Raw genomic sequence first — 57,671 nt, forward strand, 5'->3', positions numbered from 1 at the left:
TGATAGATTCCCTTTTGCTGAATCAAATCGGCATGAACGCCTTTTTGTGCGATTTTCCCGTTATCCACCACGAGAATCTGATCGGCGTCTCGAATAGTGGACAGCCGGTGGGCAATAACAATCAGCGTCTTATTTTTTACCAATGCGCTGATGGCCTGCTGCAAATGCGCCTCGTTCTCCGGGTCAACGCTGGCAGTGGCCTCGTCCAGCAGGATAATCGGCGCGTCTTTGAGCATAGCGCGGGCGATGGAGATCCGCTGCTTTTCACCGCCGGACAGGGTAGAACCGCCCTCACCAATCACCGTGTTATATCCATCCGGCAGAGCGGAGATAAACTCATGGCAGCAGGCTTTTTTCGCAGCCTCTACAATCTGTTCGTGGGTTGCGCCCGGGCAGCTAAACTTGATATTGTTCTCAATGGTATCGTGGAACAGGTAGACACTCTGGAATACCATACTCATATTCTTCAAGAGGCTGTCACAGGTAAATTCTTTGACATCGTGGCCGCCTACGGTAATGCTGCCTTCCTGCGCATCCCAAAACCGGGCAATCAGCCGCGTAATCGTGGTTTTGCCTCCGCCGGAGGGGCCGACAATTGCAGTCATGCTGCCCTGAGGAATGGAAAAGCTCACATCCTTCAAAATCGGGCTGCCATTTTCATAGGCAAAGAAAACATGATTAAAAGCAATATCAAAACAATCCAACGCAATATCTTTGCCGTTTTGGTCGATTTTTTTCGCCTGCCTGATGCGTTCTACCCGGTCAAGGGAAGCGTCCATCATTCGGATCATGGTTGTCATTTGCCCCATTACTTCAATGGGGTTAAAAATTGTGAATGAAGCAATCAGGATGACAGAAAGATTTGCAAAGGATAGCTCCCCGCCTACAGCAAAAATTCCAGCGCATAGCATAATGACACAGGATGAAAGGCGAAACACGAGGGAATAGGTCATATTTAACGGGGCAAACACCCGCTCTACTCTATAAGAAGCACTCGCATTATTCTCGTAGGCTCCTTCAATGTCGCTCAAATTCTTTTCGCACACATTAAAGGATTTTACAACCGAAATCCCCTGTACATATTCCAGTGTGGCAGCAACCGCTTCGGACTGAATTTTTTGCCGCATTACGGACAGTTTCTTTCCTTTCTTCTGCATATACCCGTAGACCGGAAAGGACAACATAACTCCCGCTACGAATATCACCCCAATGCGCCAGTCAAAAGCCAAAATACAGGCAGCCATAGCCATCATGCTCAAAATGCCGGTTGTAACCTTATCAAGAATATGCATGGAATAGTTTTCGAGGAAATTCAAATCCGTTGTCACAGCAGCAGTAATATCACCCATGCTGTGATCGTAAAAAAAGCCCATTGGTACATTCCGCAGTCGATCTCCTAATGAAATCCGTTCCCGTGCGACAAACGCAAAGCCTGCTGTGCTTTGCAGCCGATAAACTGCATATTTAAACCCTATGCGCAAAATAAGTCCACCAACAATCAAGCCGATGACGCGGACCCATAGCTCTTTCGTAATTGGGTTGCCGCTTTGTAGTTCCATTAAAACGATGAATACGGCGGCGATTGGCAGCAGACCGAACATCGATTCCAGAAAACCACATACAAAGCTACCCCAAATCCGTTTAGACAGGTTTCCGCTCAGATGCAGTACACGGCGAATAATTTTCAGCATAATTCGATCACCTCCTGATTCATACTCCAATCCATTGTGCTGATATGAGCTTCCCACATATCCTGATAGATTTCTGAATGAAATAAAAGCTGCTCATGGGTCCCCAGAGCAGCAACCTGCCCATCCTCAAGCGCCAAAATCTGATCAGCATACATAATTGTAGAAAGGCGATGTGCAATCACAATCAAGGTTTTCCCTTTTGTCAACCTGTCAATCGACCTTTGCAATTTATCTTCATTTTCTGGATCAGTAAAAGCGGTGGCCTCATCCAAAATTACAATAGGAGCATTTTTTAATATCGCTCTTGCTATGGCAAGCCGCTGACGTTCACCTCCCGACAACCTAGTTCCGGCGTCACCTGCATCGGTGTCATACCCCATAGGAAACCTTGAGATAAACTCATCGCATCCAGCCTGTGAAGCAGCCCATTCCACTTCTTGATTGGTTGCATCCGGCTTACCAATGCGAATATTATCCCGCAGGCTCATGTTGAACAGAAAATTATCCTGTGAAACATAACTGATTTTCTCCGTCAAATCAGAGAGGGACAGTTCACGAATATCAACGCCTCCCACTAAAACCGCTCCTGCTTTTACATCCCAAAATCGCGCAATCAGCTTCGCAAGAGTTGATTTCCCTGATCCAGACGGCCCTACAAGTGCCGTTACGCTTCCTGATTTTGCCGTAAAGGAAACACCACGAATAACCTCGTTGTCACCATAGCCAAAATGAACATCTTTCATTGACACATCGGCTCCGTCTGTACGCTTTGGCTGCACTGTTTCCGGCAATTCATCCATGTCAAGAAGCGCCTGAATGCGCGGCTGCACTTCGGAGATAATGGCAAGATTTTCCCAAAATTCTGTAAATGTCTGCAAGGAACCCACAATTGCCATAGAAAGCAAAATACATACTATAAGCTCGTCAAAACTAACCATACTGCCCGAAATAAGAGCCATTCCAACGGGCAAAACAAATATGATAGAGGAAGGCAGCAGCGCCTGGCTTATGCTCATAAACGGCCAGCAGTGCTGATACCACTTTGTCGTAATATCCCGCACCTTTAGGACAGAGGACTGAAAGCGGCTCATAGAGGATGCCGACTGATTAAATGCTTTGATGACCTCCATGCCGTTGACATACTCCACAATGGCTGCATTCATATTGGCGTTGGACATCATGTATTCCTTCATGACTTCGCCGCGGCCAAACATCATGCCATAATAGACCAGGTTTCCCAAAACAGCCGATATGATAGTAGCCAGCGCCATACGCCAGTCGATTGTCAGTAAATAGATAATTACAAAAATAGGAACAAGCGTGCTGGCGGTCATTTCAGGGATAGCATGGGCTAATGGTCCTTCCAGCCTTTCTGCGTCATCTATGATAAGCTGTTTAAACTCGCCTGACGATTTGCTCTGAATCATTCCCATAGACACCTTAGACATCTTTTTCATAATTGTCATACGAATGTTTTTGATAATTTCATAGGCCGCTTTATGGGAACAAAGCGTCGATTTTGCGTAAAGGGCATGTTTTAGAAGATACCCGCACAGGGCAATCAACGGCAAGAGAATTGCCCAAGTCATTGTTAAGCTGTTTTCCAGTGCCTTTTGTAGTAATATTGCTACCGCAATATAAGGGACAATACCAGAGGCAGAGGATAAAACAGACAGGACGACAGCAAGCAATAGCTGAGATTTCTTTTCATGGGCAAATCGGAAAACTCCTTTATACGGAGATTCCCGCTTGCTGGTTTTATTTCTCATAACAATCTACCTACCTTTCTGCATTATTTCATTCTTTTCTATGGTAACAAAACAGCCGTCGCTTTTGTAACCGAATCCGACGCATTGATACCCCAATCCGACGAATCTGCTTTTTGTGTCACTTGCTTTTTGAAAGAGAGTTTGATAGTATGATTAGCATGAACTAACCACGCTTTTATGAAAGGAGTTTGACATTATGCTTATACAATGGTCTGCGCCTGAATATATGCCACGCTCTTTTCTTGTTTCTGGCGTTTCGGATAATAAGAAACCTTTTAAGCAAACCGGTAACTGTTTAGAACTCACAAAACAGCTTGCAAATGGTTTTGTGAATATGCAAGAGTTGTCCAAAGGGTTATTTTTGGTTCAATCTGAAATGTCGTTTAATAAGGAAACAGAGTTGTGCGAAGAATATTTTGAGAGAAAGATATTTCAACTTTCTTTCTGCATGAATGGAATTTGTGAATGGAACTATCGGGAGGCTGGCGTTGAAAACTACCGGCTTTCACCGACAGAATGCAGTTTGCAGTGGGGGACATTTTCTCGATGTGTCAGTTATTTTGGCTCCAAACAGCCTTATCGTACATTAAGTATTTCGCTGGAACAGGAACGCTTTTTCCCTCTGGCAGAGGACTTGGAAGCAGCGCATTTGCTCAGATGGGACAGCAAAATCTGTACCCATGTATTTCAGACAACGCCGGAAATTCGCCTTGTCTTGCAGCAGCTATTGGATTGTCCACCTGAGCGAAAGCTGCGTAAGCTCTATTTGGAAGGAAAGGTTTTAGAACTGGTGTCTTTATTCTGCGATGGTGTGATCGATGGACAGAAAAAAGATAAAGAGATTTCCAAAGAAGACTATCGCTGCTTGATGAACGCAAGAGAACTGATCGACAATCGTTTCCTTCATCCTTTGACAATCGCACAGATTGCAGAACAATGCTTTTTAAGTGAAACAAAATTAAAACAAGGTTTTAAATCCTGCTTTAACTGCACAATCTATGAATACATTGTCGAAAAACGGATGGAGTTAGCCTATCGTCTTCTACATAACGAAAAGTATAAAGTAAAGGATGTGGCATGGATGGTAGGTTATAGTAATGCGAGCCATTTTATAGACGCTTTTAAAAAAAGATATGGGATCAAGCCCGGAGAAATTGGATGACTTGTATCTTTTTACCGAGAATTCCTTGTATGATACCTCTTTCCTTCATAACAAAATGTGGGCGATGGGCGTTTCCGCCGCACCGTCCACATTTTTACTGTTCTAAACTTTATTGAAGCGCCCAATTCTGGCCATTTGTTTGCAGCTCTACCATGCGGGCATAGATTCCGTTTCGCTGATACAGCTCATCCGGCGTACCCTGCTCGGCAACCACGCCGTCAGCGAGTACGACGATCTTATCCGCCCCGGCCACCGTGCGCATACGGTGGGCAATAATCAGCACCGTCTTATCCTGAATCAGCCTGGAAAGCGCCGTCTGGATCAGTGTCTCGTTCTCCACATCAAGGCTTGCCGTCGCTTCATCAAGCAGGATAATAGGCGCGTCCTTCAGGAACGCGCGGGCGATGGAGATGCGCTGCCGCTCACCGCCTGACAGCTCGCAGCCGTTTTCCCCGATATTGGTGTTCCACTTGTCGGGGAGCTTTTCTGCAAATTCATCGCAATTAGCCAGCCTCGCTGCCGCAAGGACTTCTTCATCGGTGGCGCCCTTTTTGCCGAGCCGGATATTCTCCATGATCGTATTGTCAAACAGCGTCACATCCTGGAACACGATGGAGTACAGGGACATCAGGGTTTCAGGATCAATGCCGGACACATCCATGCCGCCAACCGTGATCCTGCCCTGCTGATGATCCCAAAAACGCGCCGCCAGCCGGGACACGGTGGTTTTGCCGCCCCCGGAGGGGCCCACAAGGGCCGTAACCTCGCCCTGCTTTGCGGTGAAGGATACATCTCTCAGCACCGTTTCGCCGGAGTTATAAGAGAAGCCCACATGGTCAAAGGTAATGTCGCAGCCGTTGTTGGTCAGTTTGTTCCGGCCCTGCTGGATCGGGTGGTTGAGGATTTCATTCATGCGGCCCACATTGGTCCTCATGGCAATGACTACCGCCAGATGCAGCAAAGCAGACTGCATGGGGTCATAAAGGCGGGACACAACCAAAAGGTACATAAAGAAGGTCAGCACATCCATCGTCCCATTGACAAGCTGCACCGAACCCACAAGGGCAACGGTGGCGATTCCCAGCTTTAACACCATACTTGCCGTTACCACAAAGGCGGCAGTCCCAAATTCCGCAAAAATAGATTGCTTTTCCAGGCTGTGGATCTTTTGCTCCAAGCCTTTCAGATAATCTCCCTCTGCGTTATTGGCCTTCAGGTCACGGATCGTTTCGATATATTCCTGAATCCCATCCGCGCAGGCGATCTTTGCGGACATGATCCTCCGCTGGATACCGTCCTGCACCTTGTAGCTCAGCACAACGATAAGGACAGATACCGGCACCACCCACAGAGCGGCGATGGCCATGCGCCAGTCAAAGGCAAAGAGGCTTACGGTAATCAGTACAGTGGAAATCAGGGAGCCAAACAACGCCGGAACAAAGTGGGAGCAGTTCTTTTCCAATACCTCGCAGTCCGCCATAATGGTGCTTGTCAGGTCGGCCAGGTCTTTCTTCCCAAAGAAGGACAGGGGCAGCCTGCGAAGCTGCTCCGCAAGACCGATGCGCCGTTTCCCGCTTTCCTCATAGGTGGTAAAGTAGGTGGCGTTATACTGGAACCATGAGGTAATAAAAACCGCCAAGATACAAACGACGCAGCCAATGATGTAGAAAGCGCCTCTGCCCTCCGGCACACCGCCGTTCATCAGGTCGGACACCATCAGATAAAGCAGGGAGGCCGGCAGCATAAAGGCGATATTCTGAAAGGCGCAGGCGATAATGCCTTTGATCAGTCCGATTGCGCCATTCCTGGTTGAAGCGGTTGCTTTCTGAATCAGTTTTACCATAACCCTTTAACCCTCCTTTGCCACTTTCCACCGGACGGAAAGCTGATAGTTCTTCCACATTCTCGCAAACAGCCCGTCCTTTTCGTTCAGTTCCGCCCGGCTTCCGCTCTCAACAATACGCCCGTCCTCAATGACATAAATGCAGTCTGCCCCAGAAACCGTAGAAAGGCGGTGGGCGATCATAATCACCGTCTTGCCTCTGGCAAGCTCGGCAAAGGCCGCCTGCACCTTCACCTCATTATCAGGATCGGCAAAGGCGGTGGCTTCATCGAGAATGATAACAGGGGCATTTTTCAGCACCGCACGGGCAATGGCGATGCGCTGCTGTTCGCCGCCGGAAAGATAAATGCCCTTTGTTCCGAGGATGGTATCCACGCCTTTGGGAAACTTTTCGATGATGTCCATGCACTGCGCCGCTTTCAGCGCTGCCATGACTTCCTCGCGGGTGGCCTCCGGCCTGCCCATTTTGACGTTATCCAGGATAGACCCCTTGATGAGCTTGCTGTTCTGAAATACGAAGGAAACGGTATCCATCAGTTCTTCCTTCGGGATATCCCTTATGTCCGCGCCGCCTATCTGAATACTGCCGCCCTGCACGTCAAAGAAGCGGGAGATCAGGCTGGCGAGGGTGGATTTCCCGCCCCCGGAGGGGCCGACAAAGGCCACCGTCCGGCCCGGCTTGATATGCAAGCTGACGCCCCCTATCACCTCCGTTTTTCCGTCGTAGCTGAAATGCACATCCTCCAGAGTAACAGAAGCGTCCTTCGGGTGTTTCGGCGCAGGAGCTTCGGGCATCGGCTCCATGTTCAGAAGGGAGTCGATCCTTTGCATTGCATCCTCCACGATCATGTTGTTCTCACTCATATACATGATTTTTGTCAGCGTGACCGAGATGATGGGCGTGATGATAATATAAAAGAGCAGGTTCAATAGAAATTCATTGGTAACGCCGCTCCCTGTAAACAGCAGGCCGCCGGCAATCAGGAATGCAAACACAGCGTTGATTGCTGCGGTATAGCACAGCATGGGGATGCGGCACTCCTTGGTGTAGGCCACAACCCACTTTTCATATTCGTCAATGGTTCCCTTGAATTTCTTAAAGGAAAACACCGACTGTCCAAAGGTCTTGACAACGGGGATACCCCGCACATACTCCACAGCCTCATTTGACATGGCCGCAAGTGCGTTTCCGTACTGCTTCATCCTTTCCGCCATCCGGGGGCCGGTCATACGAGCCATAAAAGCAAAACCTAAAAGGACAGGGGCAAGGCTTAAAAGACCAAGCCGCCAGTCAAATACCAGCAGCAGGACGATCAGGCCGATGGGTGTGGCGATTGCTCCATACTTGTCCGGGAGCTGATGGGCGAGATAGTTTTCTGTTGCAGCAGTGCTGTCGTTTATGATTTTACGGAGCTTGCCGCTGCCGAAGCTGTCAGAAAATCCAAGGGGCAGCTTGGCAATGTGGTTCACGATCTGCACCCTCATATTGGTTGCCACCCGGAACGCAGCAACATGGGAACACATCAGACCGGCGATATAGACCAGAAGGGACAAAATGGCAAACAGCACCGCCATCCATCCGAAATGAGTCAGATTTTCAGCCTGCCCAAAGTTCGGAGCGACATCCAGAACCTCTTTGATGATTCTCCAGATATACCAATAGGGTACAAGCGCGATAATGGCGCTTACAGCCGACAGTACCCAGGAGGCATATGTAAAATATCTATGCCCTCCGGCATAACCCATCAGCCGTGACAGGTTTGATTGTTTTTTCAAAGCGAAATCCTCCTTTATGGAATATTTATGATACAGGCATTGCCGCGGACAACGCCCAATATCTAAGCAAAGGTTAGTTATTGCTAATTCACGGTTAAAAATTAAAGGGCTTCAAAACCCCATAATTTTTTTCCAACCGGCCATGTGGAAATCTTTCAGATCACTGACATACCCTTTGGCCTTTTCATATGGTATATCGTGTATGATCATTTCAAAAAAAGCAGAAAACAGTCCGCTGACGAGGATATGCTCCAAATACGGATCGACCTGATAGGCGGACATCCCAAGGCCCTCCATAATTTTAGCAAATGCGTGAGTTGCATTCACTTCGATTTCCACCAGCTCGTGGATCATGTTTTCATACCGGGTGCCTTCCGAGCAGCAGAGGATGAGCTTGAACGCATCCAGATTTGCGTAAGCATAGTCCAGCAGTTCTTCCATAAGCTCACCGGCCTGTACGCCCATGCCGTTTTTTTGTTCTTCGGGAGAGAGGCGGGTAAACGCCTCCTGCGTCTCCTTGAATCTGCCCATAAAAGTGTCGTACTGCCTGCCGGCCAAAGCATCAAACAGTTCTTCCTTGCTTTTGTAATACCCATAAAATGCTCCCGTAGTGACACCGGCAGTCTTTACAATATTGCGCAGGGAGGCAGATTTGAAGCCCTTTTCACGAAACTCCTTTGCCGCCACGGTGTGGATCAGTTCTAATGTTGTCTTTTCAGCTTCGCCCATTCTGTCAGCCCCTTGTCTCTATATAACGCTGCTATACAACACTGTTATATTATAATCCGCTCACCGCGATTTTTCAATAGCGTTTTCAGAAAACAGTACCTAAAAACCTACCAGGTAACTACCGGCAAGCAATGCAAAGCGGTATCCACTTTGCGAAAACTGCCAATTTCCGCTAATGCGGAAACCGACAGTTTCGTGCTTGTTGAGGCTCCGCCCCAATCCCCGCAGAACACAACTTTTGTGTTCTGGAACGCAGGATAAATCCTGCGGCTGCGCGATTTTTCAAATCACTTATAGGAGGTCAGCTTAACGCTGCTCCGCCTCTTTTTCTTTTGTCCCACGCGGTTCCTCCCGTACTTCATCCAGTTCCAGAATGCGGTCAATGTTCGCCTTGGCGGTCAGCAGCTCCTTCATATCCTCACGGGCTTTTCGGCACTCGGCGTATGCTGTTTTTTTCTCTGCCATCAGCGCGGCGTATTCGGCCTGCAAGCTCTTGACGGTGGGGAGTTTCTGGATGCAATGGTCATCGAAAAACTTTTTTGCCGCCTTATGGAGTGTGATCTCACTTTCACGCTCCGCAAGAAACTTCTTGGAATAACCGGCCTTTCGGTAGGCAACATAGGCATCGCGGGTCTTTGCATAGTTGATGATGTGAGTTCGCATCACGGCGATCTCCGCCATGCGCGCTTCGGCGGTTTTGATTTTTGCGGAACGTTCATTGAACCGGGTGAAAGCTGCCGCCGCTTTTTCTGAGAGAACGCTGTAATCCATAAGCTCGTGAGTTTCTCAATGGGATTTTCGACGCTGTGCTTGGTCTTGCAGAACGGTTTCTCCGTCTTGAAGTTCACAAGGCAGCCCGTATATTCCCGGTTTTCAAGGAGATGTACCACCGTGTTAGTCGCCCGCTTACACTCATAGCCGGGGTGGTAGCGGCGGGTGGTTCCCGTCCGCCGGTATTCCAGCGTCCCTAGCGTGGGGATTTGCTGCTCCGTGAGCATACGGGCGATTTTAGCCGGCCCGTTCCCCGCAAGGCAAAGGCTGTAAATCTGCCGCACGACGGGGGCGGCTTCCTCGTCGATAATGAAATTTTCGTCCTCATCCATAAGGTAGTCATACACGGGCTTGCTCGTGATGGGCTTGCCGCTCATGCCCTTGGAGCATTTTACCGCTTTGATTTTCTTGCTCGTATCCCTCACCAGCCATTCATTAAAAATATTCCGCAGAGGGGCAAAATCATTTTCGCCCTGTGCGCCGTTCACTCCGTCGTTGATAGCGATAAAGCGGACGCCTTTCTGTGGGAAAATCATATCGGTGTACATTCCCGCCTGTAAGTAGTTACGCCCTAACCGTGATATATCTCCTTGTGTCAACTAAACACCAAATTTTTTACGGATGCCGGAGGTGGTTGTTGGTCCTTCTTCTGAAAGACCGCCTCCGGCATCCGCTTCATGCGAAAGGGGAAACTCACTTGTCAAATTGCCCCGCCCTGCATAGCCTGCTTTGTCCGCAGGAGTCGCCCCACTTCCCGGTTGGAAAGCTCACCGTTCAGGCAGACGACCTCCACATTATGTTCTCCCAGCCAGCCAACATATTCGAGCGTTCTCCAGATGTCGCGCCCCAGCCTTGTGGCGTTCAGGACAAGCAGAATATCCATCTCACCCCGGAGGGCGGCATTGGTGATCTCCGCCAGCCCAGAGCGGACCATTGTTGTGCCGGTTTCCTGTTTGGCGGTGCAGCCCATGACCTCATAGTGATTTTCCTTGGCAAAGGCCATAAGTTCTTCCTGCTGGGTCCTCAGCGCAAAGGCGTCCGGCGCTGCCACCCGGCAGTATATCCACACCCTGGGCGCTCTTGCGACCCGCATATAGACCGCAACATTTCTCGGTTTATCCATTATGTCCTTCCTCCTCTTTGGTATCAGAATGGCCTCCAAACACATCCCGGAACTTCCAGACGATCTCGATCTCGGTGGGAGAGGATACCAGCACTTCCTTAATGAATGTCTGCGCCAGCTCCGCCGTCAGTTCCGTAGCCCCGGCAAAGGAAGTGAACACATCATCCTCCTGCGCCTTATCCTGAAAGGCCAGATGCTCCAGTTCAGACAAAAGCTGTTCCTGCGCCTCCTGTTCGGCTTTGGCGGCGGCGAGTTTGCCGTCAATGTCCGCCCGCTGTCTCAGGTAGGCGTCCTTTGCCAGCGCCCCGCCGCTGTAATCCTCGTAGGCCCGGAACTTCTCCTGCCTGTACCGTTCCTGCTGCTGTTCCAGCTTTTGAAGCTCCGCAACACAGGCGGCGATACGCTCCTTGCGGGTCAGCATCAGGGAGGACTTCTGCTTTTTCCGCTCCTGACACATCGCCAGCATCTGCATGACCGCCCGGAAGATGATGCCCTCGATCTCCTTCTCGGAGAACAGCTTTCCCTTCGGGCAATCGCTGTTCTCATCCGCCTTACTCTTTGTGCATCGGTAGTAGTATCCGGCAGAACTGTGGATACGGCTCAGTGTCCTATGGCAGTTGCCGCATTTGAGAAGCCCTTTCAGCGGATACTCCTGTGGTATCCCCTTTGCCCGCCTCGGCCTCTGCCGGATGATCTCCTGCACCCGGTCAAAGTCCGCCCTGCTGATGATGGCGTCATGCGCCCCCTCATAGATGATCCAGTCGGACTTATCCTGCGGGACGGTCCGCTTTTCATGGAGGCTGGCCTTGTACCGCTTGCGCCCCACCAGCGCCCCGGTGTACTCATACTGGTGGAGGATGTTCAGCACCGAGGCCGCCGTCCAGCCGTTCTTTTCGGAGGCTTTGCGGAACCGTCCGCTCCCCGGATTTTTCAGCCGGAAGTAGGCGCCGGGGGTCAGGACGCCCTCGCTGTTCAGCCTGCGGGCGATGGCGGTGCTGCCCATCCCCTGCAAGGTCATATCGAAGATACGCCGCACCACCGCCGCCGAGTCCCCGTCTATCACCAGCTTGTTCCGGACCGTGGGATGGAACTGAAAGCCATAGGGAGCGAAGCTGCCTATGTATTTGCCCTGCTTCATCATGATGATCTTCGCCGTGGTGGTCTTGACGGACAGGTCCTTGCTGTACGCCTCATAGATGATGTTCCGCAGGACCACATCCATGCCGGAGGTCATGCCCTTGTAATCATCGCTGTCATAGCTGTCATTGACGGAGAGATAGCGGACGCCGAGGAAGGGAAAGACGCACTCCAGATAGTTGCCCATCTGGGTATAGTCCCGGTGGCATCTGGAAAAATCCTTCGTCACCATCACATTGATGGCCCCGGCGCGAAGCTCCTTCATCAGCGCCTGGAACTGCGGGCGATCCGTGTTGGTCCCGGTGTACCCATCGTCCACGAACTCCGTCCGGGGCGCATTTTTCAGTTGGGGATGGCGGTCTAAAAACTGATGGATCAGCTCCCGCTGGTTGCCGATGCTGTCGCTCTCGGCCTTCCCGTCCCCGTCCGCCAGGGAAAGGCGGATATAAATGCCCACCCGGTAGTCAGTCATCGCCGCCCGCCTCCTTTATCTGCTCCACGCACTCCAGCATGGCGTAAAATACATCGTTGTAGTTGAACACGACCTCGATACGGCCCCCGCCGTAGACAAGCACCTTCTCGATTATCGCGTCCACAAGCTCCTGCGTCAATCCTGTCATCCCGGCAGCGCCCCGCATCATGGTGAGCCATTTGTTGTCTGGGGAGATGGACGCCAGGAACCGCTCCCGGCGCTCCACGGCCTCGTCCAAAAGCCGGTTCAGGGCTTCGTACTGCTCCTCATAGGTCTGTTTGGCAAAGGCGTATTCCTCCTCGTTCAGGATGCCCTCGACATAGCTCTCATACAGCCCCGCCCGTTTCTTTTTCAGGGCGTTCAGCCGGAGCTTTACGCTCGCCACCGCCGCCTTGTGCTTCTCCCGGACGCTGGCCTCGCCGGAGCCGCCCCGCATGGCAAGCAGGAGCTTCTCATAGTCCAGCGCCACCTGAAGCTGGTCCCGGATGGCGTTGAACACCTTTTCATTGAGTGCGTCCTGCCGCATGGCGTGTTTGAAGCAGGTCCCATGCCCCCGCCTCAAGTGGGTGCTGCAATCGTAGACCCCACGGAACACAACGCCCTTGCACTGGATACGCTGCCGCTTGTAGTACATCCGCTTTCCGCAGTCGGCGCAGAATATCTTCCCGGCAAAGAGGTCGATCATGCCCGCCCGGATGTCCGCCGACCACTCCATAGCGGTCTCCCGGTGGGCGCTGTCCTCCCGCATCTGCCGCTCCACCGCCTCAAAGTCCGAAATAGATACGATGGGCGGGTGTGCGTCAGGGACTACGATCCACTTGTCCGTTTCGGTGACGTGCTTTTTCAGCCCCTTGTAGAGCGCCGTCTCGGACTTCCCGCAGATCATCTCTCCGATATACGCCCGGTTTTGCAGGATGCCCCGGATGGTGGAGGGACACCAGCCTTCACCCTGGATGTTGTCGCCGTTCCGGGTGCCGGCCCTGCGCTTGTGGCGCTCCGGGCTTTCGATGTCCCCGGCTTTCAACCGCTCAACGATGGTGTAGACCGATACCTCCTGCCGTTTCCACTCAAATATCTGCCGGACAACAGCGGCGGCTTCTTCATCCACCACATAGGCGGTCTTATCCCCGTTCCAGAGGTAGCCGTAGGGGAGGTTGCGGTTGCGGAACCTCCCCGTCTCCATCTGCGCCCGGAGCGCCGTGGAGACCTTCTTGGAGATGTCCCGCGAGTACATGGCGTTCACCAGGTTTTGCAGGCTCACCGACAGGGACTCCATCGCGTTGCCGCAGGTGAAGTTGTCGAAGTTCTCCTTCACGGAGATGAACCGTGTCCCCAGCGCCGGGAAAATCTTCTCCAGATAACTGCCGGTCTCCACATAGTCGCGCCCGAACCTGCTGAGATCGCGGACCACGATGCACTGTATCTTCCCCGTCCGCACATCGTCCATCAGGCGGTTCCACGCCGGACGGTCGAACACGGTCCCCGTCCTGCCGTTGTCCGAGTAGACCTCCGTGAGCCGGAGGTGGGGGCATCCGTCCAGATAGTCCTCGCAGACGGCGATCTGGTTTTGCAGGGAGTTCCCGTCATCGTCCTTGCCGCTGTTCTCCACCGACAGGCGGGCATAGATGGCGGTGGGGAGCGCCGCTGCCTCCTTTTTGACTTCTGCCACAGGCTGGGCCTGTGCTTTTCTGCTCTTTCGTGCCATTTTCTCTCTCCCTCTCAGCCCACTGCCGGAAGCGGACAGTCCTTGTAGTTTTTCGCTGCCTCCATCGCCCTGGCGAACTCATCCCGATACCGAAAGACAATCTCCACCTTTTTGTCCTCATAGATGAGTATCCTGTCCACCAGAGCCAGCAGGAGGCGGCGGTCAAGCTCCTGCACGTTCTCATACTGTGCAAAGACCTGTACCCATGCCCGGTTCTGGCTGCCCATCGCGGCGGCGTCCTCCTGTTCCCGTTTCAGCCGCTTCAAAGCCTCCTGCTTCTCCTCGATCAGCCCCCGGTAGTTCTCCCGGAAGTCGGTGTACTCCGCCTTGTTGATGATGCCCTCCACGAAGTTCTCATAGAGGCCCAGCTCCAGCTTTTTGTACCGCTGTATCTCCTCCTCCAGACGGGTCATCTGCGCCTCATAGCTGAACACCCTGCGGTCCCGCTGGGGGAGGCTGTCGATGAAGCACAGCACCTTATCCAGGTGAAGCACTACCTCAATCTGGTCGTGGATGGCGTGGAACACGATGTCCGCCAGCTTCGCCTCGCTGAAGGAGTGGGGGCTGCACTGGTGGGTGCGCTTGTTGTTGCCGCAGTTGTAGTAGACATACGCCTTGCCCTTTGCCTTATGGGTCTTGCGGATCATGGCCCCCTCGCAGTCCCCGCAGAACAGGTAGCCGGAGAACAGGTCGTGCTTGTCGCTGTCCCCGGCACAGCGCATATCCCGGCGCATCAGCTCCGCCACCGCCTCGAAGTCGGTGCAGGAGATGATCGGCTCATGGGCGTTCTCTATCCGCACCCAGTCCGCCTCATCCTTGGGGCGCGTCACCCGTACCTTGTGGTTCGGCGTCCCCCGCCGCCCCTGGATGAGTACCCCGGTGTAGACGATGTTGGAGAGTATCCGCTTCACGGTCACATACTCCCACTCCGGCCGTTCCTTTGTGCGGAAAGCTGTCTCAAAGCGGACGCCCTGCATCCGTTTGTACTCCATCGGCGTGGGGATGCCGCTGGTGTTGAGCCTCCGGGCAATTTTCAGGATGGGGAAACCGTCCTTATACATCCCGAAGATCATGGACACGACCTCTGCGGCGTCATCGTCCACCAGCAGGCGGTTCTTGTCCTGCGGGGCTTTCCGATACCCGAAGGGGACGAAGCTGCCCACATACTCGCCCTTCTTGCGCTTGACCTCCAGGCTGGTGCGTATCTTGATGGATATGTCCCGGCAGTAGATGTCATTTACCAGGTTCTTGAAAGGAAGGGTGATGACATCGGTGCTGCTCCCGGGCGCCATGCTGTCGTAGTTGTCGTTGATGGCGATATAGCGGATGCCCATCGCCGGGAATATCTTCTCCAGGTAGTTCCCGGCATCGATATAGTTCCGTGAGAACCTGCTCAGGTCCTTGCTGACGGCGCAGTCGATGCGCCCGGAACGCATATCCTGGATCATCCTCTGAAAGCCGGGACGGTCCGTGTTGCTGCCGGTCTCACCATCGTCGATGTAGGTGTCCACCAGCTCAAGGTCGTCGTGGCCCTCTATGTAAGCCAGACAGATGGCCCGCTGGCTTTGGATGCTGTTGGACTCCAGCCGGTCAGCATCCTCTCTGGATAACCGGGCATAGATGCCGGTCTTATAGATTTTGTTGGACATTTTGAACCTCCTTGTCGTCTGTGTTTCAGAAAACCGAAGGCCCTGTCCCGTATGGGAACGGAATACAAAGCCGCTGGCCTTGTGATGCTGTCCCTTTTTTGACCCAGGCATATTGTAGCGCCGGGCCGCCTGTTTGTTAAGGATGTCAGGCCCCGGCAAGGTAGAGGGAGTTGATACGCTCCTCAATGGTCTCGCCCCTGTCCGCGAAGCTCAGCTTCACCACCACCCCGCCGTCCAGATAGACATAGGGATTGCCGAGCTGCTCGATCCACGCCCGGATGCGCTCCTCGGTGGGAGCCTCCGGGTCGATATGGACCGTACTGCGGTCGCGGAGCGCCGCCTTATCCACCTTGCGGAGGTCGATATTCTTCATCGCCTCTGTCATGGCAACACCTCCAGTTCCCTGAAAGAACTTTTCAGCCTTTCAACATCTTATGGGAGGGACAGGCCCGAAAATGACAACGATCTGCCCCGATATGGAGCAGGCCGCCCTATCTGTCACCACCCAGCTTCTTCACCGGCTCATAGTCCGCGAAACGCTCCACGGTGCGGAATATCCGCTTGTTGTTCACCCACCGCTGGAGATGCCTTGTGACGGGCGGCGCCGTTGGCCGCTCATAGACCATCACATAGGGGTCGTACCCCATGCGGCGCAGGGTGTCCACCCGGTAAAGGTCCTGCTCGTGGGTGCTGTTGTAGTTCGTCAGCACATAGACCCGCTTGCGGCGGAAGTCCCTGATCTTGGACAATTCGGAGAACCGCTGGAAACAGCCGGTCAGGTCAACATTGGGGTTATCCCATGCGAAATGGATGGTTTTCGTGCGGACCCTGTTCAGGAGCGCCGCGTTGTCCGGCGTGATGAGGCGGATGTCCAGCCCCTGGGAGAAGTCCACCAGGGCGCGGCTTTCGGCAAGCTGCCCGATCAGCCGCTCATGGTCGGGGCAGGCCAGCAGGTTGGCGTCCATCAGTTTGATCTCCTTCTGCCCGTCCCAGAACTCGGAGAGGTCGGCCACATGGACGCTCTCTGCGCCCTCCTTCCCGGACACCACGCAGAAGCCGCAGCGGTTCGGGCAGCCCCTTGTCAAAAAACCGTAGGCCGTATCCGGGAACTGCGGATAGAGGCCGTAGTCAGGGCGGGTATGCTCCACGGCGTCCGGCAGGTTCGGCCCCGGACCGTAGCCGGTGCCACCGCAGACCAGCTTGTCGGCGTTGGTGACGGTGATCCTGTCCTTGGAGTAGGTGTCCGTGAACACCCGGCTCTTGTAAACGAGGTCGTACCGTCCCTCCGGCATCCACCACTCCACATCGTCCCCCTGGGCCTTGTGGCAGGCGGACAGCTTCATCAGGCACAGGTTCGGCCACCGATGGCTGTCCACATCAATAAGCCCGATCTTCAAAAGTCCACCTCCTTGTGGAATAGCAGAGAGCGCCCGCCCCGGAGGGCAGACGCTCCCGTCAACTGTCTCAGAACTTCATGGGCAGGGCGGTCTTTGCGCTGGAGCCGTTGTAGATGCGGTACACCTGGTAGAGATACCGCTTGTACCCCGGCAGGCTCGTCATGGCCCGGCCCTCCCGGAAGATCACCACCGGGTCCATCTGGCGCAGTCGCGTCACCAGCCGTTTGCGGCTGTACTCCCCACGGTAGAGGTCCACGAACTCCACCACGCCCTGCACCGTCTCCGCCCGGAGAGAGTCCGGGTCGCCCTTCCAGGCGTCCACGATGGCCTGCATCGCCTCCCGGTACACCCCATCCCCGACCTTCTGGAACAGGCCGAAAGCGGTACTGATGCAGGCCAGCCGCTTCGCGCCCCTGGTCTGTTTATAGTCCACGCAGAGGCCCACGGCCTCCGTTGCTTTCAGGAACGCCATAGCGTCCTCATCCCCGCCGAAAATGAGCGCCCGGAACCTCGCCCCGGCGGTCAGGCTGGCGGAGGCTCCCGTCTGCTGGGCGAACAGCAGCGCCTCATCGCTCTCGGTCAGGCCGTAGAACACCTTGCAGCGGATGGGCAGGTCCTTCCCGCCGTTCAGGAACTTCCGGGCGGCGATGGTATGCTGGCCGTCAAAGACATAGTAGCGCCCGCCCCGGCTGCTGACCTTCGGCTCGTTGGCGATGCGCTCATCGAACTCGGCGGCGATCCTGCGGACCCGGTCCTCGTTCAAGGTGCGCTGGTAAGTAGTGCGGGGGATCACCAGCTCCCGGCTGTCCAGCACGATTTCCCGGCAAAAGAGATTTTTCGTGTTCATTCTGTGTATCCTCCCTCGATCTTTGAGATATACTGTTTCATTGTCTGCATGATACGGATGACCTCCTGCTTATAGCGGCCATCCGATAAGAGCCTTGGGTACTCTTGGAAGAAGTGGTCACATAGCTCGGTGAACGAGACAATCTCCGCTTCGATAGAGCGGAGTATGGAATCCTCTGCGACCAGCTCCTTGGGGTGTTCCATTTCTGCCGATATTTCCCGTATCTGCTTCAGCGTGGATTGCCTGGGGCTTGCCGGTGCGGATTTGTGATAAATGGGCTGGGGCTTCTCGGATGCGGACTTTCCGCTTTCCCTAGGCTTTTTCAGTGCGGCGGCAAGTTTGGGGCGCTCCTCCGGACCAGCCCTGGCAACAGCGGCTACCGCTGTCTCTGTGGGCTTAATCGCGCCTGTGAGTATCTCCTGTTTGATGCCGGGAAGGGCTTCTTCGGCGGCATCCACACCCTGGGCATACCAGCCAGCCCGCATGACATAACTCTCGCTGGTGCTGGTATCATTCGCTATCTGAGCGCGGGTTTTGTGGGAGGAGGGCAACGGTTCATTTTGAACCGTTGCTACCCGTTCACCGCCATGCGCCATCTTCTCCGCTTCATACCTCTGCCCGATCAGGTATTTCTTCTGCTGGGGCGTCAGGTTTCGCCTGCCGAGTTGGTTCTTGCATATCCACGAAAGTGCTTCATAGCGGTTGGCGAAAGACAGCCTGTGGACTGCGTAGGTCAGCTCCGGGTGCTTCTGGATGATCTCATAGCGGTTGTGGCCGTCCAGGATCGTGCCGTCCCAGACGATGAGCGGTGAAAAGACCGCCCCGTCAGACAGGATATTCTCCTCCAAAAGGGAGAACTCGTCCTCCGTCAGCGGCGGTATCTTGTCCCGGAACTCCGGGTCGATGATGAGCCTGTCCATCAGGACACCTCCGTTCCCGTAATGGGCGCGTAGTCCTTATCAAGCCCGACACTCACCAAGAGGGCGGCGTTGACCCGCCTCATCTGCTCTTTGGTGAGTCTGCCCACATAACTCTGCACCCGCCGCTTGTCGATGGTGCGGACGACCTCCGACATAAACAGGGACGGCGCAAGCCCCTGGGCATCATCCAGCACCACATGGGTCGGCTGCTTGGGTTTCTTAAAGGTCCTTCTGGTCACGGCGATCACAATGATGGTCGGAGAGTGGTAATTGCCCGTGTCGTTCTGGATGACCAGCACTGGGCGGATGCCGCCCTGCTCGTGGCCGATTACTGGGTCCAGGTCGGCGTAGTAGACCTCGCCGCGGTGGAAATCGTGAAAATTACGGTCCATATGGATACCTCCTTCTACTGGTATGTAAAGGAGCGACCCAGCGCGGCAAATGCCGTCTCCAGACCGCCCCTCAAATTTCATAAAGCGTGTTTTTGATCCCTATTTGTCCCCGACACCCCGGAATCACGGGAATCATCAGGCTCGTCAGCTTGCGAAGCTGCTCTCATAGGCGTCTAACCTCCCCGCCTTCTTTGTGGCCGGGCCGCGAGTTACGGAAGTATCATGATCGCTGTCCGTTGTCATCGCCAAACCAAGAGCAACTTGGCATTTTCAGTCGGATGGATCGCTCCTCCCGGAACCGGGGATCGTGGCGCTCCGCTGTGCAGGCTATTCCAGACAGTAACGTGGTCTTGTCTCCAAGACTTCCTGATGACTGCATATTCAGTTTTCAAAGTCCACATCAGCGGGTCGCCCCGGCTGATGGTTTAAGTTTAGTGGAAAACGGGCGGTATTCTTATGGCGCAGGAGTACCACTCGCTGATACTCTTTGTATCAGTTAAAGACTATCCCGTAGGCTCTCCAGAGTGTGGATAGCAACTTCAAGCTCTCCCCGCAGTTCTTTTTCCGTGATTTTTCCAAGTACCAGATAATCCAAGCTGGCGTTAAAAAACATCGCAAACTCGGTCAGGACATCCAAAGAGCAACTGCGCTGTCCAGTCTCAATCTTGGCCATATGGACTGTGCTGAGGTTCAGCCTTTCAGCTAACTGTTCCTGTGTAAGTCCTTTATCCTTACGGAGTTTCTGAATCCTTTTCCCGGTATTAAGCGCGTTGTAATGCATAGCATAAATCTCCATTTCATTTGTGAGTTTCAGAACGGATAGCCGTTTCAAATTGTCTGATTTCCAAGATTTGGAGATTATGGAAAGCGGGCATAATACCAGCAGTGCTTGCCCACAAAAACACCTCCATTCGTTTCGGAGAATGGAGGTGTTTTCTGAGAACAGCTAAAAATGGCAGTATACTCCACCCCGCAGTCCTGGAAAATTGGTCTCCATTCCAGATTGCAACTGTCCTGCTCATTGGAAAGCTGTTCGATATTCAATTAGCTGTCATAAGGGATGAGCCACCGTGATCAAATGGTGCGCCAAACAACAGCAGGAATGAGTTAGTATTTATAAGTCAAATTTGTTGCAATAAAATTCTGATATATCTGCGTGGTTCATTCTAATGAACCACCACACTTCAAGAATGGTGCTTTGTAATGTATCATTTAATGGCTATACAATGAATTTCACTCAAAGATGGTATATTGTAAAATACCTTTGAGGTGACATACAATGTATGAATTTTCCCGCCCTCTTGGCGATACCATTAAGAAAGCCCGAAAAAGCAAGGGGCTTTCCCAACGCAAAGTAGCTGATATGGCAGATATTGAAGTCCGAACGGTTATGCATATCGAAAACCATGAAGACAACCCCAAAATGGTGGCGCTCTATGCGTTGATCCGTGCCCTTGAAATTGACCCGCGGGAGATTTTTTACCCAGAGCAAAACTGTGATGCGCCCACTGTGGAGCAACTGGGTTTGCTGATCGCCCAGTGCAGTGAGCAGGAAGCTCAAATCCTTCTTCCCGCAGTCAGAGCCATCTTATCGGCCATTCGGAATCAAAGTGATCTTCTGGTCGGTGCGATTACATAAAATAAAAACGGAGAGACTGCGCCCCTATAAAGAGGAAGCAGGCTCTCCGCTTAAAGCGTCTGGCTCATTTGCTCATAACCATTTTCAATTGTACAATATCAACACGAAATTCTTTTTTGCACTGCGGACAATAAAGAGGAAATCTGATAAGGATCGTATCCTCATTTACCTTGGTTTTTGTTTTAGCCCCGCAGATTGGACAATGCACCCAATGGGAGCTTTGTTGTTCCTGCTCTTTCATGGACAACACCGCCTATTCATAGGAATGCTTTCGATATGTTTTTTTGCTGCCATCCCAATTTTTTAGACATCAGGGCGGTCTCATATCCGCCTGTAGTAAGCAAGAGAAGCCCCTGAATTGCCGTTCTTTTCAAAAGAGAAGTATAATTCCAGCGTATCAGGATCGGTGATGGCAACGAAATACGAGACCCCTTCCTCCTCACATAGTAGCTGAACAGACCAGGCCTCGTTGGGACAGCCGTAGTACAACAGTTCATCCAAGAATTTGACCTCCATATTCCGCTCATGCGCCTCGTTTCCATTTTCATCCATTCTGTCAAAATCCGCAGTGAGATCCGTGGTTGGAATATTGCTGTCGTAGATGCGGGTAAAGCACAGCGTCGAGACAATGCCCTCATCCGCCGCACTGTACCGCCACCCCTCGACTTCTCCCTCGACCATCTGCCAGCTGCCCTCCAGATCGGACATGGCAAATTCCGCGCCCGGAATGGAAGGCTCACTACCCAACTCCAGCCATTCATCGTTGATCTGGTCATAGGTATAGATTGTGTCGCAGCTGACAGCGTAGTAAATTTCCTGCACAAAATGAGTTTCATGGTCAGTACCCAGGGAGATGATCCGGCAGTTCTGCCCGTTGACAGTCTCCTGAAGCCCTGTGTCCAGCATAACCATGCCAAGTTCGAGGTAATACCGGACAATCTCGGTTTCCCGCAGACGCTCAAATGCCTGCTCGGAGGCCGGATACTCCGCGCCCGAACCACTAACGGAAACTGCGGCAGCTTCCTTGTCAGATGGAGGAATCATATCTGGCTTACCATCCGGAACCGCACTGCTTTCGGAACTGTCTCGGTTCATATCACCCGTCTCCGTCTTGGATATTTCCGGCAGCTTCCCGCCGCTTCCGGCTGTTGGAAGCGGCTGTGCGGCATTATTTGCATCTTTGCAGGCAGTCAGACTAAAAATCAGGAGAAGCGCCAGCAGGATGCCTATCCAGCATTGTTTCATATTCTCACCCCCAAGGATCGCATTCCGCGAGGGACCGTATCCCGCTGAGGATGCTGGAATACTCCCAGAGATACCACAGGCTGCCCTTTTGCCGGAGCTTGACCGGCCTGGGAGAATCCGCCCCCGCTGTTTTCAGGAATACCCGGATATACCCGGCTTCTATGTCCTGGGGACGTGGATCCGGAAGCACATTCAGTACATAGGGCTGTGCCGGGGTATAGTTGTTTTTAGGCGCCGCTCCCTCAAAGTAGGCCAGGGGCAGATAAGGCTTATCCCGCAGGCGGTCCCGGAGAAACTGGCTGTCGTAGGGAGTCATGGGTCTGGGACCCCGCAGCATATTCATTGCCTTCACCCCGGCATCCCTGTCCTTTATGTATAGCTGTAATGCACACAGGAACATGGCGCAGGTGTTTTCCGGCTTGGAAAGATCCATCTGCGGACACGTTTGGAATTCCTGCAAAGTAGCGGGGATCATGTTTAATGTGACTGGCATTTTTCTGTCTCCTTTCTTTCAAAAACGGCTAAAAATCTGCGTACTGGTGGTGTGGACTCCGTCTGTATCTTTGAGACGCACTTGAAGCAGCAGGGTATCCGCATCCAATACTGTGACGTAAAATTCTTCTTCTGCGTAATTCTGGTATATCGTCTCAACGCTGAACAGCTGGAGACGCCATGCCTCGTTCCCGCATCCCTCATAAATTGGGGTCTCCTGGTATTCCACCGCCATGGCCTGTGCCTCCCTGAGATAACCGGGATGCCACTCGTCATAATAGTCCACACCGTCCGGCTCAGTCTCGTCCCAAGAACTGTGAAAAGTCAATCTGCGGTCAATCTCCATTTCGCTGGCCGTGAAATTCCAGACCTCCGGATCCCCTTCTGTGACAGTCTCGCCGGAAACCATGCGCCATTGGCCGAACAGGTCCGCCATGCAGTATTCCCCGCCCTTGGCCGGCATGGGCTGCCGCTCCATCCAGAACTGGTCGCCCAAGAAATCCAGCATCAACTGGCCATCCGCCATATGGCCTTGGGCAAAAACCGTGTCTTCGTTTGTCCCGTCAGCTTCCGTACTCAGAAAAAAGCCACCGCTGCCATCCGAATACCAGAAGCAGTCCGGGCCGATTCCGAGCAGAAGGTGGTACACACCGATATAGTCAAAGCTCCGGGGCTTCCATTCCCGATACCGGGCACCGCCGCCCTCCAACAGGTACAGTTCTATAACCCAATCATCCTCCGGCAAAGTCCCTTCCATCGTCTGGCCTTCCTTTGCCATTATGTACCGTACAGCCTGCCAGCAGGTATTCGTCCACGGATCTTCAGTATCTTCCGGTTCCGAAGTGTTTTCGGGCAAGGCATCCGAATATGTGCTGCTCTCTTTATTGATAGGCGGCAGCGCACTGGATGGGCCGTTCTCACCCATTTTTCTCCCGTTTCTCCCACACGATGCCAGTACCAGCGGCAACAGCAGACAAAGCAACGCTGCCGCAAATCTACTGCTTCTCATATCTATCCTCCACGTCTTTTCATCCACTCGTTATACATTTAAGTTGCAAATGTTTTCGTTCGTGCGTATAACATCGGGCGGTTACATCTCAAGGAAGAACAGCTGTCCGAAAACATCATCTATGACATCCTCCATATCTGCGTAGACCTCGTGCCACACGTCAAAGGCATAGAGATAGGTATAGCCATCCGCCTCCGTCATAAAGATTTTCCAGTGAAATGTGTGATCATTTTCACTTGTCGTATACGTCAAAATATAGACGGGGTGTCCCAATGCCTCACTGTAGCCGCTGTTCTTTTCGACAGAGAGATCTTCTGCCTCATACATCGTCAGATGCTCGATACTTTTTACTGCGTATTCTTCCATGGACACTCCATTCCTGCGGCCGCCTGGATAAGCGCAGTTTATGATCAATATGGAACCGTCCTGTGTCATATCCTCATAGTAATAGCCCCCATCAGGATAGTTTTCCGTTTGAAGGACAGTCATGTGGGTAAATGCGGGTCCTCCTGTGGTAAGCACATGAGGGTTGACGTTTGCTCCCTGTTCCATACCTCCATTGTTTCCGCCCTGGTCTTCGCCCTCAAATACAATGGCCCATCCTCCACATCCATCAATAAAAGGATCCCCTTGAACATGGGTCAATCTGAGTGAGGATGTGCCTGGCCCGTCCCCCCGCTCACAGATCCAAACGCCGCATATCTCATCATGGAGTTCTCCCGGACCATATTGTCCCCACAGATCGTTATCCTCAATGCCCTCTACAAGGCACAGCTCGAAAACCACGCACTCCGGCCCGAACTGGACCATCGCCTCATCCGGCCTGCTCCAGGTGCCTTCGTACAGAGCAATCGGTTCGCTGTTACCGCGGCCATAGCTGTAGGTAAGATTTCCCCCGCGCCCGATATTCAGGTTCAGGGAGATACCGCCTCCTAATTCCGCCGGAATCACGGCGGACCATATACCAATAAGGTCAGGATTATGATACATGGTAAAATCAAAAATTTCAGACGGGCCTGACAGCGAACCATCGTAGAGCCACAGAGAGGGCTGGTAACTCAGGCTTCTCCCTGTACTGTCCACAATCTCCACATCCAGGCTGGGCATAATATCGCTGAGGTTGCCCAAAAGGAGGATAGGATCCCCGCAGTCGCTGCGGTAGAGTACCTGGTCGCTTTCGCCAAGAAAATCGTTGTCCTCGTTGATGTCCCATGTATTGACCGCTGTGGAAGCTTTTGGGTCTGTAGGAACGATACAGTAGACCTCATATCCACCCTCCGGGTGGGCAATCCACCGTTCAGGCGGTATCTCCTTGATGAATGGATACGCATCCAGATATTGCTCCGCCTCCTCTGATGCCAGAAAGGCCGCAATATCTTCCCCAGGCTCCAGGGCGGCGCCCAAAAAAGCTACGGAACAGATACAGCCGTCCGCCTGCGCCCCTTCACGCAGGTCATCCAATACTTTCCCTCCTTCGACAGAAAGCCAGGCGGCTGCCCCTTCACTGGCGGCGGAACCGGATGCTCCGCCATCCTCTGTGGGGGTATTGATAGCTCCTTTACCGGGTATTTTCTTGTCCTGATCCAGGGGGCCGTTCCCTGGCGGAACCTGCTCCCTGCCGCAGGCGGTAAGGGACAGAATCAAAACGAATAAAAGTGCAAATATGCGTCTATATTTCATGCCATTGTTCCTTTCCGGTTTATTTATCCATAGGAGCGTATCAGCTCCATGGAACTCATGTCATTATCAAAGAAAGGCGGACGCATTCCGTTGTCCCTGTCCTGCTGGATATGCAGGTAGTCCCCGGACGGGTCAATCAGGACAGGAAAGACGCCGCTGGCATCGCTGGGAAGATTTCCTGCTCCCGTGGAGACAATTAGCTGTAGACAGTCATCCACCATCCGCCAGACGCCGGAATAGAGCAGTTGATATTCCTGCCCATCCTCGAACTGGCAATACAGTTCGGCAATGCCCGCGCAGTTCGGATCACCGCCTCCACCAAGCAGGTTCAGAGACCATCCATCGCACACCCAGCAGGTATCCGCCAGTCCTTCCTCCGTGGGCGGCACCCACCAGTCATCCCCTGTCGGTTCCCAGCTGTCCGGATCGCCCCAATAATCCAGACCCGTGATATCGCCAAAGAGGGTGAAGTCCATGACCAGGGGGGCATAGTCCTCGCCTGTGGGAACGATCATATCACCCCCAACCTCTACGTCCCATACCGGATACCATGTTACCAGACCTCCTGCGCCACCGCTGTCACTGGCAATGATCTCTATATCCGGCTCATCGCGAAATTCCTCATAACCTACAAATACCAGCACCGGCTGGGCATACTCTTCCCGGTAGAGGACTTCATCCGGCTCGGGCCAGACTCCGTTGCCTGTGGATTTCCATGTGACATGATTCACTGAAAGGGTGGTCCTGTCATCTCTTGGCACGATGCAGTAAAGGTCCCCATAGCCGGGACCCAGAATACGCACGGGCGGGATCGTCCGGATAAAAGGCATCTCATCCATCAATCCGGGCGAGTTGTCCCACAGCCATTCTGTCAGAGAAGTGGTGTCATCCGCCCCCCTACAGCCAAGGTATGCTGCGGCTATGGCTGCCTGCGGTGCGTATTCCGCCATAAATTCCCGCAGCCAGGCCAGTGCCTCTTGCTCCGTTCCCTCGTCTGGTGCAGCAGACATATCCTTATCCGGCTGTCTGCCGTCAGCCAGCACTCCTTTGCCGGTACTTCCATCGGCTGGTATGGACGCTGCATCGCCGCTGCCGGTGCCGTCCTGCGACTTACTGCCGCAGGCGGCGAGGCCAAACAGGAGCAGAAACGCCAGAAGGGCGGACGCGGTCCGCATTATCATTCTCCTCATGAATTTGTTCCTCCTTAGAATTTCCCGCTACGGCCCGAACCGCCGCCACCGCTGCAGCTGCTACTGCTGCTACTGCTGCTACTGCTGCTCGAACTCTTCTGTTCGATCTTGGTACGGGTTTTGGTGGTGTGCGTGTAGCGGTCATAACTGTCTGCTAGGCGCAGCCCGCCAGGAACAATGTATTCGTTGGCCTGCGCGTTCTGCCGGACATTGTTCATCTTCCGTTTCAGCACCATGCAGACCGCCAGCGCCGCCAGACAGGACAAAAACGTCATCAATCCAATTCCCCACAAGGGGTTGGCCCGCACCGGATGCCCCGCATCCGCTTTGGCAAGATACTCATCGCAGGAGTCCAGGTAATGGGAAATGCCGCCATACCAGTCATCATTGCCAAAGTCGCCTAAAAAGCTCTCTTCCAGCTGTTCCTGTCCGTATTCGTTAAAGGCGTATCCGGCACTTTTACCGTAGACAAACATGGCGTAATCACGTTCCGCCATGCTCAGAAGGATCATGATGCCATCCCGCCCATCGCCCATTCCGAAGCCGTTTTGTTCGGAGTGATAGATCTGTGTGGTCACATCATAGACATCCCCGGAGCCAAAATCCTCATAGTCGTCCACAAGAACCACATAGACGCCACAGCCGTGCCGCCGGGAAATGTCCCCGGCCCACTGCTCCAGTTCCTCCCACTGGTCAAAAGGGAGCAGGTCGCTGATGTCAAAAATATAGTACATCGAGGTGCTGTCCGGTTCCTCCGCATCCTGACCGGACGGCCCTCCAGTCATTTCATAGCCGCTGTCTCCCGGTGCGAAAAAGTCCGCCACGAATTCCGCCATAGCGCCCACCGCCTGGGAAAGCGCCACGGCGCTCATATCCATATTGCCGGACCATGCCCCAGACTCCATGCCGGATTCCACTGACAAATAAGGCTCCACTGCCTTGGTAAGATCGTAAAGCCAATCCCCATAAAGCAGATTTTCATCCGTACCGCCCAGATAGACACACCAGTCATCCGCGGCCATTGTATAGGCGTCTTCGCAGGGCGTAAGCAGCAGGGTCAGCGTAATACCGGAGTGGTATTTTCCATAGCCATATTCATACTCTTCGTAAATACCTTCCGCTGCGTCAAGCACGGTATCATAATCACTTTCCGTCAGAATATCTACCCGCAGGTCAACACCATACCGCTCTGTGAGCGCGGGAAGCGTGACCTCTCCTGCATACCGCAGCGGTTCCGACCCTAACTGCCCTGTCTCATCGTAGATCACGCCGTAATCTTCCGCTGCCGCAGCCGGGATACAGAAGGTCAGTGCCAGTAGCACCGACAGCACAAAACTCGCAAATTTCTTCATATCCGATCCCCCTTATCTACAAAAGCGTGAACAAGACTGAGCTCAGCACCGACAGCGGCACAGCGATGGCGGCGAACAGCGCCCAGAATCTGCCGCGGCTCACGGGCAGCTCACCCACCAGCCTGCCAGTCTGGCCGTTCATGGCAAACAGAAAATCTTTTCCGTTCCACTTGGTATTAAGCATCCAGACCGGCATGAGCGCATAGTGGACTTTGCCGCGCTTGAGGGAAGTACTGCCCCCCTTGGACGTGCAGGTATTGTAGCCCTTCACGGTATCCCGCAGTGCGGCGGCCAGCGTGTTCTCGCAGCGTTTGTCAGCCCGCTCCCGGCTCTGTTCTACCGTCACATCAAACTTGTCAGCGAGAAAACCGGGCAGATATGCCGTGGAAAAGGGTTTCAGTTCTGTATAGTCATAGGGTTCAATGGAATCCATGTAGTCGTCCGGCATCTTGCTGGACGCATCCACCGGAACCTTTTCAAACGCGACGGAACCGGAACGGAAAACGTCATAATGTTCTGTCTCGGTGACCTCATAATCGCCGGAGCGGTAGGTACGGGAACGTGTGGCTGCATACCGGGCATCGCCCTCCGCCTCGCCGTCAAACATCCAGAAAGGGACGTAAACCCCCTTGATCTCCTGGATGTGGTTCCCGGCGGTAAAGGATTTTGGCAGAAAAACCTTGCCCTTATAGTGCTTTTTAAGGGCCGCGACCGCATCCTCCTTGCTCAGCTTGAATGGAAGCACAAAATCGGGCCGCAGTGTACCGCCGAACTGCCCTGGCACTACGGTGGGGTTCCCGCAATAAGGACAGGATGTGGCGGCGGTACTTTCATCACAGATCAGCTCCGCTCCGCAGGAAGGGCAGTTATAGGCTTTCATCCCTGCGGCATCCGCGCCCCAGTCACCGCTCAGGCCGGAGGTGTCCCAGCCGTCATCTTCCGCGCCTTTGGTCTGAGCGTCCTCGTGGGCTTTCACGGCCTGTTCTTCTTTCTGCTGGTACAGCGCCTCTATCTCGGAGATCTCGTAGGCGCTCCCGCAGTAATCGCACTCCAGTTTCCCGGAGTCCCCGGCAAAGTGCAGCGGGCCTGTGCAGGCCGGACACTGGTAATTTGTTACTTGTGAAGGCATCTTTTATCTCTCCTCCTACTGGTTTATCTTCTTCAGATCAGCTTGGATCCGCAGTATTGGCAGGACGAAGCCCATCCGGGCCGTATGACGTTCTCTCCGCCGCAATGGGGGCAGGTAACCGTTTCGTACTGCTCTTTCTGGGCAACTTTGTTAAAGGCTGTCAGCATGATACGCTTGTTAGGCGTATCAAGACTGATGTTTTCTAAGTATCCTTTTTGGATCATATGGCGTACCTTACGTTCCACGTTCTTTCCGCCAATGGCTCTGGAAAGCTGGTCAAAGGAAATCTCTGGCTCAGGGCTGGCGAAGAAGCATTCCGCAAGCCGATGGGCAAGCCGGCTGGCGCTCTGGCGGCGGACCGGGCCAAGCGTACCCTTCCAGATACATAGGACACCCATTGAAAGCATGAACAGCTCCGCAAGCACACTGCCCAGGTCAAACTCCAGATCCACCTCGAAAACCGATGCCGCAATAATCACGCCCAAAAGTGCGAATGCCGCCATACGGATAAGTTCCCCCGTCCTGTAGCCCAGCCGAACTTTTTCAGTCAGGTAAAGCTCCATATCAAACCTCCTCAATCAAACTGTTCACGACAGGACCCGTAAAAACGAGTCCCGGATGGTGTCTTTTGGATACCGCCCCAGCAGACACTCCTTTTCTTTCCGGATCATCCCGCCAGCCATCTCCGCATGGCCGCCGCCATCTCCATAACCGTGGAGCGCATCACGGACTAAATGCCCCGCATGGACAGCCGGATCCTCCGAGCGGACAGAAAACTTGATCCCATCCTCCCGTTTGGAGAATACCACGGCGACCTCCACCTCCTGCAGCGCCAGGATGAAATCGGAGAGGATCGCAATCAAAGCGTCCGGGCAGGGAAAGGGGACATTGGATATGCCTACCTTGTCGTAGACCTCAATGCTCTCGATGGCCGCGCCATATGCTTTCAGATCGTTGAACTCCATATTGTTGCGCTCCAGCCGCGCCAGCATTTCCTGGTCACACAGAGGGAACAGGAATGCGAACATTTCAATATCCAGTTCCGTCACGCCCCGCGTAAACTGCAGCGTGTCCATTTTCAGGCCATAGAGCAGGGCAGTCGCCGTGTGCCTGTCCGGCAGGCACGGAAGCTGTTTATAATACTGGGCGATGATCGTGGCGCAGGCCCCAGTGGGGCGGATGTCCTGGTAGCGGTATTCAATTGGCACAAAAATGGGGTGGTGGTCGATGCAGGCCACCTCATCCCCAACAAAATCCGTGATATTCCCACTGTGCTTCTGCGCGTCCACACAGATCACATAGTCTTCCTCGGCCATGTCCGGACGCAGCTGCTCATAGGGGAACATCTGGATCTGGAACGCCTCCAGCATCTTGGACGCGCTCAACTTGTCGATCCTTCCATCGTAGCAGAGGGTAGAGGGGATTTCATGCTGGGCCAGAAGGCGCTGTAAGCCGAAGGCGGAGGCAATGGCGTCCGGGTCTGGGAAATTATGGGTCTGTATGTAGATATGCTTGCCGTGGCATAACGCCGCAAGCTGGTTAAAGTCGTTCATTTTCGTATTCACTCCTATCTATTCAACGGTTGCCGCCGGCCTGTCAGCCCTGACCGTTTTTCCTTTCGTGCGGCAGTGTCAGCTTATCTTTGATAGATTCTCACTCCCGCAAGACGATAGAACGCATCAATCAGTTCATTACCCGCATTGATCGGGGCATATATAGAGTTGCCGTCCGCGAACTCAAATGACGTCTGGTATGTGGTTTCATCAAGGGCGAATATGTCATTGTCCGGCGGCTCTTCATACTCTTTCACTCTTGTAACGAGCTGCTGCTCCTTTACGATGCGGAGTATCTCCTCCGCATCGCTCTCTCCAATCCGCTGGTTTTCCACTTCCGTGTGAGCGCCACTGCGGTTGAGTGCAGCATCAAATGAAAAGAACCAATCATCTCCTTCTTTTTCGATGGTAAACGAATAGGAAGAGGAATGATCCATACAGCTGCTGTGGACGGAAACAGCCCTGATCTCAATTTTCTCAGCTGCCTCATAGTGCCTGTCGGCAAGCGCATAGAGATAATCGAGCGTCTTATCACCGAACGCGGTTTCTTTGTCTATACTGCTTCCATCAGTGAATGTCATTCCAGAGATGCGCATCGGCGCATCGGATATGTGAAAAAAGTGTATCGGCTCACGGTATTTTCTGAGCCGTTTTATCTCGCCTTCCTCAAGAATGATCTCAAGGAATCCTTCTGCATCTTCAGGCGGGATCTGGACGGAACTGAACGATGCGTAATGCTCCTTCCGGCTTCCCACATAGCAGCTTGCAGAAAAGAGCCAGTTCTCGTCTTCCTTTCGCAGTGCAAAAGAATACACTGGGTATCTTTCCATGCCAGAATAAGAGGTATAGAACGAAACAACCTCATCGGCAGTATATTTTTTGCTTCCGCTACATCCGAAAAGTCCGGAGAACATCGAGAGGGCTGACACGATAATCATCACTTTACATACATTTTTCTTTTTCATAGTTCACCCCTGAGAGATTGAAACGGTCTGCCGCACTCGGTGCAGAACTTTCCCCTGTTCTCCGCTCCGCAGGAGCAGGTCCAGCTTTCACGAGCGGATTTCGGAGCGGGAACAGGCTGCTGTCCCACCTCCAATTCCTCCTCGCTATAATACCGCTCTACATCGCCCAGTTCCATCCAGCCATAGTCATACCAAAATGTATCCGCCAGCCACGCAAACTGGGAGGAATCCAGATAGCGCAGACAGTAAATCGTATCGTCGCCTCTTCTGTCACCGATCGTCAGGCCGCTGACCTTCTCCGCAAAATCCGCCTTTATGGTCAGAACGCCGTCTTCGAACATATGCTCAAATTCGCCACTCAGCTTCGTGAAATCCGCATCGTAGCACTCGATCTGACACCCGTCCAGATTCATGCCGCGGTAATAGAGTTTCATTTCGCCCGAGGTGTATACAGTTTTCAGGATATGAAAATTATCAAACAGGACTGCGGTTTCCGGATATTGATACACGACCTGATTGCTGTTCTGTCCGCAGGCAGCAAGCCCCAGCATACCCATCAGAATACTTATCGCGGCAAAACCCGGGGTTAATTTCACGGTAGTACCTCCTCATCTAAAATAGCCATACGGCTCCCGCCCCAATTGGGACGGGAGCCGATCCCATACGATTGTTACCCGCTTTTTCCTGCCGCTTTTTGGAGTGACGCAGGACACATACCGCCGTCCGCCGAAGACCCGCGCTACTGGAACTTCATGTTGGTGAGAATGATGTCGGGCATCGTTCCCTGGACGCAGTCCATATTCCGCAGGCCGATGGAAAGGGCGCGGGTGTCGTCAATCTGCGCGATATACTCAATCCATTCGTAGCCGATGTACTTATAGGTGCGGCCGTGGAAGGTGATGCCGCCGATCACGCGGTCTTCTATATCCTGATAGTTTTCGAACTTCTCCTTGTAGAAGTCGAAGTCCTCCAGCTTTTTCCTGACCTCAAACCGGATGCTGCCTGCGCCGAACGCGGTGGGATCGTCGTTTTCCACCAGACAGCACTTCCCCTCGTCATACGACCACCCGCTATCCGGAACGGTCGTCTTGATTGTTATGTTGATCTCATCGTGGGCAAACATGGCAACCTTCGCGGAGAAGTCCTTCATCGCAGCGTTCGCAGAGGCGGCCTTGTTCTCTTCGGCGGCCTCTGCCTTCACGATGTCGAGATACTTCGCGATGGCTTCCTTGCCGGAGAAGCCGCTGGTGTTGAAACCGCTTACCTCATAAACGCCCGTCTCCTCTTCCTTGAAATTGACGTAGATGAAATGCGAGTCATTGTCCGCAGAGATCCACTTATAGTAGCGGTAGTTTGCCTTCATGTGGTCGCTGTACTCTTCCTTGACAAACTCACCTTCCACGCCGAAGTAAGCGACAACCTCCTCGTAGGTGGTGTCGAAAATATTTTTATTGACATCGTTCATCCAGACATAGCCCTTTTGCACCTGTTCTTCTGTCACGATGCCGTCCCCTCCGGCTGTGTTTCCACCCAAATTCGATTCCGGAGCGTCTGAATCAAGGCTGTCCGGCATTGGCTTGCCCGCCTCAATCAGAGGCAGATACCAGGTATCATAAAGATCAGGCAAATCCTCCTCGTCCACATCGACCCAATAGGTTCCCCATGGGCGCAGATAGATATCATAGTGGAATTCATCCCCGCTGTTTTCATAATCACCGTCAATGTGGATCATGTCTCCGTAGTCCGCCAGCCCCGGATCAACAATCCAGTCCGCGTGCTCAAGCGCAATATCCGTGAAGGAGCCGCCCTCGGACATCATAGTGCCATATATACTGGTCCCATTGCCACTGAGGCTGACCGATGCGGAAACCATAGGCTCCGATTTTGTGTAGTCCCCATCCCAGAGGATGACGGTGCCCATGCCGTCTGCACCGATGTCAACGGCGCCACAGATATCCCACCAAGCGCCCTCCATACCCTTATCCTCGTAGTAGCCCGAACAGCCCGTCATAATCCACCAGCCGTACCAGTCGCCATTCCACCAGTCGAGCAGCGCGTCTCCGGTCCCGGCAGACTGTGCCGTACCGCTCCCAGCTGATTCCCGGCTGAGTGTGGACGGATCGATGGTGATTTTACCGTTTTTGTCGCCGAACGCCTCCTCAAATGTCACTTCGACCTTGCTGGTCGTATTCGCCAGCACAAAGGCTGTGCGGATCTCAAGGGTCACACCCGGCGCGACATCCGTAAATTGATCTTCGATCACCGTAGCATCATAGGAGTCCGGATTGGAATAGACGATGGCAACCGCCAGCTCCACACCGTTCTGCATGGCTGTTTCGGAGATCGACCAGAGATAAGAATGACTGTCCTCGCCGTTGTTCGTAAAATCCAGCGTCAGAACGACCGCGTCGTTTCCATCCGAATCCTCCATGATGCACGCGCCCTTATAGAGCAGCTCATAATCGCCGAGCTTGAGCAAATTGGAGTCTGCCAATGCCTTATCTGTCGATTCCTTATTTTTACCACAGGCGGTGAGACTGAGCAGCATCAGCGCCGCAAGCAGCAGGCACAAAAGTTTGGTCTTTGTTTTTTTCATAGTTCCCTCCAAAATTTACGGAACACAAAGCTGCTATTTTTTTGCGAAAGTTCCGCTGATACCGTAACCGGAATTTTCGTTCATGGTAAGGCTGCTGCCATCCACAGAGAACGTGTAGGTAGACGGATCGCTCCAGCTTTCCAGCGTTACCGTAAGCTGGTCTTCGTCAATGGTATAGGTGCCCTTTTGTTTCATGTAGGAATTCTCCATGGTGCATTTGCCTTTCCCATCGAACGTCCATGTGATAACGCCGTCATCACCCAGGTCGGCCGACCATGTGCCGGAGAGGGCGTCCTTGCTGCCTCCACAGGCGGCCAAACACAGAACCATCGTGAGCGCTAAAAGAAGCGCCAAAGTCTTGCTTAATTTTTTCATTATCATGCTCCTTTGTGTTGTGTATTTGTTCTATCCATTGACAGCGCCGCCGCAAAATTCACAGCAGCCGCTGGCATCTGGTGTGGTGGTGGCTCCACAGAACGGACAGGTCAGCGCCGTCTTAGGAGCTGCGGCTGCGACCGCTTCATTCCTTACCTGCTCCCGAACCTGGAGCAATGCATCCCGGATCTCGCGTCCCATCTCCTCATACTGCCGGTACTCCATACTGGAACGGACCTCATCCGCATTGGATGTCCGGGAACCGCCCATGAAGGGCCGTGCGCCAGGGCGGGAGCCTCCAGGCATACCGGGGCGGATTGGCCCCGCGCCTCCGGTGCGGAGACCGCCGCCCTTGACGCTGGGCTGTGCATCCGGCCCGTCCAAAAGGGTTTCCTCATCATTGTCAACAGAAGAACCGTTCAGCTTGAAGCGAATTTCATTAAAGTATGGGTTGTTGACATTGATTACAATGTAGAAATCATAAGAAAAGGCGTAGCGTCTGGGGGAAAAGCTCTGCCGTTTCCCCTCCGCATCCTTATACTGGATCTCTGTCTTGCTCTCGTCAATGTCCAGCTTGCAGCCAGTCACATCGGAGAAGGACAGTACATCCGGATTGGCCTCCTGCCAGTTCCGGGCGGATGTGACCATGAATCTCCCGTCATCCTCGTCCAGCAGGACTTTCATGCCCTCGCCCAATGTGCGGGTCACCCGGAACGCTGCCACTTTCTCCTGGTTGGTTTCCCGGTAAGCCAGCTGCTCTTTGATCTCCTCCACGGTGCTCTGCCTCCGGTCACTGAACCAGGGGGAGAGCTTTGCCGCGCAGTTCTTACAGCAGTTCCCATCCTCCAGCTTCCGATTGCCCAACAGCCCGATCTCGCCGCCGCAGATGGCGCATTCCTTTTTCTCAAACAGTTTTCCGAACAGTGCCATAATAATCTACCTCCTCGGTGTACGCCACCTCTTTCCTTTATGGTGTTTACTCCAGGGGGCCATTCTTCGTCTGGATGGCGCCATAGATATACAGGCCGGGCACAAGCAAATTCAGGATCAGGCTGGTAAAGCTGAACTCTCCCCCTGCGACAAGACCGATGATCATAGAGATGATGCTCAAAACGGCAATGATGATGCCCCACTTGATGCAGGCTGCCGCTTTCTGCGGCGCATTGCAGGCACCGATGCCCTTAATGCCCGCGATAAACTGAATGACAGATGCCAGCGTTACAATAATGGAACTGGCATAGAGCAGGCCGGTACCTTCGCCAGTCTCCATAAGCGCCGCCAAGGCGCTGATGCCGAGAATGGCGATGATGCCCGCGATGACACCGATGACGCCGCCGATAATCATGAGAATGGAAGTGACCTTCAAAAATTTTTGACCTTTCATGTGTATAATCCTCCTGTTTTATGTTTTGTTAATCGTTTTAGGTGTTATGTCTGTTCGTCCAGCAATCGTAGGGTCAGACTATAGCTTTTCGGCCTCGTTTCATCCCTGGATGTCTCCGTCATCAAAGGGATCTCCGCACTCCGGGCAGAACTTGGGCGGATGGGCGGGGTCGTCCGGCTCCCAGCCGCACTTGTCGCACTTGTACTGCGGTACGCCGGCAGGCTTAGGCTTGCCACACTCGGCACAGAACTTTCCTTTGTTCACCGCTCCGCAGGAACAGGTCCAGCCGTTTGTATCCGCAGGCTTGGGCTTCCCGCACTCCGGGCAGAATTTTCCGGTGGCTGTGGCCCCGCAGGAGCAGGTCCAGCTATCCCCTGCGGGTTTAGGGACGGGCTTGGGTGCGCCGCATCCCGCACAGAACTTGCCGGTATTTCCGGTCTGCCCGCAGGAACACGCCCATCCCTCCATGGCAGGAGCCGCCGGAACGGGTTGCTGTACCGATTGCTGCTGACCCATCTGGAAGAGGCTTTGGGCGTTCATGCCGCCGGCCTGACCGGCCATCCCCATGCCCATGAAAGCCATAGCGGGACCGGCATTGGGGTTGGCGGCTGCCGCCTGCATGGCGCCGGCCTGTGCGCCGACAAGATGCGCCGCCGCGCGGGTGGGGTCCATAAAGGCCGTATTGCGCTGCAGCTCCTTGATCATCTTTTCGTCTTCCTCGTTGGCCTTGACGCTGGAAACGCCGAAGGATACGATCTCAAGACCCCGAAGATCCCGCCACTTTGCGGACAGTTCCTGGTTCAAAGCATCTGCCAGCTCTGTGGTGTGGCCTGGAAGGGCAGAGTATCGAATGCCCATATCGCTGATCTTTGCGAAGGCGGGCTGCAGCGCGGTCAGCAACTCGGTTTTCAGCTGGCCGTCAATGGCTCTGCGGTCAAAATCCGCTTCCACATTGCCGCAGACATTGGTATAGAACAGCAGAGGGTTTGCCACCCGATAGGAATACTCCCCAAAACAGCGGATGGCGATATCAATGTCGATCCCCGCCCGCTGGTCCACGACACGGAAGGGGACGGGAGAGGGCGTGCCGTACTTGTTGCCGATCAGTTCCTTGGTGTTGAAGTAGTAGACGCGCTGATCCTTGGGCGCTTCGCCGCCGAAGGTGAACCGCTTGCCGATGTTCTGGAACACCTGCCCGATACTCTCCCCCAGGTCGCCCGAAAAGATGCTGGGTTCCGTGGAGGCGTCGAAGGTGAATTCGCCGGGTTCAGCGCATACCTCCACCACCTTGCCCTGCTCCACGATCATCATGCACTGGCCGTCGGCCACGGCGATCACGGAGCCGCTGGTGATAATGTTGTCGCTGCCTTTGGTGTTGCTGGAGCGCCCAGAGGCCCGTTTCCGCCCCTTGACCGCCAGCACGGTAGCGGGGATTGCCTCACAGTAGAAATACTCCTTCCACTGATCGGCCATCACGCCGCCTGCAGAGCCTAATGCCGCTTTAATAAGTCCCATAGTTACATCCTTCCTTTCGTGATTTATTTCTCTTTACTGACGATTAAAATCCTTCATTTCTTTCTTTGCGCTTTGCTGTGAGCATTGCCCCACAATTAGGACAAAAGATTGCGTTGTCCGAAAGCGCTGTTTCACATACTGGACAGCGATGGTGTAAATTAAGGTAGAACTGATAAAGAGTTTCCTGGGGAAGTCCACTGCCGCATTCTCCACAAGTTTGCTGCTCCGCAGAGACGGTTGCACCGCAATTAGCGCAGACTTTAAGCAGCTTCATAGCTTCTGGCCCAAATCCATATTGCTTCATGCTTTCCAGACGGATCTGCTCAATTTGCTGCCGTGTCATCTTATAACCCTTCTCCTCCATATTGAAGCCGTTTGCCGCAGCGTGGACAAAATATTTCTGCGGAGGTAATCTCTTTGCCGCAGTGGGAGCAGTAACGAGGCGGATCTTCCCACGGCGCACATTCCACACATTCCGCCACATCAGCGTTATACATGGCATTCGATACCCATTTGCCGCACTTGTGACATCGGTTAAAATATTTCCGTGCGTCTTCCCATGCGGTCTCCAATTCCTGCTCCTGTGTCTCTGCTTGGATAGGATCGGTCGTATGTAACAAAGCACCTGTGATGTCACAAAAGAAGCTGTACCGATTTCCTCCCGAGTCGGCGATCACCTTGTAGCGTGCTGTTTTATGGGTAAGCGCCATCAAATCCCTCCTTTCTTTTCTTTGACCCTCGATTAAGTCATGGTTATATGGTATAATAGGAATCAAAGGAGAGCGGCCTCTGTTTGTTGGCAACGTAGTCAGAGGCTTTTCATTGGAGACAAAGCCCATACCCTCCTTCGGCATTGCCTGCACCCATAATTTAAGCGATTTCCACACTTTTGTCCCCACCCCAAACCCCCGAAAGGGTAGGGTTGAAAAGAAAAAATCTGATTTTCTTGCCACCCCGAACCGAAAAATGGGTAGGGGAAACAAAAAATCAGGTTTCTTTCAAGGCTAAGACTGGAAATGCTGTAAATGAGATACCAAGGAAGATACGGTGATGAGAGTTGTATTTCGCGGGGAGGTGTCCACGCATGACTAAGCAGAATCAAAGAACGGGAGTCCTGGTAGCTGTGCTGATCGTCTGTGCTATCTCTGCCCGCGTTTTGGGAAAGTTTGATGTTTTTCCCGTACCGCTGGGTTTGGTCCGCACGATCCTTTATATCAGTCTGTACATTGGCTGGGGTCTCTCTGTCAGCCATCGCATTTTACAAACACAGGTGCGCCGCTATATGGTCGGCGTTTCATGTCTGACCGTCTTCTGGTTTGTTATACGGTCAATAAAATATTTTTTTGTGGTCGCTCCTGATGCGATCCGGCATCTATGGTACTGGTACTATTGTCCTATGCTGTTCATACCTCTGCTTTCCGTGTTTGTTTCCATGTCGCTGGGTAAGCCGGAAAGCTACCATCTGCCGAAATGGACAAGACTGCTCTATCTTCCCACCCTGTTCTTTCTGCTGCTGGTACTGACAAACGATCTCCATCAGCTTGTTTTCTCCTTCCCGACCGGAACGGTTTGGAGCGATACGGATAACGGATACGAGTACGGATATTATTTTGTTATCGGGTGGGAGATCATCTGTGCGCTGGCCGCCTTTGTGATCATGCTCATCAAATGCCGTTTGGCGCAAAGGAGAAAATACTTACCGGCGCTTCTGCTGTCCTGCTCCATTCTATATGCCTTTATCTACGCCAGCGGAGCCAGGTGGATGCAAGTGATAGGCGGAGATATTACAGCGGTGCAGTGCCTGATGTTTACCGCCATACTGGAAAGCTGTATCCAGTGCGGATTGATTCAGACCAATACTGGCTATGATGAGCTGTTTAAGGCCGGGACCTTCGGCGCCCAGATTGCTGATCACGACCATAAGGTCCGCTACGCCTCCGCAAATTCGCCTGTGCTTTCTGAACAGATCATGTGTACGGCAGAGGCGGGCGCTGTTAACCTTGATAAACATACCCTGCTAAAAAGTTACCCTATCGAAGGCGGTCATGTGTATTGGCAGGAAGATATAACAGATATTACCATACTGCTCAAAAAGTTAGAAGAGAACAAGGAAACCATTGCAGAAAGCAACCATCTGGAACAGGAAAATTATCGTATCAAGCTGGAGATCCACACCTTGCGGGAAAAGAATCGGCTCTATGACCTTTTACAGGAAGAAACCGCTCATCAGATCGATTTATTGAATGACCTGTTTTATCTATATGACGAAGAAGAAAATCCGGAAAAGCGCCGCAGTCTGCTTGCGAAGATCACTGTAATCGGCGCTTACATAAAACGCAGAGGCAACCTGATCTTTATCCGTGAAAAAACGGAAACCATCGATACCACAGAACTGGCCCTTTGCATGGAGGAATCCTTTTCAAATTTGAAACTGATGGGGGTCGAATGTGAAGCAGACATTCCGAAGGGCAGCAAAATCTTTACCCAGGACACAATCCTGGTCTACGACTTTTTTGAGAAGGTGATGGAGACCGCTATAGATGATATGAGCTTTGTTTGGTTGAAAGCGCGTATTCTTGCAGATTCGATCATCCTCCGTCTGGAGGTGGAATGCGAAAGCTCCCTTGCAGATTTTCGGGATACCTGTGAAAGCTGCTCCTTTGAGGATGGCGTATGGCGCTTTATCCTCCGCATCGGAAAGGCAGGTGGACAAACGTGACAACATTCTATTTATCCTCCGAAATGGAACAGTCCGTATGGATGATTTGCCTGTTCTTTTCTTTGATATTGGATGTGTTTCTTTTTCTTGCATCCCCTGACCGAGGTGGGAGCAGACGGTGCAGGCTTCTGAACGCCGGGGTATTTATCGCTTTGCTGATCCTGCTGTGCATTGCCGGGGATGCCTTTGACAAAAAGGCCGATGGACTTCCTATCAATCCTTTGCTGCCATTTCCAATGTGGTCGCTGTGGTGCATCGCTGACATGGTGGGTACTTTGCTCCTTGGTCAAACCGCTGTGTTGATCCATCGGAAAGGCCGGACACTTAGCCACAATTCCGTGAAGCAGACAATCGATATGTTGCCCAACGCGATCTGCTATTTCACCCCATCGGGTGAGTTCAAACTGTGCAATCTACAAATGCACCGCTTGTTCCACATACTGGCGCAAAGCGATCTCCAGCACTTCGATGAATTGCGGCAGGCACTTACAGAGTGTGATAAGAAAAGCGGTGTTGTAAGGCTACCGGATGAAGAGCAAACCTATCTGTTCCCCGATGGTAAGGCTTGGCGCTACTCCCAGACGGAGATAACGGTACCAGACGGCACAGTTTACACAGAGGCGATCTTCTCAGATGTGACTGAACTTTACGAAAAGGGACTGAGACTCAAGGAACAGACTGAGCAGCTCAAAAAATTCTCCCGTGACTTAAAGATTCTTTCGGATAATGTACTGACATTGACAAAGGAAACGGAAGTCCTGTCGGCAAAAACCAAACTGCATGACCAGATGGGGGCGGGGATCATTGCTATGCGGCAGATTTTGCAGCAAGAGCAGGTATCCCAGGAGGCCGCAGACAGCCTTCTATTGTTTCAAAAAGCAATCAGGACCATTAAAAATGACAATGAATACCCCCAGGAGCGCGGGGAGCTTGCGGAATTTTTGCGGGATGCCAGTACCATCGGCGTAAAGGTAGAAATGGCTGGCGAATTACCAAAGCAGGAGGAAATATATCGCATATTTGTGATCGCCATGCGGGAATGTCTCACCAACGGCGTCCGCCATGCGGATGCAACGGCCCTTTATGTCACCGCCCGGCAGGACGGAAACAACATTTCCCTGCGTATCACAAATAACGGAAAGCCCCCTGAAAGCGTCATTGTGCCGAGAGGCGGGTTACTCAACCTTCACCGCCATGTTACGAACTTAGGAGGTACGATGGAAATACAGTGGTCACCAGCCTTTACGCTGATAATCGTCATGCCCGTAGAAAAGGAGGCGGCAGAGTGAAACAGGTGTTAATTGTAGAGGATCAGCGGATGCCCCGCAAATATATGGAGAGAATGATCTCCGACAGTGAAAAATATGCCCTGGCAGCCAGTATAAGCGGCGCGGATGTTGCACTTGCCTATTGCAAGCGTCAGATGATCGACCTGATCTTGATGGATGTCTGTACTGCTGGAAACAAGGATGGCATCGAAGCTGCCGCCGAGATCAAAGTGGCGTTCCCAAACATAAAGATCATCGTTGTCACATCAATGGTCGAGGTCGGTTTTTTAGAAAGAGCCAAAGCCGCAAAGGTAGACAGCTTTTGGTACAAAGATTTAAGTCCCGAAGACCTGATCGATGTCATTGATCGCACAATGGCAGGAGAACATCTCTTTCCCCATGAAACGCCACAAGTGAAATTAGGTCTTGTAAGCAGCACCGATCTGACTGCAAAAGAAATCCAGGTACTGCGCCTTGTATGTGATGGTCTGGAATACAGCGAGATCGCCCAGACTCTTTCTATCACAGAGAGGACCGTGAAATATCATGTTTCCAACATCCTGCAAAAAACAGGCTATGCCAACAAGACCCGCCTTGCCATAGCAGTTACAGGCAAAAAATTTATTATTCCGAGCCTCCCGGAGGATCTGGACTTTGACATAACCAAATAACAGAGCACACAGCTTTATTTCCCGGTTTCAATGAAGCCGGGAAATTTTTTTGAGAAAACTTCAAAAAACTGTACTCAGGGACAGTGCGAGAAAATGGCTTCTTCGCTATACTGGTATCATCAAAGGATTCAAAATGATTGATAGGAGGCCGCCTTATGCGAAGAATCGTGATTGATATGCAGAATGTCCTGTTTGCGGACGCAGTAGCCGAAGCCTTACGCAACTTTGATTCCAATCTGGAACCAGTCATGAGCGAGAGCCCGGACAAAACTCTGTCGCTATGTGATGCTGTGCTTGCAAATGTTCTGATTATGGAAGTTACCGTATACACATCCTGGACACTGGAGGAGCGGCTAAAAATCCGAAACGCTCTGAAAAAGGCTCAGCCAGATTGCAAGATCGTGCTGGTGGTGGATGAAAACACAGAGAAAAAGCTGGCGGACAGGGTGCGGCAGGCCAAGAAGGATGGTCTGGTAGACAATTTTATTTACGGTTCCGTTTCTTCCAGCTATCTCTCCGCTGTCATTGACGCACTTTAGGACAGAGGCTGGTGAGGACCATGCAGGGTATAGGAGGACACCAAAATGAAAAAATTATGTATTTTCTTTCTCACCATCATACTGCTGGTGGGCATGACCGGCTGTGGAAATAAGGTTACAAACGATCCCATCACATTGACGATGTGGCACGTCTATGGAAGTCAGACAGAATCGCCGCTCAATGTAATGATCGATGAGTTTAACCAAACGAAGGGGAAAGAAAGCGGTATTGTTATTTCTGTTGTCTCCGTCACAAATTCTACCGCTATTGACGATGCGCTGATTGCCTCTGCCAATAACGAACCGGGGGCGGTTCCCATGCCGGATCTGTTCACGGCCTATCCGAGGGTGGCGGAAGAGATTGGGCTTGACCGGCTCTTGGATTGGAGTGGTTATCTTTCAGAGGAAGAACGCTCTGCTTATGTGGATGAGTTTCTGGCAGAAGGCGTTATAGATGGACGGCTGGTTATGCTGCCCATCGCCAAATCAACAGAACTGTTATTCTTAAACAAGACGATATTTGACCGCTTTGCCGCTGACACAGGAGTATCGGAAGAAGAGCTTCTCCATTTTGAATCTCTCTTTGCTCTGTGCTGCCAATACTACGATTGGTCAGGCGGCGCAGAGATGTTCCAAATTAACGACTTCTATCACTACTTCCTGGTCAATGTCTCCGGGCTGGGCGGACAGTTCATTCGGAATGGAAAGCCGGACCTGTGCAGTGCAGAATTTGAACAAGCCTATCTGCCAATGGCCCGTGCGGCGATCCATGGAGGACTTTGTACTGGTGACGGTTATGCTTCCGACCGCTGGAAAACAGCCGAGGTTATCAGCAATATCGGTTCCACAGCAGGGATGTTGTATCTGAGGGACTATGTAACCTACCAGGACAATACCACCGAAGAAATTGAAACAGCGGTATATCCCTACCCCACCTTTTCTGATGCCTCGCCAGTGGTTATACAAAGGGGAACTGGTTTGTTTTCCATGAAAAGTGAGGACGAGCGAAAAAATAGAGCCGCCGCCATTTTTGGAAAATGGATCACACAGAAAGAACACAATCTGGACTTTGTGATTGCTTCCGGCTATTTGCCGGTTACGGAAAATGCCTTTTCTGCTCTGTTTTCAAATATAGATATGATTGAGAATGAGAAATCCCATATGCTCTATGGTGCGGTGGACCAAATGTATGGCTCCTACTCCTTTTGCCCTTTGCCGCTGTATGACGCTTCCGGCGAAGCGCAATCCAGGTTTGAGGAGACCGCAAAGAGCATATTGTCTGCTGCCCACCGGGACTATATCAGCCGCATAGAGCGCGGGGATGACCCGGAGACAGTGATGTCAGAACTCCTTGACTCTTCGCTTTCGGAAATTCAGGAGGCCGTAGAGCGGTGACACAAAAGGGGGAAAACCATGATACTACGCCTAAAAAAAATCAGATCCGTACTGGAGGCGGCTCAGACGCAGAGCGTTTCCATGCGCCGCCGCCTGATGTTCTATCTTTTTACCATAATGCTCTTTTTTGCGTTCTTGATTGCTATGCTATTGTTCCTTTTCGGTGCAATCGATCCTATTGGATATGAAATTGAGCGGGCTTTAAGCAATCAACTTGAGAACTCTGTAAACTCCATAGAGCATCAAAGCAATGATCAGGCAGCCTATGTGCTTGCCTTTTCCCAACAGATAACAGCGGCAGTCAAAGACGAACTTTCAGATGCTGGGATTACCTTCAACGAACTTCGCAATACTCCTGACGCACTGGAGTCCATGCAAAACAGGCTCTTTGATATCGTCAGCAGCAATATGAAACTTGCACCTTGCAGCGGAGCATTTTGCTTTTTGAAAACAACGGTCAACGATGCACTGCCTGATAAAAGCTATAATGGGCTGTATCTAAAGTTTGCAAATCTTTATGCGGAAAACACAATCCATAATGATGTTTGTCTTTTTCGTGGATTTTCTACTGTCGCACGAGAAAAAAACATCAATCTCCATAGTACATGGCAGTTGGAAACACAAGAGGGGTTATTCCCGGAAATCGACGGAGAGATGTCCGGCAAAAGCGAGAACATCTCCGGCGCCTTCTTTCTTACATCCGTTTATAAACTGCCTGACACATGGGAAAGTGTGCGCTTTCTCTGTATACCTGTTTTAGATTCTGGTGGCAACACGATTGGTGTGTGCGGCTTTGAGATCAGCAGTCTGTATTTTTCGCTTTCCCATAAGACGATGGGAAGCAGCCAAGCACATATCTTTTGCGCTTTGCTGACGGAAGATTCGGATTGTTATGTAGGGCAGATCGCCGGGAATCAATCTGGTTATTTCCCACCAATTGAAAATTCTTTTTCTGTTGAGAACGGATCAAGCCTGACTACCTTCCATAGCGGAGACACTGAATTTGTTGGTAAGACCCAGGAACTAACAATAGGGACTACTGCCCATATGGTTGCTGCCATGCTCCCTGCCACAGAATATCAGGCGCTTGTGCAGACGGTGCGGCTCAAAATTGCCGCATTCTTGTTTATCGCTTCTTTTGCCATTTTGGCCTCCATTCTTTGGGGCAGCAAAAAATATGTTGCACCCATAATAAAAGACTTGGAACAGATTAAAACTAACACAGACCGGACGCAGAGCGAGTCTCATGTTTTGGAGATTGAGGACCTCTTTGCTTTCCTCGCAGAACAGGACCGAGAACACGAGGCAGCTTTATCCGCTTTGAACCAGGAGCGACTGGAAGCTGAGAGCAGACAAGAACGGCTACAAAGCAAACTGGAACAGACCAGCAGTGATCTTGGGTCCGCGCAGGCAGAAATTGCCCGACTTGCCTATTCCAGAAAACAAGAGATCGATCCCGACGATTTTCAATATTTTTTGGAAGGGATTAGTCAACTTACTCCAACAGAAAGAAAGGTCTTTGATCTGTATCTTGAGGGAAAAAACGCAAAAGAGATCATTGCGATCTTAGGAGTTACAGAAAATACATTAAAGTTTCACAACAAGAATATCTACAACAAACTGGGAGTTTCGTCCCGGAAACAACTCCTTCGTTATGCCACTTTGATGAAACAGCAGGAGGAAAATGATCAGCAATAACGCTTGAGAATCAGCAGTTGCGCTACTTGGCGAGCAGTGCATTTGTTCCCACAAATGCTCAAAATGGACTTCCAGCGTGACCGCTGGAAGTCCATTTTTGCTCGTTGGGGCCGTACCCCAAACCCCGTGAACAGCCCCGTAGCCGGGGCTGGCTACGCGTTCGGTTCCCGAACGCTGTTGTCCCTGCTTTGCAGGGACAGGCGGGGCTTGCGCCCCGCGTGGAGCCGGAAACGACCGCCTCGGTGTTTCCGGGAAAAAGAAAAAAGCGGGGCTGGCCTACATTCCTGTAAGCCAGCCCCGCCAAGATCATCTGTGCGGATCGGTGCGCTGTTCCTCCTTGCGCCGCTCCTCCATAGCCGCCTGTTCCTTCTCCTTTTCCAGAAGGACAGCCACCACTTTCTGCGCCACAAGGTACTCCTGCATCTCCGTCCTTGCCTTTCGGTACGCCGGGTACGCCGCCCGTTTCTGTTCCAGAAGCTGGGCATACTCGGCGTTCAATTCCTTGACACGGGGGAGCTTTTTCAAGCCAAGCTGTTCAAAAGCCTCCTTCGCCGCCTTGTGGAGCGTGATGGCCTCCCGATGCCCTTCAAGGAATTTTTTACTGTACCCTGCCTTGCGGTAGGCCACATAGACCTCCCTGGTCTTGGAGTAGTTTATGATGTGTTTTTTCAATGCGGCGATCTCCTGCATCCGCTGTTCCGCCGCCTTGATGGAGTCCCCCAGACCATTGAATTGGGTGACTGCCGCATCCGCCCTCGCCGCCAGTTCGTCAAAGCTGTCGATCTCGTTCTCCTGCAAAAAGCACATGACCTGTGCCATCTGTTTCAGGTTAAAGAGGGTCGCCCACCGCTGGTATCCGGCGCCCTTTCCCTCGTTCAGCTTCGCTTGAATGTCAATGAGAAGGGAGAACTTCTTGTCGTGGACCTGCTGGCTTTTCCCCGCAGACCGCTCTCTGCGTTTTCCGGCAATAGCGTCTTTCAGATCGTCCACCGTATAGCCATCACCCAACGAACTGAACCGGGCAAAACGGTCCTGCCCCCTGCATCGGATAGATGGCCGCTTGCCCGGTTTATACTCGCACCCGGCCTCCTTCAGGAAAGAGATCAGTTCTTCAAAGTCCTTTGGTTTTCTCTGTAATGCCGCATCAATGATGGCCCGCAGGTCATCACGGTTGGAAGGCCGCTTGGGGTACTCGGTGCGCTTTTTCCGTTCCCGGTAGGGGCGCGGCTCTATGACAGAAAGCCCATGCTCCAAACACAGACGGTCACTGACCCGTTGTAGGGCCAGCCCGGACAAAAAGAAATCCCTGAACTTCCGGGTGCAGTCCAGGGCGGTGGAATTGAAGATGATGTGGTTGTGGATGTGCGCCCGGTCGGTGTGGGTGGCAACGATAAAAGCGTGTTTCCCCTTGGTGAAGCGCATCCCCAGCTCATAGCCGATACGGTTGGCCTCCTCCGGCGTGACCTCGCCCGGTTTGAAGGACTGCCGTATCTGATAGGCGATGACATCATGCTCCTGGCGGCGGCCCGTCATGTGTTCGTACTGCCGCTTTGACAGAAGGAACTGCTCATCCGCTGTGCGGGCGTCGCACTCATAACTGGAGATATATTTTCCGCCCTCGGTCTTTTCCTCATTTTTGGAATAGTCCGTCCTGTCCGCCAGCGTCTGGGCGATAGTCTTGCCCTTATTGATGTGGAGCGCGATCAGCCGTGTCGCCGCCATAGCCCACCTCCCTCGTTCAAAAACTTACATTGCCAGTTCCTCCGGGAACCGTGTACTCCTCATCTTTCCGGGGAAGCTGTCCCTCTGCGGGTCGGCTGTCTCCCTGCGGTCGAAAGCGGCGATCTTCTTTTCAAGGCCGGACAGTTCCTTCTCCTTTTCCTTCACGATGGCGGTGCGCTCCTCCAGAGTGCCGGAAATCAGCTCGTCCAGCAGATACTCCACATAGTCCATTTTCTGCAAGGCTTCACAGAACAGGGGATGCCAGTCCTCGTCCTCCGGCTGCGGCGCGTATTGCTCCTTCCAGTCACGGAGCAGATGGAGGTACTCGCACAGCACACGGTAACAGCGGTTCTCCTTTTTGCGGTACTCCTGCGCCGCCGCCAGCTTGGAAATGACGGACGGCCTCCTCTGGGGCTGCCATGTTTGCAGGCCCTCATACCGCACCCCGAAATCCGCCGCCAGCTTCTCGGCGGCCCTCTTGGGGGAGAGGTCGAACAGCTTGCCCACAAAGTCGATCACATCCCCGTCCTCCTGACAGCCGAAGCAGTGGAACCGCTTATCCACCTTCATGCTGGGCGTTCGGTCATCGTGGAACGGACAGCAGGCCATGCCGTTGCGCTTGACCTCGATCCCGTAATGCTCCGCCGCTGTCCTTGTTGGTATGGCGTCCTTGACCGCTTCAAATAAATTCATTGTCATGCCCCCTTTCCTCGGTATGTAAAGGGGCAAAAAAGAAGGAGCGGCAAGCCGTTCCTTCCTGCGCGTTGGTTATGGAATTGTCTTATTCGTAAATCTCTGTATCGCCGCCCTCCCGTGAAAGCAGACCGCCCAGAAAATCCGCCGCTCCGCTCATGCGGTCATGCTCGTTCCCATAGGTCCACTCGGTCACGGTATCGCCGTACATCTGCTCCCTCATCCAGTCAAGCAAGGTTTGAGCCTCGTTCTTCGGAAAATCCATCTTCGCACATCCTTTCAAAGATTTATGAGTGGAGGAAAGCCCCAAGGCTGCCGGCCCACTCGCCGGCCAGTTCCACCAGGAGCATGGCGGAAAACTGGAGTGCCACACAGACCGCCTCCACGCCGAACAGGATCGCCACATTCAGCCAGTCCCGGACGCACACCTGATAGATGCCGCAGGCCAGGATCACCAGCATGAACAGCCCGACAACATAGGCGGAGAGGTTGGATGCCAGCCTGCCTACAACATGGAATGTATAGAGTACCAGCATCAAGGGGAGCGCCAGCAGTTTCAAAGGGAGTTTCAGAAGCCTCATATTTTGTCCCGTCCTTTCCTGTTTCCTGAGTACAGTTTACCGCGCTGGCCCGCTGTCCGGCAAGGATGCCGTCTATGTAAAGGACGCGGAACCGCTCCGCGCCCTTTTGCAAAACTTTTTAAGCCCCCAGCCGCTATCGGATATTGGCAAGGCGGGCAAGGGACTGTCTGGAAAGCTCCCATATCTCGTCCAGCCGGGAGCGCAGGTCCTCGATGTCCGCCGCATAGACGCTCCCAGTCTCGTTCGCCCGTTTTGCGTACTGGTTCAGGTTGGTGCTGCACCGCTGGAGCAGGACAATGAGCTGGCGCACATCTACCAGGTCCAGCCTCACGCAGATACCGTCCAGAGCCATCTTGCGGACATAGGCGCTCATGTTCAGGATGCCGGCCTCCTCCATCTTGGAGCGGATGCGCTCCTTATCTTCGGGGGAGATACGCACCTTCAGTTCTTCCTCTTTCTTCATTCGCGCTCCAGCTCCTTTCCGGGCTTTTTGTCCGGGGGTATCTCCGCCGCCCGTTTTTTCAGGTCCTCCAGAACAGAGGGCCGTTCGCCCTCACCGACCTCCTCACTGACCTCCGCCTCATCCTGGGAGATGCTCTCGTCCATACTGAGGGCGGCGTCCAGCTCCGCAAGTCTCGCACTCTTTTCGGCAAGCTCCGCCTCCTGGGGGAAGGGCTTTGTCAATTCCACCTGTGCGGCGGCCTGCTGGTTCCGCAGGTTCTCCAACTGCTCCTGTCCCCGCTCCAGCCGTCCGGGGATACCGGCGAGGGCGTTGTCCAGCCGGGTCAGGTTGCCCCTTGCGTCCGTACCCAGGCTGACGTGGTGGCTCATTTCACCCTTCATCGTGATCTGGAACTGCTTCTCAAAGGTGTTGTAGGAAAGCTCCATCTGAAAGCCCCGGTAGCTGCCGATGGGGATGCCCTCGGTGCTTTTGATCTCCTTGCACAGGGCAAGGATGGCGTCCCCGGCGTCCGCCTTTTCCGTGTAGTGTTTGCCGCCGACCTCCATCCCCACAAAGCCCTCCTCCGGGAGCGGGTGGGCCTCCACCGTTTTCATATCCGCCTCAAAGCCCCGGTTGCGGCTCTGCTGGGCCTCGATCTCGGCGGGGAAGTATTTCAGGAGCTGGTCCTCCAGCCGGAAGTGCTTGCTCTGGTAGTCGGCCCGGAGGACTTTCAGCTTCGCCACATCCACGTCAAGGTCCATCTTTTCCCGGATCAGCGGATTGCCGGCGCACAGGGCCTTGATCTCCGCATAGGAGAGCGCCTGCTCGTCCACATCGTCACAGCTTCGGACGGGCGATTTGCTCGTCATGATCTGCGAGATGAATTTCTGTTTGTTTTCCAGCGTCTGATAGAGGTAGGCGTCAAAGGTCCCCTCGGTCACATACTGGAAAATCTGCACCTGTTTGTTGCGGTTGCCCTGCCGGATAATGCGCCCGTTGCGCTGGGTCATGTCAGCGGGACGCCAGCCCACATCCAGGTGGTGGACCGCCACAAGACGGTCCTGCACATTGGTCCCGGCGCCCATCTTCTGGGTGGAGCCGAGCAGGACGCGCACCTCCCCGGTCCGCACCTTGCCGAACAGCTCCTTCTTCTTCGCCTCGGTGTCGGCGTCATGGATAAAGGCGATCTCCTCACGGGGGACGCCAGCCGCTACCAGTTTGTCCCGGATGTCCTCATAGACATTGAACGTGCCGTCCCCCTTGGGCGTGGAGAGGTCGCAGAACAATAACTGGGTCAGCTTGTCCGCCTGCCCCTCCTCCCAGATGCGGAGGACATTCTGGACGCAGGCGTTCAGCTTGCTGCTGGGGTCATCGGGCAGGAGCGGGTTCATCAGCCGCTGGTCGAGGCCGATCTTACGTCCGTCCGAGGTGATCTTGAGCATATTGTCAACCGAGGGGTCTATATTCCCACTGTGGACAGCGGCGGCCCGTTCGGACAGGTCCGCCACCATCTCCTTCTGTATCTCCGAGGGCTGCACCACTACGGTCTCAAACTTTGCCTCCGGCACAGGGAGGCGGAGCTGGTCGGCGGTCTTGATGTCGGCCACCTCTTTGAACATATTCATCAGCTCCGGGAGGTTGAAGAACTTGGCAAACCTTGTCCGGGCGCGGTAGCCGGTCCCCTCCGGGGCCAGCTCAATGGCCGTAGTGGTCTCGCCAAAGGTGGAGGCCCACTGGTCGAAATGGGTCAGCCCCTTCTGCCGGAGCGTACCATGCTGCAGATAGCGCATCATGGTATAAAGCTCTGTCATACTGTTCGACACGGGCGTTCCCGTGGCAAAGACCGTACCCTTCCCGCCGGTCAGCTCGTCCATATACTGGCACTTCATGAACATATCCGAGGACTTCTGCGCCTCGGAGGTGGAAAGCCCCGCCACATTCCGCATTTTCGTGTAAAGGAACAAATTCTTAAAAGCGTGTGCCTCGTCCACAAAGAGCCGATCCACGCCAAGCTGCTCAAAGGTTATCACATCGTCCTTGCGTTCGGCGGCTTGCAGCTTCTCCATCCTCGCCTCCAGAGAGCGGCGGGTCTTTTCCAACTGCTTGATGGTGAAGCTCTCGCCCCGCATGGCCTTCATCTCGGAAATGGCGTCGGTGATCTCGTCTATCTGCTCCTGCAAGATGCGCTCCTGCCGCTCGGCGGATATGGGTATCTTCTCGAACTGGCTGTGGCCGATGATAACGCCGTCATAGTCCCCGGTCGCTATCCTCGCACAGAATTTCTTGCGGTTGGCCGTCTCAAAATCCTTTTTAGTAGCCACCAGTATCTTCGCGCTGGGATAGAGCCGCAGGAACTCGCTGGCCCACTGGAGGGTCAGGTGGTTCGGCACAACAAAGAGGGACTTCTGGCACAGCCCCAGCCGCTTCGCCTCCATAGCGGAGGCCGCCATCTCAAAGGTCTTGCCCGCGCCCACTTCGTGCGCCAGCAGGGTGTTCCCGCCGTAAAGCACATGGGCGATGGCCCCCCGCTGGTGTTCCCGCAGGGTGATGTCCGGGTTCATGCCGCCCAGGACGATGTGGCTGCCGTCATACTCACGGGGGCGGGTGCTATTAAACAGCTCGTTGTAGGTCCTGACTAAATCTTCCCGCCGCCTGGGGTCACGCCACACCCAATCCCGGAAAGCGTCCTTGATGGCCTGCTGCTTCTGCTGGGCGAGGGTGGTCTCCTTCTTGTTCAGCACCCGCTTCTGTTTCCCGTCCGCGTCCTCAATGGTGTCGTAGATGCGGACATCCCGGAGGTTCAGGGTGTCCTCCAAAATGCGGTAGGCGCTGGCCCGGTCTGTGCCGTAGGTCATATACGCCATGACATCGTGCCGCCCTGTGGCGTTCTTGCCCGTGACCTGCCACTCCGCGGTGGAGGGTGAATATTTCACCTGTACCGCGTTCCGAAGCCGCCACGGGGTATCAAAGGTCTCCTCCATGAACTGCTGGATATAGTCCTTGTCGATCCAGGTGGCGCCCAGACGCACATCGATCTCAGAAGCATCCAGGTCTTTGGGCTGCGCCTGTTCCAGCGCCGCCATATTGACTGCGTAGGCTGGATCGGTGGCCGCCGCCATCCTCGCCACCATCAGCTTGTCCCGGACATTGCCGGAGAGGTAATCGTCCGCGGTATGCCAGCCCCGGAGGGGGTCGTCCGCCACAGCCTCACGGGGGTCACGGAAGATCACGCCTTGCAGCTCCTCGGCGATGCGCCCGTACTCACCGGGCGTCCCCAGCAGCTCGGACATGAACCGCAGATCGACCCTGCCCCGTTCCCCGATGGAGACCGCCAGCGCCTCGCTGGGCGTGTCCACGCTGGTGATATGGCGTTCCGGGCGGATGGTCCTTTTTGTGAACATATCCGCCTTGCTCTCCAGCCGCCCGTCCTCGTCGATGTTCTCCAGGGAGCAGAGCAGATAGTAGGAGGAGTCCTCGTCAAAGACCCTCGCGTTGGCGCTGGAATTGATGGTCCCGAACTTTGCGTAAAAGGCGTCATAGGCGGCGTTCAGCTCCGCCTGCTTCGCCTGGATGTCCCCGTCCGGGTAGTCCTCAAGCTGGTACTGGATCAGGTCGTTCACGAGCTGCCGCAGGCCGATCATCCCGGCCACGCGCCCCTTTGCCGTGTCGCTCAGCTCCACAGGCTTCATGACGCTGTTCTCCCGGAAATAGACCTCCCCGTCCACCAGGGCATAGGAGAAGTTCTTCACATCCGGGTCGGCAGGGATAGCGCCCCGTTCGGCGGCCTCGTCCGCGATGTCCGCCTCGTCCCGCTCCACCGCCTGATAGCTGCCGTGGATATGGGAGACAGCCTCCCGGAGCTGTTCCGCAAGGTCGGCGCCGGGGGTGGGGGCAACGGTACATTCCTCCCGCCCGTACTGTGTGCTTTCGGTGGTCAGCTCGCCCAGCACCATCTCAGGATGGTATACAAAATAGCTGTTGAGGGTAAGGCCCTCCGGGGTCTGCCCCAGGTGTACCCAGTCCGGCTCGATGTCGATGGGGCGGTCCCGCTTTTGCAGGAACAGGATGTCCGAGACTACCTCCGTCCCGGCATTGGCCTTGAATGCGTTGTTGGGCAGGCGCACCGCCCCCAGCAACTCCGCCCGCTGTGCGATATACTTCCGGGCATCAGGGCTTTTGGCGTCCATCGTGTAGCGGCTGGTGACAAGGGCCACCACGCCGCCCGGACGCACCTGGTCGATGGCCTTGGCAAAGAAATAGTTGTGGATGGAGAAGCCCAGCCTGTTGTAGGGCTTGTCGTTCACTTTATAGTCACCAAAGGGGACATTCCCGACACAGAGGTCGAAGAAGTCCCGCCTGTCGGTGGTCTGGAAACCGGCCACCTTGATGTCCGCCTCCGGGTACAGCTTCTGGGCGATGCGCCCGGTGATGGAGTCCAGTTCCACACCGTAGAGGCGGCTGCCCTGCATGGACTCCGGGAGCAGTCCGAAGAAATTGCCCACGCCCATCGAAGGTTCCAAGATGTTGCCCGTCTGGAAGCCCATCCGCTCCACAGCGTCATAGATGGACTTGATGACGGTGGGGCTGGTGTAGTGGGCGTTGAGGGTGGACGCTCTGGCGGCAGCGTATTCCTCCGGGGAGAGGGCGGCATACAGTTCCCTGAACTCGCCTGCCCAGCTATCTTTTTTCTCGTCAAAGGCATCCGCCAGACCGCCCCAGCCCACATAGCGGGATAGGACCTCCTGCTCCTCTGGCGTGGCGTCCCTGCCGTCGAACTCCAGCTCATGCAGGAGGTTGATGGCGTCCATGTTGGCCCGGAACTTCGCTTTGGGTCCGCCCTCGCCCAGATGGTCGTCCGTAATGCGGAAATTGCGGGCGGCGGGCTGTTGGGTCTGCTCCGGCTGTCCGTGTTCCGGCTCCCCGAAATGCAGCCGTTCAACGACCACATCAAAGGGCAGGCCGTTCTTATCGCCGGGATAGATGGTCTCGGCGGTGGCGGTGACTTCCGGCTTCGGGCCAACCTGGTCTGAAGCTGGCCTTACATCTAACTTGTGCGCGTTTTGCGCCCAAGTTGGGTCTGGGTGGAGAACTGATTGGACCTGTTCCCGCAGTCCGGGGGTATCTTTCAGTTCGGCCCCGTCAATGAACGCATACGCCTCGTCCCATGTCTTGAAGGAGGTAGGATACCCGCCTGTCAGGTCTCCAGCGCGGAAGATAAGGGGGTCCAGGGCGGTATTGGAAAGCGGGTCATAGAAAAATCCTGCCGTCTGCATGGCATCCACGATACGCCGCTGTCCAGGCTCCAATGCGGCAATGGCCGTTTGCGTCTGACGCTGGTAGTCCGCCGCCCATTTTTCAACATCCGCAAAAGAATCTTCTTCCCTCTGTGCGGAAAGGATATGCTCGACCGCATCCCGGTCGGCCTCCGCAAAGCTGAATGTGACATCGCCGTTCTCATGGACGAACCGCGCCGTGGAGATGCCGGCCTCGCCCATCTGCTCCTCCAGGACGGGGGCCTCCTCCGCCGTGATCTTCACCCGGTAATTGGGGGTCGTGACCTCGATCTTCGCACCGGGCAGGAATGCGTTGTTCCTGACATCCGCCCAGAGCATCCGCTCCAGCCTCTCCTTGCTCTCAGCGCGGAGGACGGGATAGGCCAGCGTCGGGTCACGGAGCTGGACATCGAACAGGCCGATCTCCTCCACGATATAAGCCGTGTCCTCCAGATAGACGGTATCGCCCACCTGATAGGTCGGCTCCTGCGGTGCGGCAGTGCTTTTTGCATCGGTCCCAGGTGCGGCAGGGGTAATATCCTTCCCGGCTCCTTCATGGGCCATGCCCTCCGGCGTTTGCCCCGCTTCTGTGCCGGGAATAGGCTCCTCCATGACCCTCTCGGCCTTGGGGCGGTGTGAGCGGAGCGCCGTCTCCGCCTCCTCAAAGGTAGCGAAACCGCCAGCCGTAGCTATAGCAAAACGGCGCTGTTCATCGTAGCCGTAGTGGTTGTAGAACTGCCCGTTGGGGTACTGCTGGATGACGATAGCCTCATCGCCGCTGCGGTAGCTGGCGGCAGTCTGCACTGCTTCTTTCGGCTGGGCGTCCCGGATGTGTCCAGTCCGCAGGCTATGCTCGAACATCTCCCGGTCCATGAACACCTGGTCCCGCCCCGGCTCGTCAGGGTAGACATAGAACACATCCCCATCCGTGATGCTCGTCAGGACGATCTCCTTTGTACCGTCCTCGGAATAGATGGTGAACGGGTCCCCGATGCCATATTTCAGGGGCGGCAGCTTTGCCTCCTCCGTTTTGAGCCAGTCGGCGGCCTCCCGCCTTGCGACATCCTCCTTGACCTGGAGCAGATAGTCCTCGGCCTGCCACTCGCTGGTGAACTCCTCGGAGACGCCCTCCGGGTCAACATATATCTCATCCCGGATGTCATCCCAGACGGCATAGCCGCCCTCGGTCTCGATCAGGAAGAACCGCTCCGGGGCGGCATAGTTGCTGCCGTCCGCCATCCGCGCCGCCTGTGTCAGCATCTCGCTTGTGCGGTCGGGCGGGTCCGGCAGTTCCGGGGCGGCGGTCATGGCCTCATAGGTCTCGTCCAGCAGGGACTGGTGGAGACGACTGCGGTACTCCGGCACATCGAAATACAGCCGCATGAAGCCCGTGTCCTGGATGGTGAGCGCCGCCTGTTCGATGGCCTTGCCGCCCTCCACATAGGCGGTCTCTTTGTCGTTGTTGTCACAAGCGTTCCGATACGCCGTGTCCCGCAGGAGGGCGTCCCGGATGACAGGGTAATACCGCTCATAGATGTCTGCCGGGGTAGGGGGAAAACCGTGTCCGGGAGCAGGGAGAGGGACGGCGCCGAACTCGGCGTAATTCTTCTCAAGGGCGGCATACCGCTGTTTGTCCGGGCCGCTCAGATACTGGCCGTTCTGGATGAGCGCGCCGAGCCGCTTCTCGACCTCGGACCAGCGCAGGCGCACCTCTGCGTTGTGGCTGGCGTCACGGATCACCAGTCCCTGAGGGCGGGTCTGCACACCGCCCCGGCTGCCATCGGAAAATTGCCAGCTCTGCCCACTGTTGGTCCCATACTCGCCTTTCAGATACTCCACACGCTCATCTGGCGTGTTCTCCTGCGAATAAAGGGCAGCGATACGCAGTTTGCCGCCGTCATAGGGGGAACCGTGGCGGAGGATGCGCTCGATCTCCGCGTCAGGAATAGAAAAAGCGGGGGCGGGAGCCTCTGCCGGGGCCTGTTCCTCTTTTTTGGGCATAGCAAAGGCGGAGGGCTTTTCGCTCTCCGCCTGTCGGTCTATCATTGAGATCTGTTCCATCTCGGAGGGGAACAGCCCCTCCAGCGTCAGTTGTTGATAAGTTCCGCCATCACGATCTCCTCCGCCTGCGCTTTCAGTGCGTTCATGTGCCGCACCCAGTCCATCTGCCGGGTCTTTTTGTCCGGCGCCGGGTCCGCCGCCAGCAGTTCCTCCATCAACTGCTTCATCCGGGCGGTGGCCGTCTCCTGCACCTCCCACAGGTGCGGGAACAGCTTCCCGGTCAGCGTCAGGTGGTTGTAGAGGAGCTTGTTGTTCTCCTCCAGGTACGCCCTCCGCATCCTGCCGTACTTGCCCAGCAGACGGTCCTCCATTTCCTCCAACTGGATGTCCGGGATCAGGTAATCCCCGGCCTTCGTGTAAGTCAGTTCTGTCATTTTTCCGGCTCCTTTCCTCCGCTTGTTCGATCTGTTTCGTCCTCTCGTAGGTTCGGATGGCCCGTTCCACTTCACGGAAAACCTGGGAGGATGCCTCGCTGACCGCCGCACCCAGCACATTGGACGCCGCCTGGGTATTGAAGTCGAACACGTCCATGAAATCTTCCGGCTCAAAACAGCTCTCCGGGTCCTCCACACAGCGGGAGCAGAGCATATACTTGATGCTGGTCTCCGCCGCCCTCCGAAAGGACACCCCTATGTTGAACTCATCATACCCGTAGAGGAAGGAATCGTCAACGATGCCGAGGATGCTGTCCTTGTTCTCCTCCCAATATTCAGCGGCGAGGCGGGAGGCGATGCCCCCGATCTGCTCCTCCAGCCCCGCGCCGGCCCCCACGCCGTAGGCCCGTTCCAGCACATCCTGCACAGCGGGGACATATTCCTCACGCATGGACCAGAGGTTGACCGGGCGGGAGTTCTCCCTCTCCCCGGTGTCCGACACATCGAACACATAGCGCAGCTTCGGGCGGCTGCCCGTGTTGTCCACCAGGGCGATGCCCTTGGAGCCGCGGCGCACATAGCGGCGCATGGTCTTGTTCCAGAGGTCATACTCGGCGCAGGCCGTGGCGTCCGGGCGCTGCTTGTAGATCATGAGCTGCTCATTGTAGGGGTATTTGTAGAGCCGGGCCGCAGTGGTAAGGAAGGCTGTCCACTGCTCCCGGCTCCCG

The 57,671-nt window shown here is 54.1% G+C and carries 49 protein-coding genes and 2 pseudogenes (1 of these 51 cut by a window edge); 8 read left to right on the forward strand and 43 right to left on the reverse strand.

Features of this window, described 5'->3' with window-relative positions; genetic code table 11:
- A protein-coding gene (locus FYJ39_RS06290) for an ABC transporter ATP-binding protein (protein WP_154471670.1) crosses the window boundary here: on the reverse strand, positions 1–1,691 show its 5' portion. Its footprint begins 52 nt before the window's first position; only the first 1,691 of its 1,743 coding nucleotides appear in the window; its start codon is at positions 1,689–1,691; its stop codon lies beyond the left edge, outside the window.
- A complete protein-coding gene (locus tag FYJ39_RS06295; protein ID WP_154471671.1) occupies positions 1,685–3,460 on the reverse strand; it encodes an ABC transporter ATP-binding protein in 1,776 nt (591 codons plus the stop codon). Before FYJ39_RS06295 ends, FYJ39_RS06290 begins: the two co-directional genes overlap by 7 nt.
- Before the next feature lie 196 nt (positions 3,461–3,656).
- Between FYJ39_RS06295 and FYJ39_RS06300 the strand changes: the two genes are divergently transcribed.
- Positions 3,657–4,622, forward strand: a complete 966-nt coding sequence (locus FYJ39_RS06300) for a helix-turn-helix domain-containing protein (protein ID WP_154471672.1) — start codon at positions 3,657–3,659, stop codon at positions 4,620–4,622.
- Positions 4,623–4,731: 109 nt separating this feature from the next.
- Here the strand turns inward: FYJ39_RS06300 and FYJ39_RS06305 are convergent, their stop codons facing one another.
- The 15 genes and pseudogenes from FYJ39_RS06305 to FYJ39_RS06375 form a co-directional block, all read right to left on the reverse strand.
- A complete protein-coding gene (locus tag FYJ39_RS06305) occupies positions 4,732–6,465 on the reverse strand; it encodes an ABC transporter ATP-binding protein (protein WP_154471673.1) in 1,734 nt (577 codons plus the stop codon).
- 6 nt (positions 6,466–6,471) lie between these two features.
- Complete coding sequence (locus FYJ39_RS06310) at positions 6,472–8,241, reverse strand: ABC transporter ATP-binding protein (RefSeq protein WP_154471674.1); 1,770 nt, start codon at positions 8,239–8,241, stop codon at positions 6,472–6,474.
- Between the two features lie 111 nt (positions 8,242–8,352).
- The gene (locus FYJ39_RS06315) at positions 8,353–8,970 is read right to left on the reverse strand and encodes a TetR/AcrR family transcriptional regulator (protein ID WP_154471675.1); all 618 of its coding nucleotides are present in this window, start codon (positions 8,968–8,970) and stop codon (positions 8,353–8,355) included.
- 306 nt (positions 8,971–9,276) lie between these two features.
- A pseudogene (locus FYJ39_RS06320) lies at positions 9,277–9,750 on the reverse strand (relaxase/mobilization nuclease domain-containing protein); the annotation flags it as partial.
- Between the two features lie 2 nt (positions 9,751–9,752).
- A pseudogene (locus FYJ39_RS06325) lies at positions 9,753–10,340 on the reverse strand (recombinase family protein); the annotation flags it as partial.
- A gap of 101 nt (positions 10,341–10,441) precedes the next feature.
- A complete protein-coding gene (locus tag FYJ39_RS06330; RefSeq protein ID WP_074661692.1) occupies positions 10,442–10,864 on the reverse strand; it encodes a recombinase family protein in 423 nt (140 codons plus the stop codon).
- Positions 10,857–12,473, reverse strand: coding sequence for a recombinase family protein (locus FYJ39_RS06335; protein ID WP_074661689.1), 1,617 nt, complete (start codon positions 12,471–12,473; stop codon positions 10,857–10,859). Before FYJ39_RS06335 ends, FYJ39_RS06330 begins: the two co-directional genes overlap by 8 nt.
- Entirely contained in the window at positions 12,466–14,178 is a 1,713-nt protein-coding gene (locus FYJ39_RS06340) for a recombinase family protein (protein WP_074661687.1), read from the reverse strand. Before FYJ39_RS06340 ends, FYJ39_RS06335 begins: the two co-directional genes overlap by 8 nt.
- Before the next feature lie 14 nt (positions 14,179–14,192).
- Complete coding sequence (locus tag FYJ39_RS06345; RefSeq protein ID WP_074661760.1) at positions 14,193–15,827, reverse strand: recombinase family protein; 1,635 nt, start codon at positions 15,825–15,827, stop codon at positions 14,193–14,195.
- A 145-nt stretch (positions 15,828–15,972) separates the two neighbouring features.
- Positions 15,973–16,212 carry a DUF6870 family protein gene (locus FYJ39_RS06350; RefSeq protein ID WP_074661684.1) on the reverse strand — a complete coding sequence of 80 codons (240 nt, stop codon included), beginning with the start codon at positions 16,210–16,212 and terminating at the stop codon, positions 15,973–15,975.
- Between the two features lie 106 nt (positions 16,213–16,318).
- On the reverse strand, positions 16,319–17,224 hold the full coding sequence (locus FYJ39_RS06355) for a radical SAM protein (protein WP_074661682.1): 906 nt from the start codon (positions 17,222–17,224) through the stop codon (positions 16,319–16,321).
- Between the two features lie 67 nt (positions 17,225–17,291).
- The gene (locus FYJ39_RS06360; protein WP_074661679.1) at positions 17,292–18,071 is read right to left on the reverse strand and encodes a DUF6551 family protein; all 780 of its coding nucleotides are present in this window, start codon (positions 18,069–18,071) and stop codon (positions 17,292–17,294) included.
- Positions 18,068–18,991 (reverse strand): ParB N-terminal domain-containing protein, encoded by a 924-nt coding sequence (locus FYJ39_RS06365; RefSeq protein ID WP_074661677.1) that lies wholly within the window; start codon positions 18,989–18,991, stop codon positions 18,068–18,070. The genes FYJ39_RS06360 and FYJ39_RS06365 overlap by 4 nt, the downstream gene beginning before the upstream one ends.
- The gene (locus FYJ39_RS06370) at positions 18,991–19,383 is read right to left on the reverse strand and encodes a type II toxin-antitoxin system PemK/MazF family toxin (RefSeq protein WP_074661674.1); all 393 of its coding nucleotides are present in this window, start codon (positions 19,381–19,383) and stop codon (positions 18,991–18,993) included. The genes FYJ39_RS06365 and FYJ39_RS06370 overlap by 1 nt, the downstream gene beginning before the upstream one ends.
- 496 nt (positions 19,384–19,879) lie before the next feature.
- Complete coding sequence (locus tag FYJ39_RS06375; protein ID WP_074661671.1) at positions 19,880–20,164, reverse strand: helix-turn-helix domain-containing protein; 285 nt, start codon at positions 20,162–20,164, stop codon at positions 19,880–19,882.
- 498 nt (positions 20,165–20,662) lie between these two features.
- Between FYJ39_RS06375 and FYJ39_RS06380 the strand changes: the two genes are divergently transcribed.
- Positions 20,663–21,022, forward strand: a complete 360-nt coding sequence (locus tag FYJ39_RS06380; protein WP_074661669.1) for a helix-turn-helix domain-containing protein — start codon at positions 20,663–20,665, stop codon at positions 21,020–21,022.
- 64 nt (positions 21,023–21,086) lie between these two features.
- Here the strand turns inward: FYJ39_RS06380 and FYJ39_RS06385 are convergent, their stop codons facing one another.
- The 19 genes from FYJ39_RS06385 to FYJ39_RS06475 form a co-directional block, all read right to left on the reverse strand.
- Complete coding sequence (locus tag FYJ39_RS06385) at positions 21,087–21,263, reverse strand: cysteine-rich KTR domain-containing protein (protein ID WP_154465351.1); 177 nt, start codon at positions 21,261–21,263, stop codon at positions 21,087–21,089.
- 80 nt (positions 21,264–21,343) lie between these two features.
- Positions 21,344–22,267 carry a hypothetical protein gene (locus FYJ39_RS06390; protein WP_074661661.1) on the reverse strand — a complete coding sequence of 308 codons (924 nt, stop codon included), beginning with the start codon at positions 22,265–22,267 and terminating at the stop codon, positions 21,344–21,346.
- Positions 22,268–22,271: 4 nt separating this feature from the next.
- The gene (locus FYJ39_RS06395; RefSeq protein ID WP_074661658.1) at positions 22,272–22,760 is read right to left on the reverse strand and encodes a DUF6935 domain-containing protein; all 489 of its coding nucleotides are present in this window, start codon (positions 22,758–22,760) and stop codon (positions 22,272–22,274) included.
- 18 nt (positions 22,761–22,778) lie between these two features.
- The gene (locus FYJ39_RS06400) at positions 22,779–23,768 is read right to left on the reverse strand and encodes a hypothetical protein (RefSeq protein ID WP_154465350.1); all 990 of its coding nucleotides are present in this window, start codon (positions 23,766–23,768) and stop codon (positions 22,779–22,781) included.
- A gap of 81 nt (positions 23,769–23,849) precedes the next feature.
- Positions 23,850–25,448, reverse strand: coding sequence for a hypothetical protein (locus FYJ39_RS06405; RefSeq protein ID WP_074661653.1), 1,599 nt, complete (start codon positions 25,446–25,448; stop codon positions 23,850–23,852).
- Between the two features lie 23 nt (positions 25,449–25,471).
- Positions 25,472–26,638, reverse strand: a complete 1,167-nt coding sequence (locus FYJ39_RS06410) for a hypothetical protein (RefSeq protein WP_074661651.1) — start codon at positions 26,636–26,638, stop codon at positions 25,472–25,474.
- A gap of 14 nt (positions 26,639–26,652) precedes the next feature.
- Positions 26,653–27,990, reverse strand: a complete 1,338-nt coding sequence (locus FYJ39_RS06415) for a TPM domain-containing protein (protein WP_074661648.1) — start codon at positions 27,988–27,990, stop codon at positions 26,653–26,655.
- Between the two features lie 16 nt (positions 27,991–28,006).
- The gene (locus tag FYJ39_RS06420) at positions 28,007–29,119 is read right to left on the reverse strand and encodes a Trm112 family protein (protein WP_074661645.1); all 1,113 of its coding nucleotides are present in this window, start codon (positions 29,117–29,119) and stop codon (positions 28,007–28,009) included.
- Positions 29,120–29,151: 32 nt separating this feature from the next.
- Positions 29,152–29,682: a hypothetical protein gene (locus FYJ39_RS06425; protein WP_074661642.1), complete on the reverse strand. Its 531-nt coding sequence runs from the start codon at positions 29,680–29,682 to the stop codon at positions 29,152–29,154.
- Between the two features lie 24 nt (positions 29,683–29,706).
- Positions 29,707–30,672, reverse strand: a complete 966-nt coding sequence (locus FYJ39_RS06430; RefSeq protein WP_074661639.1) for a DHH family phosphoesterase — start codon at positions 30,670–30,672, stop codon at positions 29,707–29,709.
- A gap of 83 nt (positions 30,673–30,755) precedes the next feature.
- Positions 30,756–31,637: a hypothetical protein gene (locus FYJ39_RS06435; RefSeq protein WP_074661635.1), complete on the reverse strand. Its 882-nt coding sequence runs from the start codon at positions 31,635–31,637 to the stop codon at positions 30,756–30,758.
- A complete protein-coding gene (locus FYJ39_RS06440; RefSeq protein WP_074661632.1) occupies positions 31,634–32,233 on the reverse strand; it encodes a hypothetical protein in 600 nt (199 codons plus the stop codon). The genes FYJ39_RS06435 and FYJ39_RS06440 overlap by 4 nt, the downstream gene beginning before the upstream one ends.
- A 143-nt stretch (positions 32,234–32,376) precedes the next feature.
- Positions 32,377–34,233 carry a DUF5067 domain-containing protein gene (locus tag FYJ39_RS06445; protein WP_074661630.1) on the reverse strand — a complete coding sequence of 619 codons (1,857 nt, stop codon included), beginning with the start codon at positions 34,231–34,233 and terminating at the stop codon, positions 32,377–32,379.
- 33 nt (positions 34,234–34,266) lie between these two features.
- On the reverse strand, positions 34,267–34,608 hold the full coding sequence (locus FYJ39_RS06450) for a DUF5640 domain-containing protein (protein WP_074661627.1): 342 nt from the start codon (positions 34,606–34,608) through the stop codon (positions 34,267–34,269).
- A gap of 30 nt (positions 34,609–34,638) precedes the next feature.
- Positions 34,639–35,538 carry a DUF4428 domain-containing protein gene (locus FYJ39_RS06455; protein WP_074661624.1) on the reverse strand — a complete coding sequence of 300 codons (900 nt, stop codon included), beginning with the start codon at positions 35,536–35,538 and terminating at the stop codon, positions 34,639–34,641.
- Between the two features lie 46 nt (positions 35,539–35,584).
- Positions 35,585–35,992, reverse strand: a complete 408-nt coding sequence (locus FYJ39_RS06460) for a hypothetical protein (RefSeq protein ID WP_074661621.1) — start codon at positions 35,990–35,992, stop codon at positions 35,585–35,587.
- Between the two features lie 99 nt (positions 35,993–36,091).
- Positions 36,092–37,507, reverse strand: a complete 1,416-nt coding sequence (locus tag FYJ39_RS06465) for an SPFH domain-containing protein (protein ID WP_154465349.1) — start codon at positions 37,505–37,507, stop codon at positions 36,092–36,094.
- Between the two features lie 43 nt (positions 37,508–37,550).
- On the reverse strand, positions 37,551–37,850 hold the full coding sequence (locus FYJ39_RS06470) for a zinc ribbon domain-containing protein (protein WP_074661616.1): 300 nt from the start codon (positions 37,848–37,850) through the stop codon (positions 37,551–37,553).
- A 1-nt stretch (position 37,851) separates the two neighbouring features.
- The gene (locus tag FYJ39_RS06475) at positions 37,852–38,406 is read right to left on the reverse strand and encodes a zinc-ribbon domain-containing protein (RefSeq protein ID WP_081352012.1); all 555 of its coding nucleotides are present in this window, start codon (positions 38,404–38,406) and stop codon (positions 37,852–37,854) included.
- Between the two features lie 185 nt (positions 38,407–38,591).
- On the opposite strand from FYJ39_RS06475, the gene FYJ39_RS06480 reads away from it, so the two are divergent.
- The 6 genes from FYJ39_RS06480 (at position 38,592) to FYJ39_RS06505 (ending at position 45,797) form a co-directional block, all read left to right on the forward strand.
- The gene (locus FYJ39_RS06480; protein WP_139196737.1) at positions 38,592–40,226 is read left to right on the forward strand and encodes a histidine kinase N-terminal 7TM domain-containing protein; all 1,635 of its coding nucleotides are present in this window, start codon (positions 38,592–38,594) and stop codon (positions 40,224–40,226) included.
- Complete coding sequence (locus FYJ39_RS06485; protein WP_074661612.1) at positions 40,223–41,515, forward strand: sensor histidine kinase; 1,293 nt, start codon at positions 40,223–40,225, stop codon at positions 41,513–41,515. The genes FYJ39_RS06480 and FYJ39_RS06485 overlap by 4 nt, the downstream gene beginning before the upstream one ends.
- The gene (locus FYJ39_RS21365; RefSeq protein WP_074661609.1) at positions 41,512–42,165 is read left to right on the forward strand and encodes a response regulator transcription factor; all 654 of its coding nucleotides are present in this window, start codon (positions 41,512–41,514) and stop codon (positions 42,163–42,165) included. The genes FYJ39_RS06485 and FYJ39_RS21365 overlap by 4 nt, the downstream gene beginning before the upstream one ends.
- A gap of 155 nt (positions 42,166–42,320) precedes the next feature.
- The gene (locus FYJ39_RS06495; protein ID WP_154465347.1) at positions 42,321–42,704 is read left to right on the forward strand and encodes a hypothetical protein; all 384 of its coding nucleotides are present in this window, start codon (positions 42,321–42,323) and stop codon (positions 42,702–42,704) included.
- Between the two features lie 45 nt (positions 42,705–42,749).
- Positions 42,750–44,099, forward strand: coding sequence for an ABC transporter substrate-binding protein (locus FYJ39_RS06500; protein WP_074661605.1), 1,350 nt, complete (start codon positions 42,750–42,752; stop codon positions 44,097–44,099).
- Positions 44,100–44,180: 81 nt separating this feature from the next.
- Positions 44,181–45,797, forward strand: coding sequence for a helix-turn-helix transcriptional regulator (locus tag FYJ39_RS06505; RefSeq protein ID WP_195840389.1), 1,617 nt, complete (start codon positions 44,181–44,183; stop codon positions 45,795–45,797).
- 306 nt (positions 45,798–46,103) lie between these two features.
- On the opposite strand, the gene FYJ39_RS06510 is transcribed toward FYJ39_RS06505, so the two are convergent.
- From FYJ39_RS06510 to FYJ39_RS06540, 7 genes are all read right to left on the reverse strand, one after another.
- Positions 46,104–47,519, reverse strand: coding sequence for a relaxase/mobilization nuclease domain-containing protein (locus FYJ39_RS06510; protein WP_074661600.1), 1,416 nt, complete (start codon positions 47,517–47,519; stop codon positions 46,104–46,106).
- A 24-nt stretch (positions 47,520–47,543) separates the two neighbouring features.
- Positions 47,544–48,212, reverse strand: coding sequence for a CHC2 zinc finger domain-containing protein (locus FYJ39_RS06515; protein WP_074661598.1), 669 nt, complete (start codon positions 48,210–48,212; stop codon positions 47,544–47,546).
- Positions 48,213–48,300: 88 nt separating this feature from the next.
- Entirely contained in the window at positions 48,301–48,477 is a 177-nt protein-coding gene (locus tag FYJ39_RS06520; RefSeq protein ID WP_154465346.1) for a hypothetical protein, read from the reverse strand.
- Between the two features lie 22 nt (positions 48,478–48,499).
- Positions 48,500–48,793 (reverse strand): hypothetical protein, encoded by a 294-nt coding sequence (locus FYJ39_RS06525; protein WP_074661596.1) that lies wholly within the window; start codon positions 48,791–48,793, stop codon positions 48,500–48,502.
- A 133-nt stretch (positions 48,794–48,926) separates the two neighbouring features.
- Positions 48,927–49,256: a plasmid mobilization protein gene (locus FYJ39_RS06530; protein WP_074661594.1), complete on the reverse strand. Its 330-nt coding sequence runs from the start codon at positions 49,254–49,256 to the stop codon at positions 48,927–48,929.
- Complete coding sequence (locus FYJ39_RS06535) at positions 49,253–56,569, reverse strand: DEAD/DEAH box helicase family protein (RefSeq protein ID WP_154471678.1); 7,317 nt, start codon at positions 56,567–56,569, stop codon at positions 49,253–49,255. Before FYJ39_RS06535 ends, FYJ39_RS06530 begins: the two co-directional genes overlap by 4 nt.
- Before the next feature lie 26 nt (positions 56,570–56,595).
- On the reverse strand, positions 56,596–57,063 hold the full coding sequence (locus tag FYJ39_RS06540) for a TnpV protein (protein ID WP_328597525.1): 468 nt from the start codon (positions 57,061–57,063) through the stop codon (positions 56,596–56,598).
- Between the last annotated feature and the right edge of the window lie 608 nt (positions 57,064–57,671).

It is taken from the genome of Clostridium porci (assembly GCF_009696375.1).
Lineage (GTDB): Bacteria > Bacillota > Clostridia > Lachnospirales > Lachnospiraceae > Enterocloster > Enterocloster porci.

Coding starts and splice junctions, on each gene's coding strand:
- FYJ39_RS06515 (WP_074661598.1), bottom strand. CDS start 48,212: ATGAATTTATTTGAAGCGGTCAAGGACGCCATACCAACAAGGACAGCG.
- FYJ39_RS06420 (WP_074661645.1), bottom strand. CDS start 29,119: ATGCCTTCACAAGTAACAAATTACCAGTGTCCGGCCTGCACAGGCCCG.
- FYJ39_RS06435 (WP_074661635.1), bottom strand. CDS start 31,637: ATGAAAAAGAAAAATGTATGTAAAGTGATGATTATCGTGTCAGCCCTC.
- FYJ39_RS06510 (WP_074661600.1), bottom strand. CDS start 47,519: ATGGCGGCGACACGGCTGATCGCGCTCCACATCAATAAGGGCAAGACT.
- FYJ39_RS06315 (WP_154471675.1), bottom strand. CDS start 8,970: ATGGGCGAAGCTGAAAAGACAACATTAGAACTGATCCACACCGTGGCG.
- FYJ39_RS06505 (WP_195840389.1), top strand. CDS start 44,181: ATGCGCCGCCGCCTGATGTTCTATCTTTTTACCATAATGCTCTTTTTT.
- FYJ39_RS06525 (WP_074661596.1), bottom strand. CDS start 48,793: ATGAGGCTTCTGAAACTCCCTTTGAAACTGCTGGCGCTCCCCTTGATG.
- FYJ39_RS06445 (WP_074661630.1), bottom strand. CDS start 34,233: ATGAAAAAAACAAAGACCAAACTTTTGTGCCTGCTGCTTGCGGCGCTG.
- FYJ39_RS06380 (WP_074661669.1), top strand. CDS start 20,663: ATGTATGAATTTTCCCGCCCTCTTGGCGATACCATTAAGAAAGCCCGA.
- FYJ39_RS06330 (WP_074661692.1), bottom strand. CDS start 10,864: ATGGATAAACCGAGAAATGTTGCGGTCTATATGCGGGTCGCAAGAGCG.
- FYJ39_RS06430 (WP_074661639.1), bottom strand. CDS start 30,672: ATGAACGACTTTAACCAGCTTGCGGCGTTATGCCACGGCAAGCATATC.
- FYJ39_RS06450 (WP_074661627.1), bottom strand. CDS start 34,608: ATGAAAAAATTAAGCAAGACTTTGGCGCTTCTTTTAGCGCTCACGATG.
- FYJ39_RS06375 (WP_074661671.1), bottom strand. CDS start 20,164: ATGCATTACAACGCGCTTAATACCGGGAAAAGGATTCAGAAACTCCGT.
- FYJ39_RS06350 (WP_074661684.1), bottom strand. CDS start 16,212: ATGACAGAGGCGATGAAGAATATCGACCTCCGCAAGGTGGATAAGGCG.
- FYJ39_RS06305 (WP_154471673.1), bottom strand. CDS start 6,465: ATGGTAAAACTGATTCAGAAAGCAACCGCTTCAACCAGGAATGGCGCA.
- FYJ39_RS06410 (WP_074661651.1), bottom strand. CDS start 26,638: ATGAGGAGAATGATAATGCGGACCGCGTCCGCCCTTCTGGCGTTTCTG.
- FYJ39_RS06360 (WP_074661679.1), bottom strand. CDS start 18,071: ATGAACACGAAAAATCTCTTTTGCCGGGAAATCGTGCTGGACAGCCGG.
- FYJ39_RS06425 (WP_074661642.1), bottom strand. CDS start 29,682: ATGGAGCTTTACCTGACTGAAAAAGTTCGGCTGGGCTACAGGACGGGG.
- FYJ39_RS06335 (WP_074661689.1), bottom strand. CDS start 12,473: ATGACTGACTACCGGGTGGGCATTTATATCCGCCTTTCCCTGGCGGAC.
- FYJ39_RS06495 (WP_154465347.1), top strand. CDS start 42,321: ATGCGAAGAATCGTGATTGATATGCAGAATGTCCTGTTTGCGGACGCA.
- FYJ39_RS06540 (WP_328597525.1), bottom strand. CDS start 57,063: ATGTGCTGGGTGCGGCGGTCAGCGAGGCATCCTCCCAGGTTTTCCGTG.
- FYJ39_RS06530 (WP_074661594.1), bottom strand. CDS start 49,256: ATGAAGAAAGAGGAAGAACTGAAGGTGCGTATCTCCCCCGAAGATAAG.
- FYJ39_RS06405 (WP_074661653.1), bottom strand. CDS start 25,448: ATGAAATATAGACGCATATTTGCACTTTTATTCGTTTTGATTCTGTCC.
- FYJ39_RS06535 (WP_154471678.1), bottom strand. CDS start 56,569: ATGGAACAGATCTCAATGATAGACCGACAGGCGGAGAGCGAAAAGCCC.
- FYJ39_RS06385 (WP_154465351.1), bottom strand. CDS start 21,263: ATGAAAGAGCAGGAACAACAAAGCTCCCATTGGGTGCATTGTCCAATC.
- FYJ39_RS06500 (WP_074661605.1), top strand. CDS start 42,750: ATGAAAAAATTATGTATTTTCTTTCTCACCATCATACTGCTGGTGGGC.
- FYJ39_RS06340 (WP_074661687.1), bottom strand. CDS start 14,178: ATGGCACGAAAGAGCAGAAAAGCACAGGCCCAGCCTGTGGCAGAAGTC.
- FYJ39_RS06400 (WP_154465350.1), bottom strand. CDS start 23,768: ATGAGAAGCAGTAGATTTGCGGCAGCGTTGCTTTGTCTGCTGTTGCCG.
- FYJ39_RS06295 (WP_154471671.1), bottom strand. CDS start 3,460: ATGAGAAATAAAACCAGCAAGCGGGAATCTCCGTATAAAGGAGTTTTC.
- FYJ39_RS06395 (WP_074661658.1), bottom strand. CDS start 22,760: ATGCCAGTCACATTAAACATGATCCCCGCTACTTTGCAGGAATTCCAA.
- FYJ39_RS06415 (WP_074661648.1), bottom strand. CDS start 27,990: ATGAAGAAATTTGCGAGTTTTGTGCTGTCGGTGCTACTGGCACTGACC.
- FYJ39_RS06365 (WP_074661677.1), bottom strand. CDS start 18,991: ATGGACAGGCTCATCATCGACCCGGAGTTCCGGGACAAGATACCGCCG.
- FYJ39_RS06470 (WP_074661616.1), bottom strand. CDS start 37,850: ATGACACGGCAGCAAATTGAGCAGATCCGTCTGGAAAGCATGAAGCAA.
- FYJ39_RS06300 (WP_154471672.1), top strand. CDS start 3,657: ATGCTTATACAATGGTCTGCGCCTGAATATATGCCACGCTCTTTTCTT.
- FYJ39_RS06460 (WP_074661621.1), bottom strand. CDS start 35,992: ATGAAAGGTCAAAAATTTTTGAAGGTCACTTCCATTCTCATGATTATC.
- FYJ39_RS06345 (WP_074661760.1), bottom strand. CDS start 15,827: ATGTCCAACAAAATCTATAAGACCGGCATCTATGCCCGGTTATCCAGA.
- FYJ39_RS06520 (WP_154465346.1), bottom strand. CDS start 48,477: ATGGATTTTCCGAAGAACGAGGCTCAAACCTTGCTTGACTGGATGAGG.
- FYJ39_RS06370 (WP_074661674.1), bottom strand. CDS start 19,383: ATGGACCGTAATTTTCACGATTTCCACCGCGGCGAGGTCTACTACGCC.
- FYJ39_RS06465 (WP_154465349.1), bottom strand. CDS start 37,507: ATGGGACTTATTAAAGCGGCATTAGGCTCTGCAGGCGGCGTGATGGCC.
- FYJ39_RS06390 (WP_074661661.1), bottom strand. CDS start 22,267: ATGAAACAATGCTGGATAGGCATCCTGCTGGCGCTTCTCCTGATTTTT.
- FYJ39_RS06455 (WP_074661624.1), bottom strand. CDS start 35,538: ATGGCACTGTTCGGAAAACTGTTTGAGAAAAAGGAATGCGCCATCTGC.
- FYJ39_RS06480 (WP_139196737.1), top strand. CDS start 38,592: ATGACTAAGCAGAATCAAAGAACGGGAGTCCTGGTAGCTGTGCTGATC.